Origin of the sequence: Rhizobium hidalgonense (genome assembly GCF_002914525.1) — a bacterium.
In the GTDB taxonomy this organism is placed as follows: domain Bacteria; phylum Pseudomonadota; class Alphaproteobacteria; order Rhizobiales; family Rhizobiaceae; genus Rhizobium; species Rhizobium hidalgonense.
In genome coordinates, this window is record NZ_LODW01000048.1 from 337,107 (window position 1) to 393,166 (window position 56,060).

Here is a 56,060-nt window from a genome sequence, read left to right on the forward strand (position 1 = left end):
GGCGCCGAGGCTGCATCCGTGCACGATGGTGCAGTCATGCGGATTCTTCGCCGCCATCAGCGGCAGAACTTCGTTGAGGATATAATCCTCGAGCGCAGCATGCCGGCGGATGCGATCGGCCGGATGGCGGTGGAAACCATAGAGGCTCTCGGCCGCCAGTCCCTCGATGCAATAGAGCTGGAGATGGCCGGCCTGCAGCTTGTCGGCAAGGGTCGCGACCAGGCCGAGCTGTTCATACTCGAAGAAGTGTCCGTCCCGCGTCGGAAATACCAGCACCTTTGCGCCGCCATGGCCGAACACCAGCATCTCCATGTCCCGATGCAGCCGCTGACTGTACCAGCTGAGATATTCGCGATCATGGCACCCTGAAAAACTGTCCGATCTTGTCGCGGAGAACCGCCTCTTGTTCAGCGCTGCCAGGGTAGTCGAAATGCCCGGCATCCAGGATGAAGATTTCACTATATTTCGGCATCGCATTTGCGACAGCAAACTGGCAGGGTGGCGCGACGGCAGGGTCGAACAGCGCGACGGCCGTCAGCATCGGTACCTTGATACGGCAACCGGCCGTTGCCGCATCATAGAGCCGCAGCGTCTTGAGCACGTCTCCATGTTCTGCCTGATATTCCTGCACTGATTGCGCGCTGCCGACGCTCGGCAGCGTCAGCCGCAGCGGCTGCTGCCCGAAGCTCGGGAGCGCCAGATGGCCGCGATCGATGCGCTGGTCGTAGGCGATCGCCATCGCCCCGACGCCGCCGCCGAAGCTGATGCCGCTATAGCCGATATGTCCTGTGAGCCAGGGGTAGAGTGTTTCAAGCGTCGAGACGGCAAGCCAGGTATCCTCGACGCAGCCGCCGATGATATAGGAGTCCCGCTTGTCGATATCGTGCAGCACATGCCAGGAGGGATTCTGAGAGATCGCCGGATCGGCGCTGAGCGACAGCCCGCGGCAGCAGAGAAAGAGTAACGCCGTTTCCGTAACCGGCAGGTCGAAATCAGGCCGGTCCCGCCCGCCGTAACCATGCCCGACGACCAGACCGCGCCGCACCTTCCCCGCGCGGCAGCAGCAGCCAGCCGCCGATCCGGAATTGGCCGGTCGAGAAATAAACGAGATCGAGCACGTGCCAGTTGGGATGGGTGAGCTCACTGCGGGAAAGCGCCGGCTGCGGATCGACCGTCAGCGCGTTGAGATAACGCGCCTTCCAGAATTCGTCGAAACCATCAGGCTCCTCGGGCGGCTTAACCGCGAGAAGCTCTTCGAGCTGCATGCCGTAGGTCGGATCGAAGGCGAAGGGATGGGTCTTGGGAACGCTCATCCGGGATTAGTCGCGTGAAAGGGCCGGCCGCGCAAGGCTATGCCGATGAAAACACCGCACCGTATATTCGCTGAAGGGCCGCGTCTGCGCCCATGTTATCCTGACGGCGGCCGTTGCAGCCTTCTCCAGGGCGCCGGCCTCAAAGGAGACAATGCCATGACCACGATCGTCAAAATGCGTAACAGCGCAGGCTCGGCATCCGTAAACCTCGACAGACGCAAGTTCTTGACTGTTACGGCGATAGGGATCGCCGCAACCGGCGCGGCCGGTCTCTTGCCCTCCCCTTCGGCATCGGCTGCAACCAGCGATGAGATCCGTCCGTTCCGCGTCGATATTCCCGAGGCAGACCTCGTCGACCTTCGCCGGCGCGTGCTGGCGACACGCTGGCCCGAAGGCGAGACGGTCGACGACCAGTCGCAGGGCATAAAGCTCGAAAAGATCAGGCCGCTCGTCGCCTATTGGGGCAAGGGCTACGACTGGCGCAAAGCCGAAGCGAAGCTGAACGCCCTGCCGCAATTCATCACCGAGATCGACGGCCTCGAAATCCACTTCATTCACATCCGCTCGAAGGAGCCCAACGCACTGCCCGTCATCATCACCCATGGCTGGCCGGGATCGGTGTTCGAAAACCTGAAGATCATCGGCCCGCTGACGGACCCCACAGGCCATGGCGGCCGCGCGGAGGATGCCTTCGACGTGGTCATTCCGTCGATGCCGGGCTTCGGCTTCTCCGGCAAACCGACCGGCACCGGCTGGGGCACGGACCGCATCGCGCGGGCCTGGGCCGAGCTGATGAAACGCCTCGGCTATACCAGTTACGTCGCCCAGGGCGGCGACTGGGGCTCGCCCGTCGCCAGCGCCATGGCGCGGCTTGCGCCACAAGGCCTGCTCGGCATCCACATCAACCTGCCGGCGGTCGTACCGCCCGAGATCGCCGCGGTGCTCGCGGTGAACGGACCGGCGCCGGAGGGGCTTTCCGAGAAGGAACGCGCGACGTTCGACATGCTTGCTGCCGGCGCCAAGATGGGGAGCAGGTCCTATGCCACGATGATGGGCACGCGGCCGCAGACGATCGGCTACGCCATATCGGATTCGCCTGCCGGCCTTGCCGCATGGATGCTCGGCCATCCCGGCTTCGCGAACTGGACCTACGACGACAGCGATCCGGAAAAGTCTCCCGACGAGGTGCTGGATGACGTGACACTCTACTGGCTGACCAACAGCGCCGCCTCTTCGGCGCGGATCTACTGGGAATATGGCGGCGGCCGTAGTCCCGTCCTTGCGGCAGGCGAGATGACCGACCAGATCGGGCTGCCGGTCGCCATCACAGTCTTTCCGGGCGAGATCTACCAGGCCCCGGAGACCTGGGCCCGGCGCGCCTACCGTAACTTGAGGTACTTCCACGAGGTCGACAAGGGCGGCCACTTCGCCGCCTGGGAGCAACCGGAACTCTTCTCCACCGAACTCCGAGCCGCCTTCAAGCCACTGCGGAAACCGGCATGAGATGAGGATGCTGACTGCGTCTCGAGGCGGTCGACCGCTCGGCATGACCGCCTCGCCGACCAAGCATCAGTCCGTATTCTGCCCCGCTGCCTCGAGGATCAGCCGGGTGATTTCGTCGGGGTGGGAGATCAGCGACAGGTGGCTGGCCTTCACTTCGATGGTCTTTGCCCCCATACGCTTGGCCATGAAACATTCCAGGTCGGGATTGATCGTCCGGTCCTCGGTTGAGACGGCATACCAGCTCGGCTTCGAGCGCCAGGCGGCCTGCGTGGTCTTGCCTGTCAACAGCGCCTTTTGGAACGGTTGCTGCACAGCATAGAGCACCTTGGCCTTCGCCTCCGGCAGGTCGCCGGCGAAATCGCGCAGGAAGGCCTCTTCGCTCAGCCGTCCCTCGTCGCCGTCGAAGACGATGCCGGCCGATGCCGGTGGCGTCGGGAAGGTCTTGGCGAGCGCGGTATAGTCCTCGCTGGCATCCGGCGCGCGGGCCGCGACATAGACGAGCGCCGAAACGCTGGGATGCACGCCCGCCTCGGTGACGAGCATGCCGGAAAAGGAATGTCCGACCAGAACCGTCGGTCCATCCTGCCGGTCAAGTACGCGGGTTACCGAAGCGACGGCCTCGGGCAATGTCGTCAGCGGGTTCTGCACCGCCGTCGCGTTCAGTCCGGCCGCCTGCAGCCGCGCGATCACCTCGGTCCAGCACGAGCCGTCGGCAAAAAGCCCGTGGGCCAGCACAACATTGCGCGCTTTGACGGCAGCGGCTGTCGCAGCCATGCCGCGGGTGGAGAGAAGAGTGGCACTGGCAACGAGGGCCGCCGAGAAAGCTCGTCTGTTCATCATCATGATCTGATTTCCTTACGAGTGGAGAGCGTTGAAGGATCGAAAGCATGTTGGCTGGCGACCGGAGATCCGGCGCCGCTAAAAATCGGTTGGTCTTTGATGCTCTGTCGAGGCGCTCATGCCGTCCGGCGCGAGGCGCTGGCCTCGTCGCTTCACGTGAGTTCCCATGCATATTCCATTTCGGCATTTGAAGCGGCTTGCCGATGCGAAAGCCTGCTTGCTGGAGATATATGTATTCCCAATATGCAGAAAGTCACCTCGCTCACCCACTTCATCGAAGCCGGCAGGCGGGCGCTTAATATTCTTACGGCACGGGGCGGAAATTGGGGCTTTGGCGGTGGTCGGGCTCAAAGCAACGTCCAGCCAAGCAGAGGGAGGAAATATTCCACAGCGCTCCGCTCACTCGTTCCTCGCGTAACGTCCCTTCGTAACTCATCTGATCGTAGCCTCAAAAGATGCGGGTAGAAAAGATGCAGCCCGCTCCCCACCCTCCGTCATTCCTGTGCTCATCACAGGATCCCGCCACCGCGCGTCCGCCGGCTCCTGGTATTCGGTAAGGCCGATACGACGGAGAAGTTCGGTTAATCCGTAGGACGCCGACGCCGGCCGCCGCTCCGGAAGCTGCGGCGACGGCCGGACACGCTGTTAGAAAGCAGCCGGATAAACATTGCGATTTAATCGGATGCGATGTATATATTGCTAACCAATCAGAGCGTTGAGGATTCCCATGCCCACCTCCAAAACCGCGAAACAACCCGAGACGCCTTCGCCCAACGCCCCGGGCGCCGACGGCCGTAAGCTTTCGAACTTCCTGTGCTTCGCGGTCTATTCGGCCAACCTCGCCTTCGGCCGCGCCTACAAGCCGGTCCTGGACGCGCTCGGCCTGACCTATACCCAATATATCGCACTGGTCGCCCTCTCCGAAGGAGACGACCAGACGGTCAGCATGCTGGGGGAAAAGCTGTTCCTCGAATCCAATACGCTGACGCCGATCCTCAAGAAGCTGGAGTCGGTCGGCTATCTCACGCGCCATCGCGATCCCGCCGATGAACGGCAGGTCCGCGTGAGCCTGACGCCGGCCGGGCGCAATCTCCTCCTCGACGTTGACCCCAACGGCACACTGATTGCCGCTACCGGCCTCGGTGACGATTTCCCCGTCGTACAGAAGTCGGTGACGCGGCTGCGCGACAATCTGCTGCAGGCGCAGGCCGAACCGGAAAAGTCATGATCGCGGCACATTCGGCACTTGGTGACATGCCCGAAATCGCAATCGGCGCCTTGATTGGGAATGGCAGCGTTCTTCTTGCCAGGCGAAGTTCCGAGCGCAGGACGCATCCGGATCGGTGGAGCCTGCCGGGCGGCCATGTTGAGAGCGGCGAAGACGCCGAGGCGGCGATGCGCCGGGAATTGCTGGAAGAAATCGGCGTGACGCCGCAGCGCTGGCTGTTTGCAGGTAAATTCATTTCAGAAAGCCCGCCCGGGGCATCCGCCATCTTCCATGTCTATCACGTCGACCAATGGCGCGGTATCCCCAAGCTCGTCGCTGATGAACACACCGCGCTGAGATGGTTTACCGCCGCGGAAATAGCATGCGAGACCGAGCTGGCGCCGCCTCAGCTCGTTGAAATGCTCCTAAACCTGCTCAGGCGGGAAACGAGCCAACAGACATAATGACACGGAATAGGCCTGGCTGAGACGACCCCCGCCCCAGCCTACAACGCCAACGGCCGGACCATTTCCGCAAGCGCGCCCTCCTCCATCATCTCGGCCGCCTTGGCATACCCGCCCCCCATTCCATCGAGGAAATGCAGGTGCGAATCCGGCCGCCCCGATGGCACGAGGCAAGTCATCAGCGCATGCGATTGTCGGTGCAGACCGAAATCGATTTCGCCGCGCGCCCGTGCCGCAATGAGGATGGCTTCGACGCTGTCGATCTCCTCCTCCGTGCAGTCCAGCGTCAGGCGCAGGCCGTCATCGAACTTGCGAAAATCCGAGTTGGAGGCGACCTCCGACCAGCGTTGCGCATCGACATGCTTCGCATTGCCCCTCGCCATAGCGGTAATTCCGGATAGCGGATGAGACCCGCGCGGCGCGGCATCGAAGACGGCAAGCACGCGCTTCGCCAGGGCGGCAAAAACCTCAGGACGCACGTGATCGCCAGGTTCGACCAACAGCGACAGGATCTTGCCGCGCTGGCTCGGGAAAGGCGCCCAGTCGCAGCTCAAGCCCGTCAGGTCAGGCTTCATCGCATAACGGCCGGGCTTCACCAGAAAGCGGCCCTTCTTGATCTGCTGCTCTGCCCATTTGAGCCCGCCCCCGGCAAACATCGCATAGGTCGCGCTCTCGGAAGCGGCATAGCGCGCGATCTTGACGTCGTGCCCATTGGTCCGGACTTCGCTGACGGCAACGAGCCCGACACGCAGGTCGAGATGAAGATCGGCTTTGGCAAAGCCCGCGACATCACGCAAGGCTGATGTCGCGGCCATGATGCCTTTTGCCGGCAAGGCGAAGGCTGCTCCGTCGCCGCGAAACACGAAGGGAAAGTCGAACGAACCCCAGGCATTACCAAGAGCGGCGATGATCGATGCGCCGGCATAATTGACGTCTTCGTAGCGCCCCGATCGGATCGCCGCAGTCGAGCTGACGACGTCGGTGATGCCGATCAGCCAATCGTCAGGCAACGGCTCATAGACATCGGGATCGAGCACAAGCGAAAACTCGTCATAGGCCCGGCGCTGTCCCGCGCGGCTATTGATCATGGCATGTTCTCCGGATCGATAGGTTTGGCTGCTGGCTCAGAAACGGGTCTGCCGCCGACCGGCAGACCCCCGCTTGAAGATGACGGCGCGAGGCCGGCCCTTCCCGTTCAGACAAGCTTGGTTTCGATGTCGATATTGCCATGGACCGCCTTGGAGTAAGGGCAGATGCCATGGGCCGCCTCGATCAGTTCCTGTGCGATCTCGCGATCGATGTCGGCCAGGCTGACATTGAGCCGCGCACGCAGGAAGTATGAGCCGTTATCGCCGTTGAGCGTAATCTCGGCGTCGACCTCGGGACCGGCTGGCAGCGCGATCTTCCGTTGCGCGGCAGCAAGTTCGATAGCCCCGATATAACAGGCTGACCAGGCGGCGCCGAACAGGTTTTCGGCGGCCGGATGCGGCTGCGGCAGCTTGATGTCGAGCGTGCCGTCGCTGCTGCGTGCATAGCCGTTGCGGCCGCCAGCGATATGGGTCTTGCCGGTGAAGAGAAGCTTCTCAGTCATTGTCGTATCCTCTCGGTTGATTGTCTATAGCGCGTCCGATTAAATCGGATGCGCGTTAATACTTCGAGCTAAGGTCGATGTCAACAACATTCCGATTTAATCGGATGCGATTTATTTTTCTCACAGAAGGAGAACCGAGATGAGCCGTGCGGGGAGCTCGACTGGTTGCGCATAGTCACATCTTGTCCAGGAACGAGGCCGTCTATAGGCTCTGCCTTAAGGCGCCGGGGCTTCACGAAGAAGGCGGAGAATTGAGATGTCCTCCATAACCGAAGGCAACGCAGTTCAGTATGGCGACAGCCGCAAGCTCGCCGCCCGCGCCAGGTTGCATACCGAATATACCATCGCCGAAACCGGCTGGTTTCCCTGGGTCGCCGCGCAGTTGCCCCTGAAACCCGGAGATCGCATCCTCGATGTCGGCTGCGGGCCGGCATGGTTCTGGGCGGCAACGGCAGCTCTTCTGCCGGAGGATCTGCAACTGACGCTCGCCGACCTTTCGCCAGGCATGGTTGATGAGGCAGTGGCGCGCTGCAGTGCACTGCCCTTTGGCTCCGTTCGAGGCTGCCGGGCTGATGCCGCCGCACTTCCCTTCGAAGACGGCGTCTTCGATCTCGTGATCGCCATGCATATGCTCTATCACCTGCCGGACCCGGCCGCCGGCATCGCGGAGATGGCAAGGGTGCTGAAACCGGGCGGCTTTCTGGCGGTTACCACCAACGGCATCGGCAACATGCGCGAGATCTATCGCCTGACGACCGTCTTCGGCAGCGCAGCGACCGATCCGGCCGGCGACGCCTTTGGATATGACGCCGCCGAGCAAGTGATGCGGTCGCAATTCGGAAACGTCGCCATGTCGCAGTATCCGGCAAGCATGCGGATCACCGAGCCGGAGGATGTCTTCCTGGCCCTCACCTCTTATCCGCCCGGCGAAGGCGCCGGCGAGCCTCAGCTCGCCCGCTTCCGCCAAGCGATCGCCGATGCCTTCAGGCAAGGCAGCGGCGCGCTCGATGTCAGCAAGGAGACCGGTCTGTTCCTTAGCAGGAAGGCAGGCTGATCGGATCACCGGCTTTTGGAATCGCGACCGGACGAGGCAGAGCGGCGCTCAGACCTTCTCTTTCTTCTTGACCTTTTGCTCCGGTTCGACGGGCGCATCGGGCGTCGGGGCAAGCAGTTTGCGCAGCGATGCAATCTTGTCCTTCACCAGCGGCCGGAAGCGCGTCGCGCGATAGGGCATGTCGGCCGCACCGTAACCTTCCGGTCCGTCGTCATTGCCGCGGTGGATTTCCGCGAGCTTCACCCCGATGAAGGTGCCGTCGACATAATGGGTATATTCGCCCACCCAGCGGATCGTATAGATCTCGCCTTTGCGGATGAGCTGGTCGATGCTGACATGTTTGAAGGTATCGTTGATGCAGACGACCTTCTGGCCGACATGAAAATCATAGCTCATGGATCCAACTCTCGAACGGCAATCCGCCCCGGCGATCTATAGCGCGCTGGGCGGCCAGGATGAACCATTTTCTGCCAGCAGGCCCGTTTACAGCGACAACAGCCGCCCCGCGCCGCACGGTTCAGTGAAAACGCATCAGTCGCAATAGACCTTGCCGCTCTTGCGGGAGCGAAGATCGAAATGGAAATGGTTCCAGTGCTCCGGGTTGCTGCCGGGGCCGAGGACCGTACTGAAATAGCGGCAGCTGTCGGTGCGCACCGCCTTCAGCAGCCGGCCCTCGCGCAGCGAGAACAGGCCCTTCTTGCGCACGTCGATCTCGTGGCCGTTCTTCAGCACGAACTTGCCGACGTCGATGGCGTTGCCATGGGCGTGTTCCGACATCGGATTATATCTCTGCCGGCTGTTGTTCATGCGCCGGCAGGAATAACCACCGAGCGGCTGGATCGTCCTGATGCCGCTCCAGTAGCGGTAGCGGGCAGACGGCGCCAGCTCGTTCTTCACCCATTTGGCGAAGGCGAGCGTCACCTGGCAGTTCAGCGTCACCGCGGGGCTGACGCCGATATTGCCGGAAAGCCCCTTCAGCGACACTGGATAGGGCACCTGGCAGGCCGGCCCGTTCGAGATCGGCGGCTTGTCGTCGAAGAGTACGCCCATGCGCTTCAGCTCGCGCCGGCAGGCGAGCTCGGAGGCCGGCATGACGCTCGGGTCGAGCGGCACCGCCGGTTCGCTCATCATCGGGTTGTTCGGCTTGAGCATCGCGACCTCTTCGCTTTCGTCCTCTTCGGGAACGCGGGAGGGCGCCACGACAGGGCTGCCGTCATTCCAGGCGGGCGCCCGGCTCATCTGCGTCTGCGCTGCCGGTTGCGGCATCGAAGCCTGCCTGGCCTGGCGCATGGGCTGATTGATCTGAGCCGGATTGTCGGTGCCGATGCCGTCGACAACAGGCTCGCTGGCATTGCCCTCGGCGATCTGCTGCTGTTGCTCCTGTGCCAGCCCGACAACTGGCTCGGCCCCGAGTTCGTCATCCATGTTGACGCCACCGGAAGGGATCGTAAGGTTCTGCGTACCACCCCAATTGCCGTTCGGCTGGCCTGCGGCCAGCGCCTCGTCGCTGTCGATCATCGGCAGCCGGCGGCCTTGGGTTGCCGGGGCACGCAACGTCTGCGGCGCCTGTGCCGTGTGACCGGCGCCGGCAAGATTCGGCGTATCGAGGTAATCGACGGACCCCTGGCTATTGCCGACGGGTGCGCTGGAAACGGGATAGGAGGCCTGGCTTTCCACCGGCGCCATGCGCACCGCAGGCGCCATACGCGCCGCTCCCCGTGCCGGCGAGATCGAACTGACCCTGGTGCCGCTGTCGACATTGGCCGGCGGCACCAGCCCATCACTGATCGAACAGGTCGTCAGCGCCGCCGAGAGCAATAGGGGCAAAAGGGATCGCCGAGGAAAGGAAACAAACGCCATACTCTTATCGCTTCCGCAGGCCGACTGGGCAGTGACAGAAAAAACTCACTCCAATTTTAATTAAAAACGGTGAATGAAAACTTACCGGCACAATCTGAACGCGACGCAGATGAAAAAGGCCGCTTTCGCGTCGCTTTCGCGGCCTTTGATCTGTCGTTTAACTCACGCTGCCCGTGTGTACCGGGCTCCAGGCGATTGCCCTGCCCCGCGCAGCCGGAAATTCGAAAGCAGCGTCTTCAGCTGGGTGCTTTCCTCGGCAAGCGTGCGGCTCGCCGCCGTGGTCTCCTCGACCATCGCGGCATTCTGCTGCGTCATCTGGTCCATGTGATTGACGGAACCGTTGATCTCGTTCAGCCCGGTCGATTGTTCGCGTGCCGCCGTCGCGATCGACGCGACGTGGTCGTTGACCTGGTTGACCAGCGCCTCGATCTCCAGCAGCGCCTCGCCGGTCGAGCGCACCAGCGCCACCCCGCCTTCGACCTCCGTCGCCGACCGGCTGATCAGTTCCTTGATCTCCTTGGCCGCATTGGCCGAGCGCTGGGCGAGTTCGCGCACTTCCTGGGCGACGACAGCAAAACCGCGGCCCGCCTCGCCTGCCCGCGCCGCCTCGACGCCGGCATTCAGCGCCAGAAGGTTCGTCTGGAAGGCGATCTCGTCGATCACCGAAATGATCTGGTTGATACGGCTCGACGATTCCTCGATGCGGCCCATCGCCGTCACCGCATTGCGAACGATATCGCCGGAGCGGCCGGCGCTCGCCTTGGTTTCGGCCACCATCTCGCGCGCCTCGTTCGCCCGCTCGGATGCGGTCTTCACAGTCGCGGTGATCTCGTCGAGGGCTGCTGCCGTCTCTTCGAGGGCGGCCGCCTGCTGTTCCGTCCGCTTCGACAGATTGCCCGTCGCTTCGCTGATGTCGGAAGCACTTTCGTTGACGACATGGCTCGATTCGGCGATCGCATGGATGACGCCGTTCAGCGCATCGACGGCGGCGTTGAAATCGCCCCTCAGCTTGGCGTAATCCTCGCCGATATCGCCGATCGCAACTGTCAGGTCGCCGCCTGCGAGCTTCTCCAGGCCGACGCCGAGCGCCTGCATCGCAAGCGTCTGCCGCTCGGAGGCCGAACGCAGGCTCGCCTCGTTACCGCGGCGCTCGTCCTCGATCTGCCGCTGCCTCTCGTCTTCCCGTCCGCGCAGCGCGCTGCGCTCATCGACGGAATCGCGCAGCACCAGCAGCGCCTTGGCCATCTGGCCGATCTCGTCGCGACAATCGCTGCCGGCGATCTCCACCGATGCCTCTTCGGCGGCAATCGCGTTCATGGCCGTCTTCAGCCGGGCGATTGGCACTGTTACGCTGCGCACGATGGCATAAGCGATGGCAATGGTGGCAGCCGCGCCGAGCAGGCAGAGCACCGCCGCCCAGAACGCGTTCTGGCGATAGAGTGCTGCAAGGTCATCGGCATAGACGCCGGTGCCGACGATCCAGCCCCAGGGCTCGAAACCGGCGACATAGGAATATTTCAGCACCGGTTCGTCGGCGCCCGGCTTCGGCCAGTAATAATCGACGAAGCCCTTGCCGTCCTTCTTCACCTTGTTGACGAATTCGACGAACAGGAACTTGCCTGTGGGATCCTTCATCTGCGAAATATCGGTGCCGTTCAACGCCGGCTTGATCGGGTGCATCACCATCGTGGGACGCATGTCGTTGATCCAGAAATAGCCGTCGGCGCCGTAGCGCATCGCGCCGATCACGTCCTTGGCGGCCGCCTGGGCCTGTTCGCGGGTCATCGTGCCCGCCTGCTCCATCTTGTAATATTTGTCGAAGATGCCGAGCGCCGTCGCCTCCATCTTCTCCAACCCCGCCTTCCGCTCTGCCTGCAGCTCGGAATAGGAATAGTTCAGAAAGAACACCATCGTTGCCGCGAGCACAGCAAGCGTGAAGCCGACGAGGCAGTAAAGGCGTGTGGAAATCTTGATGTTGCGCATGAGGTTCCCGGCGAGTCTTATATGTGAAATCGATCACACTCTGAACGACCGGAATTACTGGAGCGTAAAGTTTATTTAGAAATTGATTAAATAACGTAAGGCGAGGCGGCAGTTGTGAGATTCAACCAATTGAAAATCGAATGGAATTTAAATCGGCGCGGCCCGCCATATTTTTCCCACAGCCGGCCAGCCGCAGGAGCTAGCTGGGGCTGGAGCGCGCGATCTAGACCGCAGCTGAAAGCGAAACGAGTTGCGGTTTGAATTGTTCGGCCTAGCACCTTGGAAATGAAAACGCGAATGGGAAGAACAGGCATACCGCCAGGCCCCAATCCGTTACGTAAGGAATACACCCCTTGCCATCAGGTTTTGGCCTCTGTCCAGGCTTGAGAGGGCCGTATGCGCCTTCCCCTCTGGAGGAATAATATAGATATCCTGTTGCCATATGAAGCAACAGTGAAATTGCTGAAATCGCGAACCAGATCAGCGCTATGACGAGTGCGCCTGCGTCACAGTTTTGATTTCTAACATCGATGTTTATGCCCGTAAATTGCCAATATAAATACGCTACCATTCCATAAGAAATCGTAACAAGTACCATAGAATATATGGCCATTAATTTATAAACTGCCGAACTCATTATAAATACTCGTTTATTATATTCAATGAAACTATGTTGCAATCCTTAAAACAGTGACCTTCTTCCTCAAGAAGAGAAATCGAGAAGCGGCAGCAGTGCAACTCATTATGTATGTACTTTTTGAGTCGACGGCAACTCACCCAAACAAGCGCACCCGCCACCGGCCCGTTGCGCCCTGCCTTCCCGCCTTTTACACGCGTTTGACCTTGCACTAGGGTGCTCTCCAGTGAATCACCCGCCACCACCGCACCAGATGGAGAACCCTTGATGACCGATGCCGCCAAGCCGAGAGGCGAACTGACGCTGCGCACGCTCGCCATGCCGGGCGATGCCAATCCGGCCGGCGATATCTTCGGCGGCTGGGTCATGGCGCAGATGGACCTTGCTTCCGGCATCCGCGCCGCCGAGCGCGCCAAGGGTCGCGTCGTCACCGCCGCGGTCAAGGAAATGGCCTTCGAACTGCCGGTCAAGATCGGCGACACGCTGTCGGTCTATACCGATATCGAGCGTGTCGGCCGCACCTCGATCACCCTCATCGTCGAAGCCTGGGCGCACCGCTCGCGTTATGCCAAGATGGAAAAGGTCACCGCCGGCACCTTCATCATGGTGGCGCTCGACGAAGAGGGCATGCCCAAGGTGGTCCCCGCGGCGTGACAGGTTTAGCGCCCGGGGATAGGGAATGGAAACGGTCAGCTCACCCGAGGTCTTCCTGCACATCAAGGTGGTGATGGGCATGGTCATCAGCCTTTCGCTTGCCAGGCTGCTGACCGGCGTTGCCGGCATCGTCCAGCATCCCGGCAAGGCGAAGGTCTATCCCGTCCATCTCGGCTGGGCGCTGTCCCTGTTTCTCTTCATCATTCATATCTGGTGGTGGGAATATCGCCTGCAGGCCGTGCCCGCGATCGGCTTCGGCATCTATCTCTTCCTCATCTGCTTCTGCAGTCTGTTCTTCCTGCTTTGCGCCCTGCTTTTCCCGGCGAGCCTCGACGAATATGGCGGCTACGAGGAATATTTCATTTCCCGGCGCAAATGGTTCTTCGGCATCCTCGGCCTCACCTACGCCGTCGATATTCTCGATACGGCAATCAAGGGCCATGAGCGCATCCTCTCGCTCGGCTGGGAATATCCCGCCCGCAACATCATCTACATCCTGCTCTGCGCGCTGGCCGCCTGGACCCCCAACCGCCGCTTCCACACCATCTTCGTGGTCGTCAACCTCGTCTATCAGATGAGCTTTATCTTTAGGCTGTATGATGTGTTGGGGTGAGGAGCGGTTCGGTGCAGCCGAAGCAATCGATCCAGTGAATCGATTACAGCGACGAACGCCCTGAGCTTGAAGCGAAGGGCCGGGCAGCGGCTTGCTCCCCTTCTCCCCAGCGAGGCGAGATGCCCGGTTAAGGCAGATGAGGGGGGGGAGCGGCAAAGCCGCAAATGCGCTGAGGGCAAGCGAGGGGCAATGAAAGTCGTGCCGTTTGGCCCCCTCATTCGGCCCTGTGGGCCACCTTGTCCCTGCTGGGGAGAAGAACCGGCAAGCCGCTCAACCACCGCAACTCACCCCTTCAAAAACTGCGACCCCTTATCAAACTCCAATCCCGGAAAAATCTTCCCCGTCAAATCATCCACGCCGACATCGAACTGCCGATAGAGCATCGCCGCTGCAATCTCGCGCACATCCGCCGTCGGCATCAGGTCACGGTCGTCGAGCAGCTGGCCGTCGCCTATGCCGGGCCACTTGCCGAGGATGCGGCCGCCATTGATGGCGCCTCCAGCTAGCACCGCGCAGCCGCCGGTGCCGTGGTCGGTGCCGGCGGAGCCGTTCTGGCGGACGGTGCGGCCGAATTCGGTCATCGCAAGCACCACCGTCTTTGCCCAGATTTCGGGGCCGAGCGTCGTCTTCAGCGTGTTGATCGCTTTCGCGAGATCCTGTGTCGGCCGCTTGAACTGGCCGGCCTGGCCGATATGCGTGTCCCAGCCTGATATCGAGAAGCTGGCGATACGATAGTCGCCCTTCAGCATGTTGGCCGCGAGCGCCGCCACATCAGCAACCTTTTCACCGCGCTGGCCGTCCGCCTCGATCATCATCGAGGCGGCGTCGGCCCGCGTCGCCTCGGCAAGGGCTGCGGCAAACGGCGGATCGCCGGCATAGAGCCGCGCCAGGAACTGCATCTCGTCCCGCGCCGGCGCCAGATTGGAATCCGATGCCCAGACGTCGACATTGTTGGGACCGGAAAGGATCAGCTCCGTCGAGGTGTTGACGTCGATCGCCTTGCGCGCGTCCGAGCGCGGAATGACGGCGAGCGCCCGGTTCAGCCAGCCGGTCTTTTCCTCGGCGACATGGTCGCCGCCCGACTCCAGCATGTCCTGCCCGTCGAAATGGCTGCGCTGATCGCGATAGGGCGTCGACACCGCATGCACGAAGGCAAGCTCCCGGCTCTTCCAGAGCGGCATCAGTTCGGCGGCGGCGGGATTGAGGCCGAAGTGCCCGTCGAGATCGAGAAGCCCGGTATCGGGCGTCAGCGCCAAGGTCGGCCGGAGCGCCGCGAAACCGGCATCGCCGTAAGGTTGCACCAGATCCAGCCCGTCCATTGCGCCGCGCAGCACGATGGTGACGAAGCGGTTGTCGCCTGGCATCGCCGCGAAGGTGACCGGCGTGAAGACGGGAGCGGCGGCGAGACAGCAGGCTGATGTCAGAAAGCCGCGGCGGGAAAGGGAGATCCGGTTCATCGACAGCGTCATGGCGAAGGCCTCCTATCGGCGGTTGAATTCTGGCGATGCCAGCACCAATGTCAGTCCGCTGATCTTGTTCGGCGCCTGCGACACCACGCGGATCGTCTCGTCGCGCGCAGCATCTGCAAGCGTCGATTTCAGGAATTCACGCGGATCTTCGTCGCGGCCGAACTGGGTGGCGGCCCGCCGCGCCCAGGCCAATCGCTCGGCGAGCTGGCTGCCGGTGATCCAGGCGGAAAACCCTTCCTCGAAACCCGCAGGACTCGGCGGCAGCCAGGTCGGCTGTCCCATGCGCTTCAGTGCCCCCTGCCCCAGCGCCCGCGCCGTCCGGAAGGCCTTGAGCCGCTTGTCCCTCGCCTCGCCGGCGGGATCCGTTGTGACAGGCGATCCAGCCATGCCAGGCGTATTCGCCGCCATGTCGCCCTCTTCAGTGCCTTGCTGGTTGGCAGCCAGGAAACTGCCGACGACGCCGTTGACCGGCCCCGCATTCAGAGCCCTCAGGCCGGCGACGACATAATCGAAGGGCTGGCGCGCCTTAGCACCCTCGTCGCGCCAGGCGGCGGGATGGTCGAACATGGCGGTGTAGACTGCTGTGAGATCACCATCCGTCTTCTTCCATGCCGCGGCCATGTCCGAGACCATGCCCTCGTCCGGCTGGTCGAAGATAAAATGCACCGCGAGCTTACGGCTGATATGCGCCGCCGTCTTCGGATGGACCGAAAGATCGTCGAGCATATCGAGATAGTCGTCGCCCGAGCGCTTGCGCCCGCCATAACTGACACCGAGCACCTGGTGTGTGCCGGGCTCGGAAATATTCGGCCGGAAGGCGATGTCCATCTCCTTGCGGTCGATGGTCAAGCCCGTCAGCACCATGGCCGCCGCCGTCACATCCGCCTGGGTATAGCCGCTGCCGGCCCCGAGCGTATGCAGTTCCAGGAGTTCGCGGCCGAGATTTTCGTTCAGCCCCTTGTTGCGTTTGATGCCGCCGGCCGAATCCGGCCCGAGCGAATCCGCCTGATCGAGATAGATCAGCATGGCGGGATGGGCCGTGGCGCTGCGCAGGAGATCGCCGAACCTGCCTGCCATGAATGGCCGGATCGCCTCGGATTCATAAAGTGGCACGATGAGCCGCATCGGCAGGCTCTTGTTGGCGCTGGTGGAGAAATGATCGGTCCAGAAGGTCGCCAGCCGTTCGTAAAAGCCATAGGGCGACAGTACCGCCTGCATCAGCCGCAGGTTCGCATCGTGCTGGAACTGTTGCTGCGCCTGGCGCTGCACCCCCTTGCGCATCTCGCGTCGGGTCGGATCGTCGGTCACCGTCTTGGCGTCCTCCCGGATCTGCTTCAGCTGCTCCTGCAGGCTGAGGATGGCCCGGTGGCGCATGTCGGGACCGCCGAGCGGAAAGTCGGGCGTTGCCGCCATCCCTTTGCTGAGCTGGCCGATCAGCTCATCCTTGCTTTGCGGCGGCGCCTCGCCTGGCCGAAAACCATACCCGAACCGGATCGCCGCCATCGTCGGGAAAGAGAGGCTCATGGCCGGTCAACTCCTGATCACTGCTGAAGCAATTCCAGCAAAAGTGTGCCGTGGTTTTGCGCCCGGAATTGCGCAAAAACAAAACCTTGGAAAGCATTTCCGTGACACGGAAATGCTGGAAGTGACAGGCTGCCAGCCGATTGCGACGCCAATCTGTAGAAAATGCGGCGTTATCTAGACATGGACGATTTGTAATTTACTGAAAAAACTACAATTTACGCCCGAAAGATGAAGGATGCTCCGATTGCGATCAGCGCAAAGCCGATCGCATGGTTCCAGGTAAGGTTCTCGCCGAGCCAGAAGATCGAGAAGCCAGCAAAGACGATCAGCGTGATCACCTCCTGCATCGTCTTCAGCTGCGCCGTCGTATAGACCGCCGAGCCGATGCGGTTGGCCGGCACTGCCAGGCAATATTCGAAGAAGGCGATGCCCCAGCTGACCACGATAGCAAGGAAGATCGCGCTGCCCTTGTGCTTGAGATGGCCATACCAGGCAAAGGTCATGAAGATGTTGGAGGCAAACAGCATGACGACGGGCCAGATGGCTGCGGGAGAAAACGGCATGGAAAAACTCGGGAGCTATGGAGGGAATAGGTGATCCGGCGAGATACCGGCAGGCCCTACCTAGCACGCCGTCGTTCGGCGGCAAGCCCCCAAGGCTCGGACCGATCGTCTCACGTCACGATGCGGATCGTCGGCAGGGCGCAGCGGCTCTCCTTCAAGTCTGTTGTGTCCGACCCGCCTAGCCGCATAGAGCCCGATGTCGGCGCCGCCGATCTGTTCACGCAGCGAACGGTCGCCCAACGGCCGCTTTGCAGAGTGCGGCCTCCTCCGACATCCCCTCATCCTGAGGCGCGCAGACCGCAGGCCGGAGGCTCGAAGCACACGCCGCAACAATGCTTCTTGCGCCTATCAGCCACCGGTGGCCGACCTCGCCCTTATACGGGAGAACCAATCACGCCCTATCCGCCCGCAGGCACCCTACCGCGGCAAGCCCAGGCCACCGATGCGAACGATCGCGGCCCATCCGGCTCGCCGGCTTCGTATGCGGCTCGGAGGGCGGCATCGACGGCCTTTCGCTTCGCCGGATCCAGCCCCGCGACATACTTGCCGAGCGGCCCCTCGCCGGCGGCGATCGGTTGCCAATAATCATCAAAGGAAGCGTATTCCATCCGGATCAGCAGCGACGTCTCCTCGACGTCGGCCAGGCCCTGGGCGATGAAGCTCTGCTTCAATTCCCCCGGACGCATCATCGGCTGGAAACAATATCTGCGACGCAGCGGCAGCGCCTGCTCGTCGAGCATGACAACCGTGTCCCACATCATCCGCATGCCGGACATGCCGCCATAATGATCCCAGACGGCAGCGGCGACCACGCCGCCAGGGCGGACCACACGGCGCATCTCGGACACTGCCTTGGCCGCCTCCGGAACGAAATGCAGCACGAGCAGCGACATTGCCCTGTCGAAGCGGCCGTCCTCGAAGGGCAGCGCACAGGCATCGGCCTGGCGGATGGATATGCGCGGATCGGTATTGCGGCGGGTCGCCGCCTCGACGAAGACCGGCGAATAATCGATGGCGGCGATCTCGCGCAGGCCGGCCGTTTCGGCGAGCGTGAACGTCAGGCTGCCGGTGCCGCAGCCGACATCGAGCACGCGGTCCCCATCCGCGAGGCCGGCGAAATCGATCAGCATCGGCGCCAGCCTCTTGCTCCACCGCCCCATCAGCCGTTCATAACCATCCGCATTTTCGACATTGAAACTCGACGGCATTGACGTCTCCCCCTTCAAGGACGATGGCCTGCGTCGATCATATGGCTCAGCGGCGAGCGGCCGCAAGTATCGGGTCGACCACGGAAGCTCGAGAGTGTCGCCGGCGGCAGGAGCATAGCCGAGCGAGGCGGCTATTGCGACGAGTTCGGAAACCGGCCGCCAGCCCTCCTGCCCGTCGCCTCTCTCAGAATTCCCGGACAGCGTCCCCGACGTCACTGACTGACGACATCGGGGACACAACGATGTGGCGGAGAACGTGTTACCCCGCCGCCTTGTCGAGCACACTCCAATCAAACCCCTCGGCCCAGTCGGCGTAGCGGTGCCAGCCGACATCGGGGAAATCCCGGCGCAGGGCGGCGATATCCGCGTCGTAGCCGGTGCGGTCGAACCATTCGAACATCAGCGCCATATCCTCGCTCTGCTGGCGTATCGCGGCGATTGGCAGTTCGTGGTAGGCGATCGGGCGGCCGAGGACGTCTGACAGGATCTTCGCTTGCTCCTCGCCGGACAATTCGTCGCCGGCAATATCGAAACGCCTGCCGAACACCTTTTCGCGCCGCTCGGTGAGTGCCGCGACGAAACCGCCGATATCGGCGATGGCGATGTGCTGCAGCAGGCGAGCCGGCGGCAGCGCAGCCGCATAGACGCCCTGGCGCAGCCCGTCGATTGCCCATGGCGCCACGGTATTCTCCATGAAGGCGACCGGCGCGCTGATCGTGTAGGGAATGCCGAGCGCGGCAATATGTTTCTCGACCAGATACTTGCTTTCGAAATGCGGAATGCCGGTCTTCTTGTCGGCATCGGCGACGGAGGAATAGATCAGGTGGCCGAGGCCGGCCGCCTTCGCCGCATCTGCGGCGTTCATGCCCTGGCGGGCTTCCGCATCCGTCCCGGCCTCGTAGCTGTTGCCCATCAGGAACATCGTGTCGACGCCCGTCGCAGCCTTCGTCACCGATGCCGCGTCGTCGAGATCGCCGGCGACCACCTCGACCCCTGCGGCGGCCAGCCGCTTTGCGCCGCCGCTCTCCGGCTGGCGTGATATTGCCCTGACGCGATGTCCCCGCGAAATCAATGCGCGCACCACAGCACCGCCCTGCTGGCCGGTCGCACCCGTTACCAGAACGCTTCTCGTATTGCTCATGTCGCTACTCCTTGTCGTTGGCGATATGGCAGAGGTAAGGCCTGTCGAATTGGACCATAATAGCCTATTATTGAGAAACATCGTGCCACTGGTGAATACAATGTTCGACCTCAATGATATCGTCGTCTTCGCCCGAGTCGTCGAGGCCGGCAGCTTCACCGCCGCCGCCCGTCTGCTCGCTATACCGAAGACGACCGTCAGCCGCCGCATCGCCATGCTCGAGCGCGAGATGGGCGTACGCCTGCTGCAGCGCACCACCCGCTGCCTCAAGCTGACGGATGCGGGACGCCTCTATTACGAGGAGAGCAGCCAGGCGCTACGCACGCTGGAACAGGCCAACCTCCGCCTGGCCGAAACGCGGGCCGAACCTGCCGGCACGATCCGCATCTCCGCGCCGGTGGGATTCGGCGGCCATTTCCTTGCCGCGGCGATTTTCGATTTCCTGGCGACCTACCCGAAAGCCAAGGTCGAACTGCGCCTGACCGACGACCGGCTGAACCTCATCGAAAACGGCATCGACCTCGCCTTCCGCACCGGCATTCTGGAAGATTCCACCCTGATTGCCCGCAAGCTCGGCTCGACCTACAGGGCGCTCTGCGCCAGCCCGGATTATCTCGCACGCTGCGGCGCGCCCGATCAGCCGGCGGATCTTGTCCGCCACGATTGCGTCATCGCCGGCCAATCCACCCAGGCGCAATGGCTGCTCGAAGGGCCGCACGGCCAGGAAACAGTCGCGGTATCGGGCCGTTTCGCCGCTAATGAAATGCAGGCGGTCATGGCCGCCGCCATCGCCGGCCACGGCATCGCCCAGCTGCCGCACGTACATGCCGAGACCTGCATCAAGGATGGCCGGCTGCGCCGCGTTCTTCCCGACTATACCACGCCGGCCGGCGGCCTGCATGTCGTCTATCCCAGCAGCCAGCACCTATCGCCGCTGGTCAAGGCGTTCATCCAGGTGGCGGCCGAGCGCCTGAATGCGGTAAACGAGAGCAGCGATCTCGCCGTCGTCTTGCGGTAGCCCTGGTGAGGCCGCGGGGCTCGTTCACCGCCAAAGGAAGTCTGGTCCCGTGCTCTGCGACGTGAGCTTCAGCGTTCCGTCAGCCTGGACGACATAGCTCTCGAAAACACGGTCGCCGAACTGGCCGAGAAAGGTGTGCTTGACCACCGTTCCCGTGCGATAGGGCGAATGAACGACCTTGCCGCCATAGGTGAGGCTGCCTGGAAGAGGCTGCGGACCGCTGCCGACGCTGGCGCAGGCAGTGAGCGCGAAAAGAATGGCAATGAGCGTGTGCTTCATCTGGAATATCTTTCCTGGGAAAGCATCCCCGGCATGATGCCACAATCAATCCGGACGCCAAGAGAGAAGTGGCGTCTGCCCGTCACACTTCCTTCAGCGCCACCGTGCTGTCGAGGCTTCCGATCAATGTCGCGCTCGCCAGGTTGAGGCCGGCGACCTCGGCGGAAATGCCGTGCGCCCGGAAGCGCTGCACCACCTTGTCGAGTGCCGCAACAGCGGTGATATCCCAGAAATGCGCCTCGGACACATCGATCAGCACGGATTTGCCGATCGCATCCTGGACGTCGAAAGCGTCGATGAAGACATCGGCGGAGGCAAAGAACACCTGACCGGACACGCGGTAGGCGATCCGCCCGCCAGCCTGATCGGAGGCCACGTCCACCCGCAGCAGACGGGCGACCTTGAAGGTGAAGAACACGCCACTGAGCAGCACGCCGACCGTCACCCCGAGCGCCAGGTTGGCGGTAAAAACCGTGACGACAACGGTCGCAACCATGACCGCGCTCGACATCCTGGGATGAACCACCACGGCTCGAAGCGACGACCAGTCGAACGTGTCGATCGACACCATGACCATGATTGCCACCAGCGCGGCAACCGGAACCTCGGAGACCCAGGGCTTCAGAAGGACCATCAGAATCAGCAGAAAGGCGCCGGCAAACAGCGTGGAGAGCCGGCCGCGCCCGCCATATTTCACATTGCTCACCGTCTGGCCAATCATGCCGCAGCCGGCGATGCCGCCGAAGAGGCTGGCGGCCGCATTGGCGAGGCCGAGACCAGTGCATTCGCGGTTCTTCGAACTCGGCGTATCCGTGAGATCGTCGACGACGCTCGCCGTCATCATCGATTCCAGCAGCCCGACCATGGCGATGGCAAGCGCCGGTCCGGCGATGATCCGGAGGGTTTCCAGCGTCAGCGGCACCGCCGGCCAGGCGAAGACGGGCAACGAATCCGGCAGCTTGCCGAGGTCGGCGACAGTCAGCACCGGCAACCCGAGCGACATTGAGGCGACAGTCAGAATCAGAATGCAGATCAGCGGCGACGGGATCGCCGTCGTGATCCGCGGCGTCACATAGATAATCAGCAGCCCAGCGATCAAAACGGCATATTCCAGCGGCGCGGCACCGATGACATGCGGCATCTGCGCGGCAAAGATCAAAATAGCCAGCGCGTTGACGAAGCCGGTGCGCACCGATTTCGATACGAAGCGCATCAGCACGCCGAGCCGCAGCAGGCCGAACGCGATCTGCAGCAACCCCGCCAGCAGCCCGGCTGCAAACAGATAGGCCAGTCCATGGGAATGCACCAGCGGCGCCGCGACCAGTGCCACCGATCCGGCGGCGGCCGAAATCATCGCCGGTCGTCCGCCGGTAAACGCAATGACGATGCTAATGATGAAGGAGGCGAACAGGCCGACCTCGGGGTCGACCCCAGCCACGAAGGAAAAGGCGATGACCTCGGGGATCAGGGCGAAGGTCGCCACCGCTCCGGCAAGCACTTCGCGCATGGGATTGGCGGACCAATCGCGACGGATGGAGGAAAGCAGCATGGGATGGAGTCTCGCAAAGCATGGCCCGACACGCTCTGCCGAGCGGTCGCGTGATGGCATGCAGGTTTTGCGTTGTCTGGCGGATCGGCGGCCAGAAGAGCCACCCGGGGTCTCACCGGGTCCGTGGTGAATGCCTGTGGTATAGACGAGATATTTAACGCAGTGCAACATTCAAATGCACAGGATGAAAAGCGGAAGCCGCCCAATTGTTGCCGACCGAAGCACTCTGGCTCTTCCAGCCCCACCTTCTCGGCGACGTCAAACTCCCTTTCGTCAGACCGCCGCCTTGCCGCCGAAATCTTTGCGTCTGGCCTCTGCCTGCGAAAGCGCGCTGACAATTCTTTCGTCGGTGAAAGGCTTGGAGATCACATCGAGCGCCCCGTCGATGCCGTGGCCGACATTTTCCGGACTGCCGGTGACGAAGATGACGTCCACGCCGTGGCGGTCGATCAGCCGGCGCGCCAGCTGGGCGCCGCTCGCCCCATCCGAGAGATTAAGATCGACGAGCGCCACATCGCTTCTATGAGCGTGGGCGAGAGCCTGCTCCACCGTCGAAACCGGCCCGATGGTCTGGTGTCCGGCCTCTTGCGCAATGCGTTCGAGCTCCAGAGCGATGATATTCTCATCTTCAACGATCATGACCCTCATGATTGAGCCTCCCCTATCGGACCGCGGGCACAGCTACGGCAACGGGTATAACGCTGCCTGCCCCGGAATGTTTCCACTTTGCATTGAAATTTCTTTTCAGAAGCCGAACGTAGTCGCTCGGTGTTGCCGTGATCGGGGATTAGGCCGCCGGACCGAACACGCCGAAGGCGCAGAAGTTCCCACTGCCGCGGCCTCGCTAACGAACGCTCTTCTGTTCGGTGTGTACGTCACTCGCCTCTGTGCAGGAACCAGCCGATGGCGGCATCGCTCCGGCATCGGGAAAGCGGCAATTGCCGCACGGAATGAATGCGGCTGATCCCTCCCTCGCCGTCCATCTCCACGTCCATGCAAGCGCAGGCATAGCCGTGCGTGGCATGGGTGTAGACGTATTCGCCGGTCGTAAGGTCGGGGATCTTGTCCATTCCTTCGGCCTTGTAGCCGCTGCCATTCTCCATGATGATCCAGCCGCCGCCGGCATCATTGAGCGACCAGTTCGCCGTCGAGGGATTGTCCAGCCAGCCGCAGCGCCTTTCGGCATGCGCCGCCGCAGGTGCGAGAAGCATCATCACCACAAGCGCATGCAATCTCATCGCCGCCGCCCCCTCCGCATCGCCGGCCACTATGCATGGTCAGTGGCCGGCAAGGCAACCGAGGTCATTCAGATCTTCATCGTCGCGCCACCTCTCACGATTTCCCCTTGGCGCTTTCCTCTCGGAACGCCGCCTCGCCGGCGTCGGAGACCTCGACCCATTTCTTGTCGGGTTCGGCATCAGCCGCGTAACTGTCGTGCCAGTTCCACCACTTGTAGGTCGGTGTCTGCGGATAGCCCTCGGGCGAATCCTCCCAGACTTCCTGGCGTCCGAGCGGCGTGATGTCGAGATAGTTCCAGGTGCCGCCCATCTGCTCGTCGCCGCGGTTGTTGACGAAATAGGTGCGGAAGATGCGCTCGCCGTCGCGGTAGAACACGTTGGTGCCGTGCCACTCGTCGACGCCGAAATCCTTGTCGAAGCTGTCGGTGATCGTCACCCACGGTATCGTCGTCCAGCCCATCCGCGCCTTCAGCCGCGCGATATCGGCCTGCGGCCCGCGCGAGGCAAAGACCAGCGTCGTGTCGCGGGCGTTGAGATGAGCGACACGGGCGACCTGATCGGCCACCATCGAGCAGCCGCGGCAGGCATGCTCCGGCCAGCCGAAGACGCCGGGCTCGTAGAAGGCGCGGTAGAGGATTAGTTGGTGGCGCCCCTCGAACAGGTCGAGCAGGCTGACCCTGCCCTGCGGCCCTTCGAATGCATAATCCTTCTCCACGGCCATCCACGGCATGCGCCGGCGCTCGGCGGCAAGCGCGTCGCGGGCATGGCTCTGGGCCTTTTCCTTAACGAGCATCTGCTTCCAGGCAGCGTCCCAGGCTGTCTGCGACACGACCGCGGGTCTGTGCATGGCCTTCTGTCCGCCGTTCTGAGCTGTTGTGGTCATTTTGAAATCTCCTGGTTACGGCGAATACCGGCGCTTCGGGGATGCAAAGCACGCGTCCGTCCGCTGCTTGTCACTGTTGCGGGAGATAGTCTGGCAGCGGATCTCGGCCAGTGGGAGTAACAAGTGTGGCGCTATTCGAGCCCTGGGCGAAGTTCTCGTTCCGCCCGTTTCCAAGACCGCCGTCGGTCGACCTGGAGATCATCAATGACGAAGGACTCTGCAAAAGCCTTGTCGCCCTCGTCGGCTGCCTCGGCGCGGCCTATGTCGCCGACGGGTTGTTGGGCGTCGAAGCGCTGGGATGGACGGTCGGTAGCGCCATCCCGCGGTGACCTGCTTCCCCTTGTTCAAGACATTGATCGATCGCCCGCAACAGAATGATTTTAAGCTGGTGGGCCAAAAATCATGCTGTTCTAAATTAAACTGTTAGAGCATGATGTCATAAGGAAACCGCTCACACCTTTCGGCACCATGCTCTGGACGAGGAATTGTTCGATATGACGACAGCCTCCTCCGGTGAGCCGGCCAGGCACGGCAGCGCCAGGATCTGCCGCGGCTGCTGGGACCAGATGCATATGCCGATTCCGATCGGCGGCCCGTTCGCCTTGCCCTTCCGCGCCTTGGGCATCACCCGCAGCAAGATGAACCCGGATATCTGCACGATCTGCGAGCGCTCCTTCCAGTACGTCAAGAAGCAGCGCCAGATCACCGTCGACGCCACTATCCTGTTTGCCGATATCAGGGGATTCACGGACCTGTCGGAGCGCATCGAGGCGGTACAGCTGAGCGCGATCGTCAGCCTGTTCCAGGATCGCTGCGCCCAGGCGATCTGGGCGCATGACGGCATCGTCAACAAGCAGATGGGCGACGGCCTGATGGCGATCTTCAATTTCCCGATCGTCAGCAAGGATCACGCCGCCGCCGCGATCCTGGCCGCCCAGGAGATCCAGCGCAACTGCGCCGCGGCGCTGAACGAGCTGACGCTCGAGGCCCTGCCCGGTCGCACCCTCGGCGTCGGCGTCGGCATCCATTCCGGCGAGGTTCAGATCGGCGAATTCTCCAGCTTCCGCAGCGATTTCACCGCAATCGGCGGCGTCGTCAACCAGGCCGCCAGGCTGGAATCCCACGCGGCGGCGGGCGAGATCCTGGTCTCGGCGGATACGGCAGCGAAGGCTCCCGACCTGGCGGCGGGCGCCGAAACCCGCATGCTGGCCCTGAAGGGCATCGAGCAACCGGTGCAGGCACGTGCTCTGGTCAAGCACTGAGCGACGGCGATTGCGGCCTCCTCGAAGCATCATCCTGCCGCCAACAGGCGACCCGACCGGAGCCTTCGCGCTGCCTCAGGTCTTCATGCCGTTCATCTCAGGAAACGGGTAGTAGCGCAGCCGCTTGTCGTGGCAGCGATCGTCGTTCACCGTCGCGCCCAGTATTTTTCCATCCGTGAAGGAGACGCCGAGATAGGCCCAGTCGCCCCAGCCACGCTTAGGCACTATCCGCACGCAATAAGCATAGATCTTCTTCTCGGGCTCAAGCAGCACCACGCTCGAAATCCGAGCCCAAACGATTTCCCCCGCTTCGTGTCTGTAAACTCTCTTGAATACAACATTGATGAAGTTCTGCCGGACGTCGCTCGAGGGCGCACGCTGGGAATCTGCAACGGATTGCGACACGGGGGCGTTGCAGCCGGCCAGCATCAGCAGGGCAGCGCAGGCAAGAAGTTTTATTCTCATTCAGGTGACTCTCCAAAGAATCGGAGCGTGATAAACGCCGCGCATTCCTACAAACATAGCGGGAATAATATTTGCAATACATGAACGTAGTTGACGCGGCGCCGCTGGCCGCGCGACGGCCGAACACCTCTGCGTCACTGCCCTTATACCGGAGAGTTTGAAACCGGACTTTCGGCCCCGGTCTGATCATCATCGCTGATCGCCACGCCGGCTTCCAGCGCCGCAAGGACGAACGCCTGCCGCACCGTCTCGGCCGGCATGCGCCCGGCAAGCCAGGCACGGCAGAAATCCATCGCCCGCTGCTGATGGACGCCGCCATTCATCGGCCAGTCGGAGACGAGCGCATAAAGCGCGTCCTGCGGCGACCGGAGAACCAGCCGTTCGCCGGTATCAAGGTTGATCGAGATCGCTTTCGTCCAGAAGGCGGAATGGTCACTAATGGCAGGAGCACCTGAGCTGGAGTGAAAGGAGCGAAATGCGGAGTACCAATTTCGGTTCCAGCACAGATTCGTGACACATCTTTGCCAGGCACAGGGCATGCAGGAAGCAAGGCCGCAGCATGTCCTTCGAGGCCTTGCCCCATGGGTTGCGCGCCTCTGGATGAGGTGCGTTGGGGATGCCGCGCGCGCCGTAAGAGACGTTGGAGGAGACCACCTCGCTTCCGGCTCCTGCTGCACACCGCCTCGCGCCGGAGACTCGGAGAGCCTCATCCTGAGACGCCCCCGCAGGGGCCTGGAGGGACGAGGCGGCTCTCTATTGGGAGGCAGCGATGCCTCGATTATCGCATCCGGGCACCGGACTCCGATACCCATCTTGCAAATTCATTCCACGTAGACAATCTGCTCGCGAAGCAAGCATGTGGTGCGCGGAGTCGCGACATATGCACTGCGAAGGCTGCCATGCGTCTCGCCCTCAGCTCCACACCATCAAATGTCGCACCAGTGCAGCCCGCAAGACCTGCCATTAACCTGGCAGCTTGCAGCCCTTGCTCAATACCTGCAGACTGCATAGCGGAAATCTTGCCTTTTGAAACGGCAACGTCGCCTTCCTTATCCCCGCCGGCGACGCTGCCGATCGGGACGCCCACGAGGAACACGCCGAAAGCATCGCCGTTTGCCGCGCTGATTTGTTGCTTGGACAAGCCATCGAGTTTGACCTGTTCCTTCTTGAGTTCGACGGCGAGCGCCTGGCAACTCAGGTTGGTGTAGGCTGCCATCGGAATGTCGGCCTGTACAATGGCGTCAGGACGTTTGGCGTAGCCGGCCAGGGCTGCGGTTGCGGCGAATGCGATAATGATCTTGTTCATGAATGGTCCCCAATTCCCGCAATAGCTGCAACACCGGCTCGCGCAGTGGGGGATGAGCCGAGGTCTTCAACCACAGGCTTTTATTGTTTGGTCCTCAGCTGCGTCCGCGCGAGAACTATTCCATCTTTCGAACAAACAGTTCGTTTCCCTTTTGTACTCTTTGCCTCTTCCCTTTCGCGGTGACTCTCTCCATATTCGCGCCATGGCCAAATCTCCGAAGAAATCCCCCGCCTCGAATGGTTTCGAGGAAGCCCCTCAATCGTCCTTCGAGGGCGCTCCCCTGTCGGGCTCCGTTGCCGATTGGGTGAAGCAGCTGGAGGCCGATGCCGAGGCGGCTGGCGTCGAGTCGCAGCGTGAAATCGCGTCCAAGGCCGGCAAGCACCGCAAGAAGGTTGAAAACGAGGCGCGCAAGCACTCCGAAGCCGTCAGCGTCAACAACAAGGCGACGGCGAGCAAGACCGCGCGCGGCGCTTCCATCGGCGGCTCGACCGATCCGAAGACTCGCGCCGCCGCCGGCCTCAACCCGGTGGCGGGTCTCGACATCTCGCTCGAGGATGCCGACAAGATCTCGCCCGGCGGCGTCACCGCCACGGTCGAAGCGCTGTCGGCGCTGATCGAAAGCGGCAATCCGCTGCACAAGAACGGCAAGATCTGGACGCCGCACCGCCCTGCCCGCCCCGATAAATCCGAAGGCGGTATCCGTATCCTGATGAAATCGGATTACGAGCCGGCCGGCGACCAGCCGACGGCGATCCGCGACCTCGTCGAAGGGCTGGAGAATGGCGACCGCAGCCAGGTGCTGCTCGGCGTCACCGGCTCCGGCAAGACCTTCACCATGGCCAAGGTGATCGAAGCGACCCAGCGCCCGGCCGTCATCCTGGCGCCGAACAAGACGCTGGCCGCCCAGCTCTATTCCGAATTCAAGAATTTCTTCCCCGACAATGCGGTGGAATATTTCGTTTCCTACTATGATTATTACCAGCCGGAAGCCTATGTGCCGCGCTCCGACACCTATATCGAGAAGGAAAGCTCGATCAACGAGCAGATCGACCGCATGCGCCACTCGGCGACGCGCTCACTGCTCGAACGCGACGACTGCATCATCGTCGCCTCGGTCTCCTGCATCTACGGTATCGGCTCGGTCGAGACCTATACGGCGATGACCTTCCAGATGTCGGTCGGCGACCGGCTCGACCAGCGCCAACTGCTGGCCGATCTCGTCGCCCAGCAATACAAGCGCCGCGACATGGACTTCACCCGCGGTAGCTTCCGGGTGCGCGGCGACACGATCGAGCTCTTCCCCGCCCACTTGGAAGATGCCGCCTGGCGCATCTCGATGTTCGGCGACGAGATCGATGCCATCACCGAGTTCGATCCGCTCACCGGCCAGAAGGTCGGCGACCTGAAATCGGTGAAGATCTACGCCAATTCGCACTACGTCACCCCGCGCCCGACGCTGAACGGCGCCATCAAGTCGATCAAGGAAGAGCTGAGACTCCGCCTCGCCGAACTGGAAAAAGCCGGCCGCCTGCTGGAGGCCCAGCGCCTGGAGCAGCGCACCCGCTACGATATCGAAATGCTCGAAGCCACCGGCTCCTGCCAGGGCATCGAGAACTATTCGCGTTATCTCACCGGCCGCGACCCCGGCGATCCGCCGCCGACTTTGTTCGAATACATCCCCGACAACGCCCTCGTCTTCATCGACGAAAGCCATGTCACCGTGCCGCAGATCGGCGGCATGTACCGGGGCGACTTCAGGCGCAAGGCGACGCTGGCCGAATACGGCTTCCGTCTTCCATCCTGCATGGACAATCGCCCGCTGCGCTTCGAGGAATGGGACGCCATGCGCCCCGACACCATCGCTGTATCGGCCACCCCCGGCGGCTGGGAGATGGAACAGTCCGGCGGCGTCTTCGCCGAACAGGTGATCCGCCCGACCGGCCTGATCGACCCGCCGGTCGAGGTCCGCTCGGCCCGCACCCAGGTCGACGACGTGCTCGGCGAGATCCGCGAGACCGCCGCCAAGGGCTACCGTACCCTCTGCACCGTGCTGACCAAACGCATGGCCGAGGACCTGACCGAATATCTGCATGAACAGGGCGTGCGCGTCCGCTACATGCACTCGGATATCGACACGCTTGAGCGTATCGAGATCCTCCGCGATCTCCGCCTCGGCGCCTTCGACGTGCTCGTCGGCATCAACCTCTTGCGCGAAGGCCTCGACATTCCCGAATGCGGGTTCGTCGCCATCCTCGACGCCGACAAGGAAGGCTTCCTGCGCTCCGAGACCTCGCTGATCCAGACGATCGGCCGCGCCGCGCGCAACGTCGACGGCAAGGTCATCCTCTATGCCGACAACATCACCGGCTCCATGCAGCGCGCCATGGACGAAACCGCCCGCCGCCGCGAAAAGCAGATGATCTATAACCAGGAGCACGGCATCACGCCGGAATCGGTCAAGGCCAGGATCTCCGACATCCTCGACAGCGTCTACGAACGCGACCACGTCCGCGCCGATATCTCGGGCATCTCGGGCAAGGGCTTCGCCGATGGCGGCAACCTCGTCGGCAACAACCTGCAGACCCATCTCAACGCGCTCGAAAAGAGCATGCGCGACGCCGCCGCCGACCTGGACTTCGAAAAAGCTGCCCGCCTCCGCGACGAAATCAAACGCCTCAAGGCCGTGGAACTCGCCGCAATGGACGACCCGATGGCCCGCGAGGAAGCCAAGGCGATGGAAGGTTCAGGCAGAAAGAAGACTGGCGCCCCGACCGCAACCGACTCCCTCCCCCCTGTGGGGGTCCGAAGGACGGGTCGAGACGAGGGGCTCGACCCCGGTCAGGTTGGGGAGGGGAAAGCCACAGACACCACCCCCTCCTACTTTTCAAGACCCACCCTAGACGACATGGGCCCCGGCACCGACACCACCACACCGCTCTTCCGCAAACCGGACCTCGACGAAATGGGCCGCCACGTCGCCACGCCCGCAGACAAGAGCCTCTTCCGCCGCAACACCCTCGACGAAATGACCGTCGGCCGCACGGAAAAACCGGTGACCGGCCACGTGCCGGAAAAACCGGATGCCGCCAAGAGCACGAAGCGGTACTCGCCGCTGCTGGAGGGCCAGCCGGAGCGGGATGATGGCATCCGGCCGGTCGTGCGCGGGAAGGTAGGAGCCGGGAGCTATGAGGAGCCGGGCGAGCAGAAGCGCAAGGGTCGCACGAAGGGGAAGACCGGGCGACCGGGGCGGTGAGGCAAGCGGCGACACCTTCCCTGTTCGCCGGTTCCCCGCGCAGCCTGACGCGGAGATAGGTGCATAGAAAATCTGCCGTATCCCGCGCAATCGGTTCGATGACATGGAGGTTTCGGCGCTTGCCGACTGCATAGCCGCCGAAATCTGGATACGACGCTGAGGCTGTTTGCGAAGCTCATTATTGAGGAACGACCTTAGGAGCGTTCCGATATCCGTCTTGCATGCGTTTCCTCTCCTCATGAGGATGTCTCCGCCGCATGGTTCATGAATGGCTCCGCCCGAGCCGGTGAATCCCGGCCGATCTTCCACATCGTCATCAATTCGGGTGGGAAAGGTTTCAGGAGTTCGTTCGGGTCCGGTTCGGCTGACAGCTATCTCTCGTAATCCGCGCGATGCAGGACGACCGGCATTCGGTCATGAATCACAGCCATCCTCTCATTCGGCTCGCAGGTGACGACGGCGAAGTTGCGGATGAATGCCCCTTCGTGGGGCTTGGTTTGGAAATGAAAACGTCGGCAAGGGTCATTCACGGTCCAGACGTGCGTTGGCTGGGCTCCTGTGACGAGGAAAGGGGGAGAAGTGGCGGTCTCACGCCCAGGTTGAGCGATAGCCCGCGCCAGCAATCGATCCCGTTGCAAAGCAAGCGGCATTGGCAGAAAGACACGTCCGGCAAGCGACGCGACAAACGAAACGGAAACCACCCATGCCCGAACTCCGCATCGACCCCTTCCCCTTACCCACCGAACTCAACGCCCTCTGGTCAGCAGCGTGGAACACGCCCGAGGCACCGGATTTCTCCTGCATCCTGTCCCGCAGCCTCACTCATATCGGCGCCTATCACGACGACAGACTCGTCGGCTTCGTCAACGTCGCCTGGGATGGCGGCATTCATGCCTTTATCCTCGACACGTCGGTTCATCCCGCCATGCGCCGCCAGGGAATTGCGACGCGGTTGGTCAGGGAAGCGACGAGAGTTGCGCGAGAGCGCGGCGCTGAGTGGCTGCATGTCGATTTCGAGCCGCACCTGACCGGCTTCTACCGCGCCTGCGGATTTACCCCGACCGCGGCTGGTCTCATCAAGCTCGCTTGACAGCCTCTCACCGGAAGCCGTCCTCATACGGCAGGCCCACGCCCGTCATCAGGCGGGTAGCAACGCCGATGGTCAGGCGCCGCCGCGCAACGCCAATTACAGTTTTCACGCCTATACCGCGAGCTTATGGCGACACAAGGCGGATATAAATTAAAAGACTAAAATACGACTTTTGGTTTGCAAATTCAAAGTCATTGCCGAGTATTTCAGCCTTACTTTTTCGTTAAAAAACCAAGAAAAAATCACAATTTTTCATTGAAAACTTCACTAATGGTTGGCATAGATCCCCGACAGGTTGTCGTCCGTTGAACCAATAAACAGTTCTTTCGGATATTTCTCATTTTTCAGAGTAAAACGCATCTTTTGGGGAAGATTAAAATATGGCCTTGAATATTCTGGATACAAACGGCGCTACAATTACCAACACCGGAACTGAATTCGAAGCCTACGACGTTATCCGCTACTCTGAAGCCAATCCTTCCGCAACTGTGTCTGTCACCGTCTCTGATTCCTCCGCCGCAGATCTGGCCGACGAACTGGGCTCGGTATCCGCCAACGTGACCGGCTCGAGCGACGACAACACGATCACGACAGGCGCCGGCAACGACACTATCTCAGGCGGCGACGGCGCGGACACACTGAACGGCGGCGCTGGCGACGACACGATCTACGGTAATGCCGGCAACGACAAATTGATCGGCGGTGACGGCAACGATAGCATCACCGACGGTGGTTTTGGCTTTTTGACCGGACCTGATGGCAGCCTCCAGCCAGAAGTCGTCGACATTGACGGCGGCGACGGCGACGATTTGATAACCATTGAGAGATTCGCTCCGCTGATATCGGGAACGATCGATGGCGGCGCCGGGATCGATATGTTGCGTGCCTCAGCGCTCCGGGGATTGACGATCAAGAACGTCGAAGTGCTTGAATTGGCAGATTTTCAGGTTAGCGGTTCGAGTGCACAGTTCGAAAGCTTTGATAAGATCGCCGGATCGACCGATCCAGTTTTCAGTTTTGCCCCCTCACTGGTAGTGACGGATAGCGCCCACCTCGATCTTTCCGACGAACTGGGAGATCTCGGGACCCTTGTCCGCGGTTTCTCCGGTATTGACGTCAAAACCGGCGACGGCGACGATGAGTTTGCGGGCAGCAACGTCAACGACATTTTCGACGGCAGCGGCGGTAGCGACCTCATCAATGGCAACGACGGCGATGATAAACTGACCGGCGGCGCCGGCAACGACACCATTAATGGCGGCGCTGGCATCGACACGGCTGCATTCACCGGCAATTTCGTTGATTACTCCTTCGCGGTCGACGATGGCAGCCGCGTCGTGACGAGCGTGCTTGATGGTACGGATAGACTGACAGACGTCGAATTCGCGCGCTTTGCCGATGGCGTCTACAACTTCGCGACGGAAACCTTCACGGTCAACAGCCCCGAGCCGGGCACCCCGCTGAATATCCTGGACACCAACGGCGCCACGATTACCAAGACCGGCGCGGAGTTCGAAGCCTACGATGTCATCCGCGACTCCGAGATCAATCCTCTCGTTGCAGTTCACCTAGTCATCTCGGATTCCGGGACAGTAGACCTTTCGGACGAACTGGGCTCGGGCTCCGCAGATGTCACGGGCTCAGGCGGGGACAATGCGATCACGACAGGCGCAGGCAACGACACCATCGCAGGCGGCGACGGTGCAGACACGCTGAACGGCGGCGGCGGAAACGATTGGATCAATGGCGGAGCTGGCAATGACACGCTGAATGGCGGTGACGGCAATGACCACATCTCCGGCGACCTCGGAAACGATGTCATCAGGGGCGGCGCCGGCAACGATACGATCGACGATGGTGAGATTTTCGGCCTGAACCCTGAGGTCGTTGACATCGATGCGGGCGACGGCGACGATTCGATAAGCGTAGGAACTGTGGCTCCGTGGAATTCCGGAACGATTGATGGCGGCGATGGGATCGATACACTGCAAGCTGCTTCCCTTCGGGGCCTGACGATCAAAAACATCGAAGTCCTTGAGACGGAAGGATGGTCTGTCGCCGGATCGAGCGCACAGTTCGAAAGCTTCGACAAAATCGTCTGGTCGACCGATCCGTTTGGCGATTTTCGCGCCGCGGTGACACTGACGGACAGCGTCCACCTCGATCTCGCCAACGAGTTGGGAGATCTAGGAGCGTTCATCAACGGCGATGTCTTCGGCATTGACGTCAAGACCGGCGGCGGTGACGATGAGTTTACCGGCACCGACGGCAACGACATTTTTGACGGCAGCAGCGGCAACGACATCCTCAACGGCAATGCCGGCAACGACAACTTGATCGGCGGCGCTGGCAACGACACCATTAATGGCGGCGCGGGCATCGACACGGCGCTGTTCGCAGGCAATTTCGCCGATTATTCCTTTGCGTTGAATAATGGCGATTACATCCTGACAAGTGTTGCGGAGGGGACGGATACGCTGACAGGCGTCGAATTCGCCCGCTTTGCCAATGGCTCCTACGATTTCGCCACGGAAACCTTCACAAGCAGCGATACTCCACCGAATGGGCCTTTGAATATCCTCGATACATATGGCTTCATAACGACCATGACCGGCGCTGAGTTCGAAGCCTACGATATCATCCGCAACTCACCGACCGAACCTCTCTCCCCGGTCATTCTGTTCCTTTCAGATTCAGGGACGGTAGACCTTTCCGACGAACTGGGCTCAGCCGTTGCAGATGTGACCGACTTCGGCGGCGGTGATTCGACCATCACCACCGGCGCTGGCAGCGATAAAATCGCGGGCGGTTACGGCGCAGACACGCTGAGCGGCGGCGCCGGAAACGATTGGATCCACGGTGGAGATGGCAACGACACTCTGAATGGCGGTGATGGCAGTGATTTGCTCACGGGCGGAGATGGCGATGACAGTCTGAATGGCGGCGACGGCGATGACCAGCTCTCGGGCAACACCGGGAATGACGTCATCAGAGGCGGCGCGGGCAACGATTTTATCTCAGATGGTGAACTGTTCGACGTTACACCTGAGGTCTACGACATCGATGGGGGCGACGGCGACGATGCCATAACCATTCAAAGATATGATTCACTGGCTTCCGGAACAATCGATGGCGGTGCCGGGATTGATACCTTGCAAGCCTCCACGCTCGCAGGCCTGACGATCAAGAACATCGAAACCCTTCAAACGATTGGCCTGGTTGAGGGTTCCAGCGCGCAGTTCGAAAGCTTTGATAAGATCATCTGGTTGACCGATCCGTTCGACAGTTCTCGCCCTTCATTGGCAGTGACGGACAGCGCCCACCTCGATCTTTCCGATGAGTTGGGAGATCTTGGGTCGTTCATCACAGGCTATGCCTCCGGCATCGACGTCAAGACCGGCGGCGGCGCCGACGAGTTTGTCGGCACCGACGGCAACGACATTTTCGACGGCAGTGGCGGCAACGACCTTTTCAATGGCCGTAGCGGCGACGACAAATTGATCGGCGGCGCCGGCATCGACACCGCGATCTTTTCAGGCAATTTCGCCAATTATTCCCTTGCTTTGAACAATGGCGATCACATCCTGACCAGCGCCGAGGAAGGAACCGATACGCTGACAGGCATCGAATTCGCGCGTTTTGCCGATGGCGTCTACGATTTCGCCACGGAAACATTCAAACTCGACAATACCGCACCCACGGATATCAAGCTCTCGAAAACCGCCCTCTCGGAGGACACGCCGATCTGGACGACGGTCGGACTGCTCAGCGCAAAGGACGCCGATGGCGACGCCCTCACCTACACGCTGCTCGATGGCGCCGGCGACCACTTCCGTCTGAAGGGCAACCGCATCGTCACCTCGAAGGCGCTGGACTACGAGACGGACAAGTCGCACACGATCAAGGTCGCCGTCTCCGATGGCAAGGTCACGGTCGAAAAGGACATTACCATCAACGTGCTCGACGTCAACGAAGCCCCGGTCAACAAGGCGCCGATCAATCTCGCCTTCTCGCGCAGTTCTATCTCCGAGAATGTCGCCATCGGCACCTCGGTCGGCCTGCTTACGGCACGCGATCCGGAAGGCGGCATAGTGAAATGGCGGCTGACGGACGATGCGGACGGCATCTTCAAGCTCGTTGGCAACAAGATCCAGACCAAGGCTGCGATCGACTTTGAGAGCACCCATAGCCTGACCTTCACCGCCGAAGCCTATGACGCAGATGGAAACGCCACTAGCCACGATTTCACCGTGGCCGTGAAGGACGTCTTCGAGCCGTCGTCCAGCCTGCTGCATGACGCTTTGATCTAATCGCAACACGATTGCCGCTGGCGCAGAGATGCGTCGGCAAAACTCATCTGTTTTTGAAAGTTTGAACATGGCCTTGAACATTCTCGACACGAACGGCGCCACAGTTACCAAGACCGGCGCTGAGTTCGAAGGTTACGACGTTATCCGCTACTCCGCCGCTAATCCTCTCTCCGCCGTCGCCCTCACCGTCTCAGATTCCAGCTTGGCAGACCTCGCCGACGAGTTGGGCTCCGTTTCCGCGAGCGTCAGGGGCTCGAGCGGCCCCAATACGATCACGACGGGCGCCGGCAACGACACCATAGTGAGTGGTGGTGGCGCAGACACGCTGAGCGGCGGCGCCGGCAACGACTTGCTCAATGGTGAAGCCGGCAATGACACGCTGAATGGCGGCGATGGCAATGACGAGATTTACGGCGGCGTCGGCAATGACGTCATCAAGGGCGGCGCGGGTAATGACACGATTAGCGACGGAGATTATTTTTCCGATGTCGCTGAAACCTTCAATATCGACGCCGGCGATGGCAACGACAAAGTGATTTTGTTCAACGGCTCTTTCGTCAAGATATCGGGAACGATAGACGGCGGGGCCGGCACCGACACGCTGCAAGCCAATGATCTGACAGGCCTGACGATCAAGAACGTCGAGATTCTCCAGCCTGCGACATCCAGCGTGACCGCATCGACGGCGCAGTTCGAATCCTTTGATAAAATCATTGGTACCGGCTCCGATTCTTCCGTCCAGCTGGTCTTGACAGACGGCGCCCATGTCGATCTTTCCGACGAGTTGGCAGGCAAGCTAAACTACATCTTTGGCGGCTCTAACGTTTCCGGTATCGACGTCACGACCGGGAGCGCTCGCGACCTTCTCACCGGAACTGCCGGCAACGACATCTTCGACGCCGGCGACGGTAACGACTACATAAACGGCAATGGTGGAAATGACCGGTTGATCGGTGGCAAGGGCGACGACGTAATCGTCGATGGTGATGTTTCCAGTCTTTCATCGGAAGTCTTCAACATCGATGCGGGCGACGGAAACGATATCGTAACCCTCCAGACACAGTCTCAGGGGCTTTCCGGCACGATCGATGGCGGTACCGGGATTGATACACTGCGCGTATCCAGGCTAGCCGGGCTGACGATCAAGAATTTTGAAATTCTTGAAACGAATGAGTATGGCTTTACCGGTTCATCCGCCCAGTTAGAGAGCTTTGACAAAATCTCGGGAACGAAGGACGCTTTCGGCTCCTCTATCGCCATCTTGAGATTGACGGACAGCGCCCATGTCGATCTTTCCGACGAGCTTGGAAGCAGTCGGGCTAGTATATTTGGCACGGTCTCCGGTATCGACGTCAAGACTGGCGGCGGTGACGACATATTTACGGGAACCGACGGCAACGATATTTTCGATGGTAGCGGCGGCAACGACACGATCAACGGCAATGCCGGCAACGACAAATTGACCGGCGGCGATGGCAACGACCAGATCTTCGGCGGCGTCGGAAATGACGTCATCAGAGGCGGCGCGGGCGACGATAAAATCACCGATGGCGATAATATGTCCACCGCCCCTGAAGCCTTCGATATTGATGCCGGCGATGGCAATGATGCCATCAACTTGCAGTCGCACTCTTCGGCGCTTTCCGGAACGATCGATGGCGGTGCCGGCACGGACACGCTGCAGGTCATCAAACCCACTTTAGGCCCTGGGCAGGAATCCATCGGGCTTGCCGGCCTGACGATCAAGAATTTCGAAATCCTCGAAACGGCAGGAGCCGAGGTTCTCGCCTCGGCCGCCCAGTTCGAAAGCTTCGACAAGATCGTCAAATATGACAAGCCGGGCTACGAAAGCGATGTCCTCGCACTGACATTGACGGACAGTGCCCATGCCGATCTCTCCGACGAGCTGGCCAACCGCCACGTCGACATCTTCGGCACCGCCTTCGGCATCGACGTCAAGACCGGCGGCGGCGACGACTATTTCTTCGGGACCGGCGGCAATGACAGGTTCGAAGGCGGCGCCGGCAACGACGTGCTTTTGGGCGGTGCGGGCATCGATACGGCGGTCTTCTCAGGCGATTCCGCCAAATACTCCTTCGCGTTGAACAACGGCAGCCACATCCTGACGAGCGCCCTGGAGGGCAAGGATACGCTGACCGATGTTGAATTCGCCCGTTTTGCCGACGGCGTCTACGATTTCGCCAAGGAAAAATTCACGCCCGATGGCAACAACAGCGCGCCCACCAATATCCAGTTGTCGAAAACCTCTCTGCTGGAAAACACGCCGATCTGGACCACGCTCGGCCTGCTCAGCGCCAAGGACGCCGATGGTGACCCCCTCACCTACAAGCTCATCGACGGGGCCGACGATCACTTCCGGCTGAATGGCAATCGCATCGTCACCTCTAAGGCTTTGGACTACGAGACGGCCAAGTCGCACACGATCAAGGTCGCTGTCTCCGACGGCAAGGTCACGGTCGAAAAGGACATCACGATCAACGTCCTCGACGTCAACGAGGCCCCGATCAACAAGGCGCCGATCAACCTCGCCTTCTCACGCAGCTCGATCTCCGAGAACGTCGCGATCGGCACCTCGGTCGGCCTTCTCTCGGCCGTCGACCCGGAAGGCGGGGCGGTGAAGTGGCGGCTGACGGATGATGCAGACGGCGCCTTCAAGCTGGTCGGCAACAAGATCCAGACGAAAGCTGGAATCGACTACGAAAGCACCCACAGCCTGACCTTTACCGCCGAAGCCTATGACACGGCCGGCAACACCACCAGCCACGACTTCACAGTCCTCGTGAAGGACGTCTTCGAGCCGTCGATTTCGGCACTGTCGCATGAAGCGCTGATCTAACGCGCGATGCGATCGCCGGTGGACGTAGAGATGCGTCACCGGCGATCTCCGCAAAAAGGTGGGAATTCCCGTCTGGCCAGTCCGCCAGCCGACCTTTGCTGGTGATCGCCTGCAGACACCAGCCGGAGAGAGCGAGACCGGCCGCTCCCCGGCAGCTCTTTTCCAAAATGCAGCTCCACCTCGATGGCCGTTTCGGATATGATTCTCTGCTCATCGGAGGAGAGCCCGCATGCGCCTGCCAACATTCATCCTCGCCTTCGCCGTGTCGGCGCTCGCAGCCTTGCCGGCATCGGCCGAGAGCTACAAGACGCCGAAGGCGCTGCTCAAGGCGCTCTACAGTTACAACACCGACAACAGCGACGCCGAGGCGCCCTCGCCTTATTCGATCTTCTTCTCCGACCATCTGAACAAGCTCCTCCAGGCCGATCTCGACAACACCCCGGAGGGTGATGTCGGCGCCGTCGACTTCGATCCGGTCATATCAGGCCAGGATGGCACGGCGAGCGACGTCAGAATCGGTCAGCCGACCTTGCTTGACGACAAGGCCGAGGTGGAGGTGGAGTTCGAAAACGGTGAAGAGGTGACGCTCTTCTATACTCTCGTCAAGGAACATGGCGGCTGGAAGGTCGACGACATCGCCAACCAGAAGGGGGATAATCCGTGGAGCCTGAGCGCGTTGCTGGGGGATGGGCAGTAGCCGGGTAGCATTGGGGGCTCGCGCTAGCGGCAGAATTAATGCCGCGGGGCAAAAAGAGAGCCCTGATGGTGAGAAGGCCCAAGGGCCGTCTCGAACCACGAGGGCGGCGCGCAATCTCAATGCCCGACCACAGAATCCGCCCCTCATTCCGTTTCGGCACAGAATCCTGCTATGGCACAGCCGTGCAAGAAACCGCTAACTTTTCCTCAAGTATCTGAATCTTCGGCATTTCCCGGTATCGATGCCGGCATGCCAAAATAATCCCGCTTGCTTTTTGCCCGAAAAGCTGGCACCAATTCACCTACTCGGGCATTTGCATGCCGGTGACTGGACTGATGTGGTAATCCCTTCCGTTTGGAAGGCGGCGCGGGACTACCCGCCTACGTAGACGTTCTTTCCCCGTACGTGACTTCTCCGACTGACCCTTCGTCCCAATCGATCGGGGCGAAAGCTAAAGCCGTCCGCTTCCTCTCGGGGGCGCGGATACTACACAGACTAAGGGAAAAGGACGCTCCCAATGGCCACCAAGGGCACCGTAAAATTCTTCAACCAGGACAAGGGTTTTGGTTTCATCACGCCGGATGGCGGCGCAAAGGACGTTTTCGTTCATATCTCTGCGCTGCAGGCTTCTGGCATTCAGTCGCTGCGCGAAGGCCAGCAGGTTACCTTCGACACCGAGCCGGACCGCATGGGCAAGGGCCCAAAGGCCGTCAACATCTCGGCTTCGTAAGTCAGATTTCCGCTTCGGCGGCATGGACGGCGCTCCGCAAGGGGCGCCGTTTCTGTTTGCGGCGGGAGCTTTATTTGTCGATGACACCGCCAGATGTTATATGCGCGCTTGATGAATGATCCCGCACCGTGCGGCGGTGGGCACCGCATCGCGTCGCCCGGGAACAACGAATAATGGAACGTCGATGACGCAGAAGAGCCCGATTTTTGCGGTCGCACCGATGATCGATTGGACGGATCGGCATTGCCGCTATTTCCATCGCCAGATCAGCCGACAGGCGCTGCTCTATACCGAGATGGTGGTGGCCGACGCAATCATCCACGGCCCGCGCGACCGGCTGCTCGGCCACGACGCCGCCGAGCATCCGCTCGCGCTGCAGCTCGGAGGGTCGGACCCGGCAAAGCTCGCCGAGGCGGTGAAGATTGCCGAAGCCTACGGCTATGACGAAATCAACCTCAATGTCGGCTGCCCCTCCGACCGCGTGCAGTCGGGAACCTTCGGCGCCTGCCTGATGCTGACGCCGAAGACAGTGGCCGAATGCGTCGCAGCCATGAAGGCTGTCACCAGCGTCCCGGTCACGGTGAAATGCCGCATCGGCGTCGACGAGCAGGAGCCGGAACAGGCACTTCCGGAGCTAATCACCGACGTTCTCGATGCTGGCGCCGACGCGATCTGGATCCATGCGCGCAAGGCTTGGCTCAAGGGCCTGAGCCCGAAGGAAAACCGCGAGATCCCGCCGCTCGACTACGAGATCGTCTATCGAATGAAACAGCGCTGGCCCGATGTTTTCGTCGGCATCAACGGCGGCATCCGCACGCTCGACGAAGCCGCAGTCCATCTCAAACAGGTCGACGGCGTCATGCTGGGCCGCGCCGCCTACCAGAATGCCGCGATCCTCTCCGAGGTCGACCAACGCTTCTTCGGCGCGCCGGCGGCCGAACCGGACTGGGAAGCGCTGCGTGACCGGATGATGGCCTATGCCGAACGCCACATCGCGGCGGGCGGCCGGCTGCAGCACGTCGCTCGCCACATGGTCGGCCTCTTCACCGGCCTGCCTGGCGCCAGGCGCTATCGTCAGATCCTCTCGACCGACGCGGCAAAGACCGGCGCCGGGCCGGAGGTGCTGGCAGCGGCCTTTGCGGCTGTGGATTTTTCGGGGACGGAGCAGGAGGCGGTCAGCGCCTGACGGAGCGTGATGCCTTTGTCACGATGTCCGCGCCATCGGCATCAGGCTCTTCTTCTCGATCCGGCCCGCCACCGAGAACACCAGGATCTCCGTCTCCCTGCCGATCTTGTTACCATCCATCAACCGGATGATATCATCGACGCCGCCGACCGGGCTGCCATCGATGGCGAGGATATAATCGCCCTCCTGCAACCCTCCCTTTGCCGCCGGCCCTTCCGGCTCGACCCGGCGGACGCGAACGGAGGTCGTCTGCACCGTGCCCGCCGCCAGCGCCACCCGGCGCGGCAGCACGATGGTATCGCCAGCGATACCGATAAAGGCACGCCTCACCTGCCCGTAGCGGAGAATCTCCGAAACCACGAAATTGGCCGTATTCGACGCCACGGCGAAGGCGATGCTCTGTGCGCCCTGGATGACGGCGGTATTGACACCGATGACCTCCCCGCCTGACGACACCAGCGGCCCGCCTGAATTGCCGGGATTCAGTGCAGCGTCGGTCTGGATGACATCCTCCATCAGCCGGCCGCTGGCTGCCCGCATCGACCGGCCGAGCGCCGAGACGATGCCGGCGGTGACAGTCCATTCGAAGCCGAGCGGGTTTCCGATCGCGATGGCGATATGCCCCCTGCGCAAGCGCTGAGAATCTCCGAGCTTCGCCCAGGCGCCGGTGCTAGCATTGGCGCGAATGAGGGCAATATCGGTATCGACATCCCGGCCGAGCACACGGCCCTCGGTGACGAAGCCATCGGGCGTGGTGATGCGAACAATCTTGGCGTCGTCGACGACGTGGCTGTTGGTGATGATCAAGCCGTCAGGCGAGATGGCGAAGCCCGACCCGTGCCCCTGCCGGCCACCCACCCTCTCGATCCGGCTGACTGCCGGCCCGACGATGTCGACTGCTGCTGCAATCGATTGCGAATAGGCATCGATCAGCGCCCCGTCATTCTGAGGCACTATCTCCTTGTCCATATAACCCATGATCTGGTCCTCAGGCGGCAAACGGCCGTCCCGCCGTCAGCGAAGCGGCCGCGTTGCGACGGTTCGCCATGGTGATGATGTGTAGTGGGTTAGATGGTTGGGCGATGAACCGCGTTCAAGGGCGCGCCAGCGGCGCCGTCTGCCGCAGCGTCCTGTAACACATCGACCAGGAATGTCCGGCTGCGGTCTGGCCTCATTATAAAAGTCCGTTATGTCAATTGAACATAAAGATTAGCTTGATGACGACATCTGCATATTCCAACCTGTCCGCGCGCAGCGGTACCTATTGCCTTGCCAATTTTGCCGGTAACCGCACAAACTTCTGACCGCATTCGCGCAACCCAACCCCATCGAGGAGCCCAGACATGAGCACAGTCACCACCAAGGACGGCGTCGAGATCTTCTACAAGGACTGGGGGCCGAAGACCGCCCAGCCGATCATGTTCCACCACGGCTGGCCGCTATGCTCCGACGACTGGGACGCTCAGATGCTGTTCTTCCTCGAAAAAGGCTACCGGGTCGTCGCTCATGACCGTCGCGGCCATGGCCGTTCCACCCAGGTGGGCGACGGTCACGATATGGATCATTACGCCGCCGATGCCGCAGCCGTCGTCGAGCATCTCGATCTGAGGAACACCGTCCATATCGGCCACTCCACCGGCGGCGGCGAAGCGACCCACTATGTCGCCCGCCATGGCCAGCCGCAGGGTCGCGTCGCCAAGCTCGTCATCATCGGCGCCGTGCCGCCCATCATGGTGAAAACGGAGGCTAATCCTGGCGGTCTGCCGATCGAAGTCTTCGACGGCCTGCGCGCGCAACTCGCCGCCAACCGCGCGCAGTTCTATTACGATCTGCCGGCCGGCCCGTTCTACAGCTTCAACCGGCCGGGCGCGAAGGTGATGCAGCCGGTCATCAACAATTGGTGGCGCCAGGGCATGATCGGCGGCGCCAAGGCGCATTACGACGGCATCAAGGCCTTTTCGGAAACTGACTTTACCGAGGACCTGAAGATCATCACCGTGCCGACCTTCGTCATGCACGGCGACGACGACCAGATCGTGCCGATCGCCGATTCAGCATTGCTCTCGTCCAAGCTGCTGCAGAACGCCACGCTGAAGGTCTACGAGAAATTCCCGCACGGCATGTGCACCACCCATGCCGACATCATCAATCCCGACATCCTCGCCTTCATCAAGGGCTGATCTCGTTCAATCCGCCGGGCGCCGATCAGCGCCCGGCGGCCAGTCACCGGCACGGCGAAATCATCGTCCGCCGGCTTCAACAACTGGCGCTCTCGGGCTAGGCCGATCGATTGATGGCCGGTTACGCATTTTCTCATGAAACCGTTTTCGCAGATTTGCGTTTAGCGGCCATGACAAGAGAACGTGAACCCTCATCAAAGGCTTACCGGCAGGATCGTTTCGAAAACACCGAGCGAGCCGCCAAGGAAACCATCGAGGCGGAGCAGCGCGCTCGCCGGGAGAAAACCAAACGGCTGAAAGAACTGCGCCTGTCGCAGCAAAGCGGCAAGGACCCCGCAACCAGCTAGATCTCCACGCACGCTCCCTGTAGGCCGATGCACCCACCGGTGTCTTCCTCGTGCCGAGCCGGCCGCGTCTGCATCCTTTCGGGGCGTGCCCCTGAATTGTTTTAATTTCGGACGTTCGTCCATCTTGCAGAGCAAAGATCGCGAAATTATCTTTTTTTTCATCAGTGGCGATTCACGGCATCGGAAAGGGCAGATTGCGATGTCAGACAAGCTGTTCAGTACGCGTGACGAACCGCTCGCATCCGAAGACCTCGATGCGTGCAGGCGTGTCCACGAATCCCTCTGCAGCGACCTCCATATCGACAGATCGGGCGCGGAAGCCGACCGCCTTGGCGCTCTGATTATCGAGCTTTACCGCCAAGGTGTGCATGAGGAGAGCCAGCTTCGATTGCTGGCCGGCGGAAAGTGAGCCTGATAAAGCGTCATCCGCCTACTCTCGAGTTCAACAGTCGCTCCAGTCACCCAGCAGGGGCCGCCCACTAGGTCGCCCCCTGTGGCCAAGCTTCATGTGACTCCGATGCGTTAGTAGACACGCACATATATCGATCCTCCCATCCCAAAATGAACCGATTGCCTTTCCCTGCGTTATCCCTCCGATACATCCGTTTACCCAAGGTGAGTGAAATGAAAAGATTCGCAATCATTGCTCTGTCGATAGCGACGGCCTTCTCGGGAACGCCGGCGTCGGCAGGTCCGGCTTTCGCACCAAGTCCGGTGCAATCGGCGGCACAGCCGGCGCCCGGAGGCAGTGATGCCCGGATCATCACGGTCGGCTGCAACAACTTCACCAATTGCCCGGGCCAGTTCGGCAGGAATGATGACGACTGGTATCGCAAACGCCACCATTATCGTGATCGCAGCTACTACCGGGACCGCGACTACGGCCGCTATGACCGCTACGACCGCCGGTATCACCACCACAACAATAGCGGCGCCATCATCGGCGGGTTGGCGGCAGGCGCCCTCCTCGGCGGCATCATCGCCTCGCAGCCGCGGGCCTATCGTTCCACCGGCTATAGTTCGCACGAGGATTATTGCTACAGCCGCTACCGGTCCTACCGCGCCTACGACAATACTTATCAGCCGAGCTACGGCCCGCGCCGCCAGTGCCGTTGAACCGGTGGGCGTGTCAGCATAAGCCTCGCATCGAGATGCGGGGCTTTTTGATGCCGGGCGGCCGACGCCGGCGCCACTGGCAAGTCCATGCCTCGAAACAACTTGTTTTGCTTCCCCCGGGTCCGCAATCGTGCTTGTCTTCCGGCTCCAGCCGCGCGAATCCTGCTAAACTGCCGCGCCGCCTATATTGCGTGGGTGATCAATGACGTCTGCAGATGCCGCTAAGCTCCGCGGCCAAGTCGTCCTGCTCGCGCCGGATCTGCAAAACCTTTCGGACTTCGAAGCGGCGCTCGCCGCCGGCTGGTCTCCCGATCCGCGCCGCGCCGGCGACACAGCCTATGTGAGCGGCAAACTCCCGCGCCTGCGCCAGAACAGATCGAAGTATCTCGGCGAACTCATTGCCCACGGCAAGCCACACACCGGGTCCGGACCGCCGCCGCTGACCACCCGTTTGTTCTGGATCTGGAACGGTGAATTCTGCGGCAGCATCAGCCTGCGTTTTCACGCGGGTACAGAGGAGTTGCCGCCCGAGATCTCTGGCCATGTGGGCTACTCGGTCGTGCCATGGAAACAGCGCAATGGCCACGCGACGACAGCCCTGAAACTGCTGCTGGCCGTCGCGAAGAAGGAAGGTCTCGATCGCATCGTCATCCTCTGCGACGAGGACAACCATGCCTCGCGGCGCGTGATCGAGCGCAATGGCGGCGAATTGTTTATGCGCGGCCCCCATCCCTCGGACAGGCCCGATCAGATCAAACTGTATTTCCAGCTGCGGCCTTGCGCCACCGGCTGACTTGAAACGCGCAATGCATTTCCAGAAGACGGAGCAAAAACCTTGCCCGCCTTGCCCGTCCGTCCCATCGGGAAACCGGTACCGACGGTGACGAAAGTGGAAACACCAGCCATCGTCGTATTGGCCGGCAGGACGGAGCGGATCGTCGGTCGGTCGGCTGGCCCGAAAAGACCAACTGATATTTGTCGCTGAGCGAAACGCAGCGCCCGGTCCAGCGCATTTGCCACCATCACTCGGTCGGCGTTCGATTTCACACGCGCAGCCGAAAAGCGAAGGGTCGTCGGCACGTTGCCCATCGTCTTTGCCGGGGAAAGGCGCGCCCCATCGTTCTGGAGATCGAGATGATCCGACCTATCCTTCGTCTCCTCACGAGACACCTCCTCTCCGTCTTCATCGTCGCAGCGCTTGCATCCCGCTCGCAATACCGCTTCACGGAAAAGTAGCGTTCGAGCGCAGCCTTATGATCGAGGTCCGATGACGGTCTGACCGGCTGCGTCGCAATAGGCCGAGAAGGCCTGAAGATAGGCCTGCACCCTAAAACGGTTCTCCGCCGTCTCGACGGCCCGAAATACCTCGGCCGGTTCCAGCTTCATCAGGGGAAGCCGCAGGAAGATATCGGCTGCGAACCGATCGGTGATGGTCGCAAGGATAGTGCGCAGGCCCGCTAGCATGTCATCGCCCCGATGCGAAGCGTGCAGCAGCGCAACGGGCTTGTGAACGATCTCATCGCCAGACACGAGCCAGTCGATCGCATTCTTGAGGCCGCCGGGGATGGATCGCACATATTCCGGGCTGGCAATGATCACCCCGTCGCTTTGAGTGATCAGGTCGATGAAATCCCGCACCGCCGCTGGCAGCGCTTCCCCCTCGAGATCAGGCGAGAACACCGGCAAACCTCCCACGCCGTCGAAGATCGCGATTTCGATCTCACTGGGTGCGACTGCGCTGACAGCCCGTAGCATTGCCGTATTGGTCGAGTTGCGCCGAGCGCTGCCGGATATTGCGAGAATCTTCATGAGCCCAACAGCGATCGATTGGTCGGGGCTGTCAACGCAAAAAGCTGCGGCGCCGCGCGTCTCTTTCGGATAGGCAAGCGACGCTGGAGCACAGCGCATTGTGCGATTGAGTGATCGGCAAAAGCGACTTTTGCTTGCACTGGCCGAGCCCAGCGTTAGCTTGGGGTCCCAATCCTGACAGCTGCCGAATCGGCGGGAAATACAGATGACGGCTTTGATCGAGGCACGGGGCGTCAGCAAACGCTTCCGGCAGCACAAGAGATTTCCGGGCCTGCTCGGCGCCCTGAAAACATTGGTGACCAACGAATACACCGAAGTTCTGGCCGTTTCCGACATCGATTTCGACGTCGCGGCCGGTGAAGCGGTCGGTTATCTCGGCCCCAACGGCGCCGGCAAATCCACGATGATCAAGATGATGACCGGCATCCTGGTGCCGAGCGCCGGCGCGCTCTCAGTGCTCGGCCGCACGCCGCATCTTAAGCGGATGGACAATGCGCGCGAGATCGGCGTTGTATTCGGCCAGCGCAGCCAGCTCTGGTGGGACCTGCCGCTGGTCGACAGTTTCACCTTGCACCAGCGCATCTACGACATCCCCCTTGCCCGCTATGCCGATAATCTCCGGCGCTTCAGCGAACTGCTCGACCTCACGCCCTTTCTCGATCGCGCGGTGCGCCAGCTCAGCCTCGGCCAGCGCATGCGCGCCGAGATCGTCATGTCGCTGCTGCACGATCCGAAGATCCTGTTTCTCGACGAACCCACGATCGGGCTCGACGTGGTCGCCAAGGATGCCGTGCGGCGCTTCCTTGCCGAAATCAACCGCGAACGAGGTGTGACCATCATCCTCACCACCCACGACCTGCAGGACATCGAGACTATCTGCCCGCGACTGATCATGGTCGATCACTCGAGGCTGATCTTCGACGGCGAATTGCGGAGCCTGCGCGCCGCATTGGGCTCGGCCCGGCGGCTGACGCTGGAATTTGCCAGCGACCCCGGACCGCTGTCGCTCAGCACCGCTTCGCTCGTCAGTGACGAAGGCCTGCGCAAGAATTATCTGATCGAACGCGAAGACGTTTCGCTGGTCAGGATCCTGTCGGAGGTGGGAAGCGACCGCGATCTCAAGGATGTGGCGCTGCACGAGCCTGACATCGAGGAGGTCATCCGCACCTTCTATCAGGGCCGCAACGTGCGAGCGCGGGCGTCATGAGCGCTTACCTCGCCTTTGCCCGCAGTTCCTTCCAAGTGCAGCTCGCCTACCGCAACGAGGTCTGGGCCAAAATTTTCGGCAAACTGGTGCAAGTCGTCGCACGGGTCGCCATCTGGCAGGCCGCCTATGCCGGCGTCGGCGCACCGGTTGTCGACGGCGTCTCGCTGCAGCAGATGGTGACCTATGCCCTGCTTGGCGGTGCGGTGATGGGCGCCACCCGGCCTGAAAGGATCATCGGCGAGATCGGCCGGTCACTCAAGACGGGCGATATCGCTGTCTGGCTGCTGAAGCCGCTATCCTATCCGCTTTACATCTTCGCCAATGAATGCGGTAGTTTCGGCTATCGCCTGATAACGCAGGTCATCCCAACGATAGCCTTCACCGCGTTGTTTTACGGCATGCTGCCGCCGGCAAGTCTGTTCCATGCCCTGATGTTCATCGCATTCTGGGCACTTTCCTTTACGCTGCTGTCCCTGATGTCGATGCTCTTCGGCCTCATCGCCTTCTGGCTGATGACGAGCTTCTCGCTGGACTGGATCCTCGGCGCCCTGCTGCAATTATTCTCGGGCCTGCTGGTCCCCTTCTGGTTTTTTCCCGAGCCGCTGGCAGCGATCGCCCGCCATCTGCCCTTCGCCTGGATCGTCTATTATCCCAATTCCGTCTATCTCGGCAGGCTTTCGGCTACCGACACCTGGCTTCATCTCGGCCTCGGTCTCGGCTGGGCCGGATTGGTCCTCTTGGGTGTCCTTTGGCTATGGCGCTCCGCCTCCACCCGCATTACCGTGCAGGGAGGCTGAACCGTGCTCCTTCATCACTTCCGCGTCATTCCGCTGCTGGTACGCATGTATGTACGCTCGCAGATGGAATATCGCGGCGCCTTCTGGCTCGATCGTCTTGCGCAGATCCTCTCCTATGGCAGCGTCTTCGCCACCATTGGCATCCTGCTTGCGCGATTCAACACGCTCGGCGGCTGGAGCTGGCCGGAGCTCGCGCTGCTCTACAGCTTCCAGCTGCTCGCCTATTCCCTCGGCGCGGCGATGGGCTTCGTGCAGCTGCGCGACCTGGAAGAACTGGTGCGGCTCGGGACCTTTGATACGCTGTTGGTCAAGCCATTCAGCCCCTGGGTCTATCTGATCTTTTCCGGCCTCAACATCAGCTATACCGGCCACGTCATCCTCGCGGTGGCGCTGATGGGCTGGGCCATCCTATCCGTCGACTTCGCCTGGTCGGTCTGGTCCGTGTCATTCCTCCTTGCCACGCTCATCAGCGCGGCGTTGCTGACCGCCGCGCTGATCACGATGATCGGCGCCACGGCGCTGATCTGGGTTCGCTCCAATCACTTGTTCTCGATCTTCTTCGGTTTCTGGGAGCTGATGCGCTACCCGCTCAACATTTTCCCCGGCAGCATCCAGATCACCCTAATCACCGCCGTTCCGCTGGCGCTGACCAGCTCAGTCCCGGTTGCCGCGCTGCTCGGCAAACCCGTCCCCATCCTTGGGGACTGGGCCGGCCCAGTGGCTCTGGCGGCCGGTCCGGTCTGGGTGCTGATCGCGATAGCGCACTGGCGCTACGCCACCGGCAAATACCAGGGCGCCGGCGGCTGATCGGGCCGGCTGAGTTCGCTGATATCAGGAAGCCGGCGACAACGATTTTGCACGGACCTCCAGGAACGCCGCCGTCAGCTTCGCCAGCACAGGCGAGGTCCACGTGCCGTTGGCGCCGCCGATCGGATCGATGATGTGGATCTGCCTGAGATCGTCCATGAACTCCTCCCAAAGCGGCGCCCCACCCTCTTCGAGAAGCTCGGCACGGATGCTCAGCTCCTCGCTGACCGGCAGGTGCCGGCGCCCCCAGGCGCCGATCATCGCGAAGATCGGTACGAGCTGGATCGCAGGCTCCATCAGGCTGTAGATCGCTTTCTGGCTGTGGCTCGGATCATCCCGCTTGTTGATAAAGCCGAGCGATAGCAGCCGCTTCAGCCTGGCCGCCAGAATGTTGGAGGCGATCCCTTCCTCGGAATGCGTCAGAAGATCGCGGAAATGGCGGCGGTTGCCAAACATGATGTCCCGGATGATGATGAGGCTCCACCTGTCGCCCAGCACCTCCATCGTCAGGTTGATCGGGCAGCCCGATCGCAATTCGATATCCACGTTATCATCTCCTGAAAAAACTGATTGCATTATAGGATCAGTCATGCAACATAGCAACCAGTTTCATAACGCAATCAGATGGAGGAGAGCATGACCAAAGTTAGCGTCGCTGGGTTTTCCCTTTCCGTGGACGGTTTCGGCGCCGGTCCGGAGCAAAGCATGCAGGATCCGCTCGGCAAGCGGGGACCGGAGATGTTTCAATGGTTTTTTCACACCCGCACTTTCCGCGCGATGCAGGGAAAGGACGACGGATCGCAGGGCATCGACGAAGATTATGCCGCCCGCGGCATGGCCAATTTCGGCGCCTTCATTCTCGGGCGCAACATGTTCGGCCCCATCCGCGGCGATTGGCCGGATGAGGCCTGGAAGGGCTGGTGGGGGCCGAATCCGCCCTATCACGCGCCAACCTTTATCCTGACGCATTATCCGCGTGAACCGATCGTCATGGAGGGCGGCACAACCTTTCACTTCATCACCGGCGGCATCGAGGATGCACTTGAAAAGGCGAGGGCTGCGGCCGGCGGCAAGGACGTGAAGATCGGCGGCGGGGTCAGCACCGTCCGCCAATATCTTCAGGCCGGCCTGATCGACGAACTGCATTTCGCCATCGCGCCGGTCGTGCTCGGCAAGGGAGAAGCGATGTTCACAGGCATCGACCTGCCCGCCCTCGGCTTCCGCGTCGCCGAGCATGCCACCACCGAACACGCCACCCATATCGTGCTGGCAAAATAACGGGCAGTCGATCAGGATCGACATCCCTTCCGTCAGAGCACGCCGCAGGCTTTCTGCGGCGGCAATGGCGATGATGGCTGGGAAGCCCGGCGCTGGGCCGCCACCGAACCGCAATAAAAAATAGCTGTTGCTGGGGAATGAGCGTAGAGTGAGCGCCATCGGCCCATCGGCATCGGCACGACCGCTTGTGAGACCATAGTGCTCTTGCCGCTTCACGCAGGGTACGACAAGGCTTTTATCGCTCACCTCACTCAACGATGATGACATAACGATCGTCACCGATGCCGTCCGCCAATGGTGCTGCGAGCGGAAGCTCGACATCGACAGCATCAAAGGGCGCCACGCCATCACCATTGCCGTCGATCTCATCCAGATGAATACCGACCGCGACAGGCTTTTTGCCGAGCTGTCGAAGCAGTTGGACCACCAGTAGGACCCGGCCTCAGCCGCGCGCTGCTTCGAGACGCTTAAAGGCGCTTTTCAAAAAAGAGTGTCGGGATATGGGTCGTCGTTGAAACGGTCGATCTCATTCCAGCCGGTTGCGCGATAAAGCTGTTGCGCGTGGGAAAGCGAACTGTTCGTATCGAGACGCAGGAACTTGACGGAGTTCGCGGGCGATGGTCTCGCGCCCGCGGCGCATCAGACGTCAGGCCGATCGGCGGCTTGCAGCCACCTTGCGGATCATCATCCCCTCGCCTATGGGATGGCAACGTCCCGCAAGGCCTCTCCCCGTGTTCCGTTTTGCTCTCCATATCCTGATCGTTCTCATTCTGACGCTGCTCACACAGATCGGTGGCGTCGCCTATCTTATCGCCCTCGCCGCGTCCCGCGCCTTGGGCATCCGCCGCTTTCTAGCGAGGTTCGCGATCTTCCTGCTTTTTTACGCCGGTGCGTCGTTTGCCGCGGGCCTCGCAGCCCCGATGTTCGGGCGGGTTCCCCTCTCCTGCATATCGGGCGCCACAGACAAGCTCGTGGTCCGCTCTCCGGCCTATTGCCTGCTGAACCGCAATTACGTCACGCCTGGCCTGCGCGATCTGGCAAAGGCGCTTGCCGACCACATGGACGCTGAATTTCCCGGCACCGTCACCGTCGCGCTGGATGCGAATTTCCCCTTCGTGGACGGCTTTCCGCTGCTTCCGCATCTGTCGCATGCTGACGGGAAAAAGCTCGACTTCGCCTATTATTACAAGAATGCCGACGGCGCCTTCCTGAATGGCGCCACCCGTTCCCCGATCGGTTATTTCGCCTTCGAAGAGCCGGCACCGGGTGACGAACTGCCATGCGAAGGGCGCAACGACTGGCTGACCACACGTTGGGATTTCGACGCGCTGCAGCCATTGTTTCCGGACTATAGAATCGAGGAGCAGCGCACATCGGCCGCCGTCGACTGGCTGACCCGCGAGGGCGTGGCACGCTTCGGCCTGCAGAAGATCTTCATCGAGCCGCATCTGAAGAACGCGCTTGGCATTACCGACAGCCATGTCCGCTTCCAAGGCTGCCGCGCCGCCCGCCACGACGACCATATCCATATCCAGGTCGAGTAGCCCCGGCCCATCAAATCGCACGGTCATGTGGGCAGACAGAGTCGCGTTGCCCTACGAGGATATATTTGCGACGTCCTAAAAGATTTACACCCTTCGAAAGAACGTCGAATGGAAGCAGGCATGATCTGGCTTACGCTTTTGCCCTTTGCAGCAGTCTTCATCGCCACTCTGATTATGGGGCAAGGCAGCAGGTTATGGATATCAATTGCGATCACCAGCTCAGCATTGGTCGTCGGAGCGCTGTGCCTATACGAAATTGGTGTAAAAGCCTCTTGTGAAATTGACGAGAGCGAATGTCTGGGTGCGACTGCCACTGCTTGGCTTATCGCCTTCGTGTGGGGTGCTCCAACCCTTGGATTTATTCTCAAGCTTGCAACCCAAATTCGTTCTCGTGGCAGAGACGACGACGGGCGTTCACCGTCTGCTTGAATGGCTGCGTTGCAGATCGAGTATCACCACCCAATTAAGCGATCGGGCTGCCAACCAATTTCAAACGATTTTAAAAATCCGTGCCAAAAACTAATCGATTTTAATTTTATGATTAAAATTTTCTTGTTGCAGCGCAGTAGAATTTAAACATTATTTCTTCAGACGCTCAGTCTGTCCGTTGGAGGAACTCGCATGACGATGACATTTCCGCTAACCGAGAAGCGTGACGCAGAGGCATTGCTGAAACACTTGACGTTGTACAAACTCAGCTGTCCCGGAAACTGCGTCGTGTCGCTCAAGACTTACGTCGCCTACGTCTCGTCCTCTCACACGACGGCACTGGGCACCGCCCGTACCGCCTGGTAGGGGATCGAACGTCTCGGGCTTTTTTGCCGAATGTTTGTGCCTTTCGCTCATGCTCAAAGGCGCCCACCGCTAACATTCCTCACCGTCGTCTGCCTCGATAGGCAGCGTCTCCCGCTGGGGGAAAAGATGAGAAGCTGCGTCACGGAAGGCGGGAGTGGCCTCGGCGGTTCGGGAAATCATCGAATGCCGGTCGCGGCAAACGGACGTTGCCGTGCTTGCAAAAATTCCTATGCTGGCCGACGCCGATGGCGATGAAAACTGAGTCATCGCGGTGCGATAGGAATTTTAGATCACATCATGACCAGTCTCAGCCGCCCTGATCTCAGCGACATCCACTATGGCGACTGGGTGGATCGTCGATTGCCGGCCGCATGGCGGCCATACACGCGGCTGGCGCGGCTGGATCGCCCGGTCGGAATATGGCTAACGCTTTTCCCGTGCTGGGCTGCCCTCATCCAGGCTTCGCACGGTCTGCCGGACCTCGGGCAGCTGACGATCTTCTCTCTCGGCGCCTTGCTGATGAGAAGCGCCGGTTCCACCGTCAACGACATCGCCGATCGGAAATTTGACGGCCATGTGGAACGGACTCGCTTCCGGCCGCTTGCAAGCGGAGAACTGCGCACGCTGCAAGCCTTCGTCTTTCTGGCCGTGGAACTCTTGGTTGCGGCCTCCCTTCTACCCTTACTCACACCCTATACACGCTTGGTGGCGATATCGGTTCTGCCGCTCGTCTTCCTTTATCCGCTCTGCAAACGCTTCACCCATTGGCCACAAGCCGTCCTGGGCGCGGCGTTCAATTGGGGGATGCTGATGGCCTGGGCCGAGATTGCCGGCCATATCCCGGCCGGCGCCGTCCTGATGTGGGCCGGGGCGATCGCCTGGCAGATCGGTTATGACACGGTCTATGCCTATGTCGATGTGAGGGATGACACCCGTCTCGGCCTGAAATCCACGGCGATCCTGTTTGGACGGCGCGGCAAGATGTGGATCGGCTTATGCTACGCTCTGGCCGTTGGGGCGTGGTCGCTCGGCGGCTGGCTATTGGAGATGTCGCCGCCTTATGCGGTCGGAATGCTGGTAATCGCAGCCCACCTTGCCTGGCAGACCCGGCGGATCGACCTCGCCCGGCCGGACCTGAATTACCGCCTGTTCCGCGCCAATATCCTGACCGGCATGCTGCTCGCCGGCACAGCTCTGTCGGGCACATGGTGAGCAGATCGAGGACGTAACACCGATGACCTATCTGAAACATGGCGTGCTTGCCGCGGCGATGATGCTGGCAGCAACGATCATATCATTGCGTCAAGCCCATGCCGAACCATGCGACCAGGAGACGTTCGAAGAGACGAAATACGTCGTCTGTACGCTGCAAACGGGGACGGACCTTCGCCTGTTCTGGAAGGGCGCCGATGGCCAGCCGTACCGGACTTTTTCAAGCCTTGCCGAAGCCGTTCGCGCCGAGGGGAAGACGCTGGTGCTGGCCGTCAACGCCGGCATGTACCGGGCCGATTTTTCGCCGATGGGGCTGTATGTCGAAAACAGCAGGGAATTGAAACCCGCCAATACAGCAAAGGCCGAAAGCTCCGCCGGCCAGGTGCCGAATTTCTATAAGAAGCCGAACGGCGTGTTCTTTCTGGGTGAAACCGGCGCGGGCATACTTCCGACCGATGAATTTCAAAAACGTGCGCCCAAGGTGCGGTTCGCCACACAGTCCGGCCCGATGCTTGTCATCGCCGGCAAGCTGAACCCGATCTTCATCCCCGGCTCGACGGACCGAACCCGCCGAATTGGTGTCGGGGTCTGCGGGGCCGGCACGGTTCGCTTGGCGATCAGCGAAGACGGAGTGAATTTCCACGATTTCGCGCGGCTCTTCCGCGATGATCTGAAATGCCCCGACGCCTTGTTTCTCGATGGCGGACACGGTGTAGGGCTCTACCATCCGGCGATGGGCCGCAACGACCGCTCCTGGCACGGCGGCTATGGCCCGATGCTCGGGCTTGTTGAATAAACAAGCCTTCATGAGGGCGCCAAGCAGCCGGCCTTCCCATTCGGACGTACGTCGATATGAGGTTGTCGTGTCCGCCAGACACAATGCTCCCACAATACGATGCCCACCGACCTCAAACTTACAGTCTCCTCTGACGCCATTAGCTTCCTCCGAAATTTCCGGCCAAAGTCTATTCCTTCCCCGCACGCGCCATTTCGGCGCGCATCCAGCTTGAGTCTCCCCAGGTGGAGAACCAGATCATCAGATCGGTCAGGGCGCCGATGACGGGCAGGAGCAAGGCTTGGCTCAGCCCCCGTCTCTTCTGGCTGTCTTCGGCTTTCCTCAGATGCGCTAGCTCCTGTTCCTGAATCGACGCGATGAGGGCGCGAAGCTCCGGATCACGCTGGGCAAGAAAAGCAAGCTGGTCTTCGAGATGGCGATGGACC

The 56,060-nt window shown here is 61.2% G+C and carries 54 protein-coding genes, 5 pseudogenes and 1 other annotated feature (2 of these 60 cut by a window edge); of the genes and pseudogenes, 30 read left to right on the forward strand and 29 right to left on the reverse strand.

The features are described from left to right. A protein-coding gene (locus tag ATY29_RS11590) for an esterase family protein (protein WP_097532768.1) crosses the window boundary here: on the reverse strand, window positions 1–312 show its start. Its footprint begins 369 nt before the window's first position; only the first 312 of its 681 coding nucleotides appear in the window; its start codon is at window positions 310–312; its stop codon lies beyond the left edge, outside the window. Between the two features lie 43 nt (window positions 313–355). Continuing rightward, window positions 356–1,313, reverse strand: a pseudogene (locus ATY29_RS11595) (acetylxylan esterase). A 156-nt stretch (window positions 1,314–1,469) separates the two neighbouring features. Between ATY29_RS11595 and ATY29_RS11600 the strand changes: the two are divergent. Beyond that, window positions 1,470–2,816: an epoxide hydrolase family protein gene (locus ATY29_RS11600; protein WP_025416438.1), complete on the forward strand. Its 1,347-nt coding sequence runs from the start codon at window positions 1,470–1,472 to the stop codon at window positions 2,814–2,816. A gap of 66 nt (window positions 2,817–2,882) precedes the next feature. On the opposite strand, the gene ATY29_RS11605 is transcribed toward ATY29_RS11600, so the two are convergent. Beyond that, entirely contained in the window at window positions 2,883–3,659 is a 777-nt protein-coding gene (locus ATY29_RS11605; RefSeq protein ID WP_097532769.1) for an alpha/beta fold hydrolase, read from the reverse strand. Window positions 3,660–4,383: 724 nt separating this feature from the next. On the opposite strand from ATY29_RS11605, the gene ATY29_RS11610 reads away from it, so the two are divergent. Beyond that, window positions 4,384–4,884, forward strand: a complete 501-nt coding sequence (locus ATY29_RS11610) for a MarR family winged helix-turn-helix transcriptional regulator (RefSeq protein WP_003564353.1) — start codon at window positions 4,384–4,386, stop codon at window positions 4,882–4,884. A 26-nt stretch (window positions 4,885–4,910) separates the two neighbouring features. After that, entirely contained in the window at window positions 4,911–5,327 is a 417-nt protein-coding gene (locus ATY29_RS11615; RefSeq protein WP_037091576.1) for an NUDIX hydrolase, read from the forward strand. A gap of 41 nt (window positions 5,328–5,368) precedes the next feature. Here the strand turns inward: ATY29_RS11615 and ATY29_RS11620 are convergent, their stop codons facing one another. Both ATY29_RS11620 and ATY29_RS11625 read right to left on the reverse strand, forming a co-directional pair. Then, window positions 5,369–6,415 (reverse strand): DUF3095 family protein, encoded by a 1,047-nt coding sequence (locus ATY29_RS11620; RefSeq protein ID WP_097532770.1) that lies wholly within the window; start codon window positions 6,413–6,415, stop codon window positions 5,369–5,371. A 107-nt stretch (window positions 6,416–6,522) separates the two neighbouring features. Beyond that, on the reverse strand, window positions 6,523–6,918 hold the full coding sequence (locus ATY29_RS11625; RefSeq protein WP_003564359.1) for an Ohr family peroxiredoxin: 396 nt from the start codon (window positions 6,916–6,918) through the stop codon (window positions 6,523–6,525). A gap of 256 nt (window positions 6,919–7,174) precedes the next feature. Here ATY29_RS11625 and ATY29_RS11630 point away from each other — a divergent pair, with 256 nt between their 5' ends. Then, the gene (locus tag ATY29_RS11630) at window positions 7,175–7,972 is read left to right on the forward strand and encodes a class I SAM-dependent methyltransferase (protein ID WP_003564361.1); all 798 of its coding nucleotides are present in this window, start codon (window positions 7,175–7,177) and stop codon (window positions 7,970–7,972) included. Between the two features lie 48 nt (window positions 7,973–8,020). Here the strand turns inward: ATY29_RS11630 and ATY29_RS11635 are convergent, their stop codons facing one another. The 3 genes from ATY29_RS11635 to ATY29_RS11645 form a co-directional block, all read right to left on the reverse strand. Beyond that, window positions 8,021–8,368, reverse strand: coding sequence for a CAP-Gly domain-containing protein (locus ATY29_RS11635; protein WP_097532771.1), 348 nt, complete (start codon window positions 8,366–8,368; stop codon window positions 8,021–8,023). A gap of 135 nt (window positions 8,369–8,503) precedes the next feature. Beyond that, window positions 8,504–9,832, reverse strand: a complete 1,329-nt coding sequence (locus tag ATY29_RS11640; RefSeq protein WP_097532772.1) for an extensin-like domain-containing protein — start codon at window positions 9,830–9,832, stop codon at window positions 8,504–8,506. A gap of 162 nt (window positions 9,833–9,994) precedes the next feature. After that, window positions 9,995–11,815, reverse strand: coding sequence for a methyl-accepting chemotaxis protein (locus ATY29_RS11645; RefSeq protein WP_097532773.1), 1,821 nt, complete (start codon window positions 11,813–11,815; stop codon window positions 9,995–9,997). A gap of 904 nt (window positions 11,816–12,719) precedes the next feature. Here ATY29_RS11645 and ATY29_RS11650 point away from each other — a divergent pair. Then, window positions 12,720–13,106 (forward strand): acyl-CoA thioesterase, encoded by a 387-nt coding sequence (locus ATY29_RS11650; RefSeq protein ID WP_003564367.1) that lies wholly within the window; start codon window positions 12,720–12,722, stop codon window positions 13,104–13,106. 25 nt (window positions 13,107–13,131) lie between these two features. Beyond that, complete coding sequence (locus tag ATY29_RS11655; protein WP_097532774.1) at window positions 13,132–13,719, forward strand: hypothetical protein; 588 nt, start codon at window positions 13,132–13,134, stop codon at window positions 13,717–13,719. Window positions 13,720–14,003: 284 nt separating this feature from the next. On the opposite strand, the gene ATY29_RS11660 is transcribed toward ATY29_RS11655, so the two are convergent. Both ATY29_RS11660 and ATY29_RS11665 read right to left on the reverse strand, forming a co-directional pair. Further along, window positions 14,004–15,188: a DUF1501 domain-containing protein gene (locus tag ATY29_RS11660; protein ID WP_097532775.1), complete on the reverse strand. Its 1,185-nt coding sequence runs from the start codon at window positions 15,186–15,188 to the stop codon at window positions 14,004–14,006. 12 nt (window positions 15,189–15,200) lie between these two features. Beyond that, complete coding sequence (locus tag ATY29_RS11665) at window positions 15,201–16,712, reverse strand: DUF1800 domain-containing protein (protein WP_097532776.1); 1,512 nt, start codon at window positions 16,710–16,712, stop codon at window positions 15,201–15,203. Here ATY29_RS11665 and ATY29_RS36835 point away from each other — a divergent pair. Then, the gene (locus tag ATY29_RS36835) at window positions 16,711–16,890 is read left to right on the forward strand and encodes a hypothetical protein (RefSeq protein ID WP_164895926.1); all 180 of its coding nucleotides are present in this window, start codon (window positions 16,711–16,713) and stop codon (window positions 16,888–16,890) included. The genes ATY29_RS11665 and ATY29_RS36835 overlap by 2 nt on opposite strands. A gap of 37 nt (window positions 16,891–16,927) precedes the next feature. Here the strand turns inward: ATY29_RS36835 and ATY29_RS11670 are convergent, their stop codons facing one another. The 3 genes from ATY29_RS11670 to ATY29_RS11685 form a co-directional block, all read right to left on the reverse strand. After that, the gene (locus ATY29_RS11670; RefSeq protein ID WP_003564375.1) at window positions 16,928–17,275 is read right to left on the reverse strand and encodes a DMT family protein; all 348 of its coding nucleotides are present in this window, start codon (window positions 17,273–17,275) and stop codon (window positions 16,928–16,930) included. 398 nt (window positions 17,276–17,673) lie between these two features. Next, the gene (locus ATY29_RS11680) at window positions 17,674–18,483 is read right to left on the reverse strand and encodes a class I SAM-dependent methyltransferase (protein WP_003564377.1); all 810 of its coding nucleotides are present in this window, start codon (window positions 18,481–18,483) and stop codon (window positions 17,674–17,676) included. 259 nt (window positions 18,484–18,742) lie between these two features. Further along, a complete protein-coding gene (locus ATY29_RS11685) occupies window positions 18,743–19,624 on the reverse strand; it encodes an NmrA/HSCARG family protein (protein ID WP_097532777.1) in 882 nt (293 codons plus the stop codon). Window positions 19,625–19,724: 100 nt separating this feature from the next. Between ATY29_RS11685 and ATY29_RS11690 the strand changes: the two genes are divergently transcribed. Further along, on the forward strand, window positions 19,725–20,642 hold the full coding sequence (locus tag ATY29_RS11690) for a LysR family transcriptional regulator (protein WP_097532778.1): 918 nt from the start codon (window positions 19,725–19,727) through the stop codon (window positions 20,640–20,642). Window positions 20,643–20,666: 24 nt separating this feature from the next. Here the strand turns inward: ATY29_RS11690 and ATY29_RS11695 are convergent, their stop codons facing one another. From ATY29_RS11695 to ATY29_RS11715, 5 genes are all read right to left on the reverse strand, one after another. Continuing rightward, window positions 20,667–20,921 carry a hypothetical protein gene (locus ATY29_RS11695; RefSeq protein ID WP_003564382.1) on the reverse strand — a complete coding sequence of 85 codons (255 nt, stop codon included), beginning with the start codon at window positions 20,919–20,921 and terminating at the stop codon, window positions 20,667–20,669. Between the two features lie 82 nt (window positions 20,922–21,003). Next, a complete protein-coding gene (locus ATY29_RS11700) occupies window positions 21,004–22,470 on the reverse strand; it encodes a SulP family inorganic anion transporter (RefSeq protein ID WP_003564384.1) in 1,467 nt (488 codons plus the stop codon). A 70-nt stretch (window positions 22,471–22,540) separates the two neighbouring features. Then, window positions 22,541–22,596: a sequence feature (sul1 is cis-regulatory element that is thought to sense ions involved in sulfur or methionine metabolism; They are found in Alphaproteobacteria), on the reverse strand. A 147-nt stretch (window positions 22,597–22,743) separates the two neighbouring features. After that, window positions 22,744–23,118 carry a response regulator gene (locus tag ATY29_RS11705; protein ID WP_003564386.1) on the reverse strand — a complete coding sequence of 125 codons (375 nt, stop codon included), beginning with the start codon at window positions 23,116–23,118 and terminating at the stop codon, window positions 22,744–22,746. Window positions 23,119–23,345: 227 nt separating this feature from the next. Next, entirely contained in the window at window positions 23,346–23,708 is a 363-nt protein-coding gene (locus tag ATY29_RS11710; protein WP_003564388.1) for a DUF4087 domain-containing protein, read from the reverse strand. Between the two features lie 94 nt (window positions 23,709–23,802). After that, on the reverse strand, window positions 23,803–24,591 hold the full coding sequence (locus tag ATY29_RS11715) for a DUF899 domain-containing protein (protein WP_097532779.1): 789 nt from the start codon (window positions 24,589–24,591) through the stop codon (window positions 23,803–23,805). A gap of 125 nt (window positions 24,592–24,716) precedes the next feature. Between ATY29_RS11715 and ATY29_RS11720 the strand changes: the two genes are divergently transcribed. Both ATY29_RS11720 and ATY29_RS11725 read left to right on the forward strand, forming a co-directional pair. Continuing rightward, entirely contained in the window at window positions 24,717–24,920 is a 204-nt protein-coding gene (locus tag ATY29_RS11720; RefSeq protein ID WP_003564392.1) for a hypothetical protein, read from the forward strand. A 165-nt stretch (window positions 24,921–25,085) separates the two neighbouring features. After that, on the forward strand, window positions 25,086–25,853 hold the full coding sequence (locus tag ATY29_RS11725; protein ID WP_097532831.1) for an adenylate/guanylate cyclase domain-containing protein: 768 nt from the start codon (window positions 25,086–25,088) through the stop codon (window positions 25,851–25,853). Window positions 25,854–25,928: 75 nt separating this feature from the next. Here the strand turns inward: ATY29_RS11725 and ATY29_RS11730 are convergent, their stop codons facing one another. The 3 genes and pseudogenes from ATY29_RS11730 to ATY29_RS11740 form a co-directional block, all read right to left on the reverse strand. Beyond that, window positions 25,929–26,318, reverse strand: coding sequence for a hypothetical protein (locus ATY29_RS11730; protein WP_097532780.1), 390 nt, complete (start codon window positions 26,316–26,318; stop codon window positions 25,929–25,931). Window positions 26,319–26,461: 143 nt separating this feature from the next. Then, entirely contained in the window at window positions 26,462–27,130 is a 669-nt protein-coding gene (locus tag ATY29_RS38510) for a DUF982 domain-containing protein (protein WP_425299325.1), read from the reverse strand. A 151-nt stretch (window positions 27,131–27,281) separates the two neighbouring features. Beyond that, window positions 27,282–27,624: pseudogene (locus ATY29_RS11740) on the reverse strand (hypothetical protein). A 202-nt stretch (window positions 27,625–27,826) separates the two neighbouring features. Between ATY29_RS11740 and uvrB the strand changes: the two are divergent. Beyond that, entirely contained in the window at window positions 27,827–30,877 is a 3,051-nt protein-coding gene (gene uvrB, locus ATY29_RS11745; protein ID WP_097532782.1) for an excinuclease ABC subunit UvrB, read from the forward strand. A gap of 236 nt (window positions 30,878–31,113) precedes the next feature. On the opposite strand, the pseudogene ATY29_RS11755 reads toward uvrB, so the two are convergent. Further along, a pseudogene (locus ATY29_RS11755) lies at window positions 31,114–31,359 on the reverse strand (SOS response-associated peptidase family protein); the annotation flags it as partial. 221 nt (window positions 31,360–31,580) lie between these two features. On the opposite strand from ATY29_RS11755, the gene ATY29_RS11760 reads away from it, so the two are divergent. The 6 genes from ATY29_RS11760 (at window position 31,581) to dusA (ending at window position 41,747) form a co-directional block, all read left to right on the forward strand. Beyond that, on the forward strand, window positions 31,581–31,967 hold the full coding sequence (locus ATY29_RS11760; protein ID WP_003564407.1) for a GNAT family N-acetyltransferase: 387 nt from the start codon (window positions 31,581–31,583) through the stop codon (window positions 31,965–31,967). A gap of 380 nt (window positions 31,968–32,347) precedes the next feature. After that, the gene (locus ATY29_RS11765; protein WP_244597392.1) at window positions 32,348–36,277 is read left to right on the forward strand and encodes a metal-binding protein; all 3,930 of its coding nucleotides are present in this window, start codon (window positions 32,348–32,350) and stop codon (window positions 36,275–36,277) included. A gap of 67 nt (window positions 36,278–36,344) precedes the next feature. Further along, entirely contained in the window at window positions 36,345–39,134 is a 2,790-nt protein-coding gene (locus ATY29_RS11770) for a metal-binding protein (RefSeq protein ID WP_097532783.1), read from the forward strand. A gap of 229 nt (window positions 39,135–39,363) precedes the next feature. Beyond that, a complete protein-coding gene (locus tag ATY29_RS11775) occupies window positions 39,364–39,831 on the forward strand; it encodes a DUF3828 domain-containing protein (protein ID WP_003564415.1) in 468 nt (155 codons plus the stop codon). Window positions 39,832–40,348: 517 nt separating this feature from the next. Beyond that, the gene (locus ATY29_RS11780; RefSeq protein WP_003540801.1) at window positions 40,349–40,561 is read left to right on the forward strand and encodes a cold-shock protein; all 213 of its coding nucleotides are present in this window, start codon (window positions 40,349–40,351) and stop codon (window positions 40,559–40,561) included. A gap of 184 nt (window positions 40,562–40,745) precedes the next feature. Next, window positions 40,746–41,747: a tRNA dihydrouridine(20/20a) synthase DusA gene (gene dusA / locus ATY29_RS11785; RefSeq protein ID WP_003564417.1), complete on the forward strand. Its 1,002-nt coding sequence runs from the start codon at window positions 40,746–40,748 to the stop codon at window positions 41,745–41,747. An 18-nt stretch (window positions 41,748–41,765) separates the two neighbouring features. Here dusA and ATY29_RS11790 read toward each other — a convergent pair whose 3' ends face one another. Continuing rightward, a complete protein-coding gene (locus ATY29_RS11790; RefSeq protein ID WP_097532784.1) occupies window positions 41,766–42,725 on the reverse strand; it encodes a S1C family serine protease in 960 nt (319 codons plus the stop codon). Window positions 42,726–43,090: 365 nt separating this feature from the next. Between ATY29_RS11790 and ATY29_RS11795 the strand changes: the two genes are divergently transcribed. The 5 genes from ATY29_RS11795 to ATY29_RS11815 all read left to right on the forward strand — a co-directional run bounded on the left by ATY29_RS11795 (window position 43,091) and on the right by ATY29_RS11815 (window position 46,183). Further along, complete coding sequence (locus tag ATY29_RS11795; RefSeq protein ID WP_003564421.1) at window positions 43,091–43,927, forward strand: alpha/beta fold hydrolase; 837 nt, start codon at window positions 43,091–43,093, stop codon at window positions 43,925–43,927. A gap of 113 nt (window positions 43,928–44,040) precedes the next feature. Then, a complete protein-coding gene (locus tag ATY29_RS11800) occupies window positions 44,041–44,274 on the forward strand; it encodes a hypothetical protein (RefSeq protein WP_003564423.1) in 234 nt (77 codons plus the stop codon). A 199-nt stretch (window positions 44,275–44,473) separates the two neighbouring features. Further along, a complete protein-coding gene (locus ATY29_RS11805) occupies window positions 44,474–44,683 on the forward strand; it encodes a hypothetical protein (RefSeq protein WP_097532785.1) in 210 nt (69 codons plus the stop codon). Between the two features lie 215 nt (window positions 44,684–44,898). Then, complete coding sequence (locus ATY29_RS11810; protein WP_025416463.1) at window positions 44,899–45,390, forward strand: BA14K family protein; 492 nt, start codon at window positions 44,899–44,901, stop codon at window positions 45,388–45,390. Between the two features lie 202 nt (window positions 45,391–45,592). Beyond that, the gene (locus tag ATY29_RS11815; protein ID WP_097532786.1) at window positions 45,593–46,183 is read left to right on the forward strand and encodes a GNAT family N-acetyltransferase; all 591 of its coding nucleotides are present in this window, start codon (window positions 45,593–45,595) and stop codon (window positions 46,181–46,183) included. A gap of 2 nt (window positions 46,184–46,185) precedes the next feature. Here ATY29_RS11815 and ATY29_RS11820 read toward each other — a convergent pair. Both ATY29_RS11820 and ATY29_RS11825 read right to left on the reverse strand, forming a co-directional pair. Then, window positions 46,186–46,509 (reverse strand): annotated as a pseudogene (locus tag ATY29_RS11820) (DUF3313 domain-containing protein); the annotation flags it as partial. Between the two features lie 132 nt (window positions 46,510–46,641). Continuing rightward, window positions 46,642–47,199: an NADPH-dependent FMN reductase gene (locus ATY29_RS11825; protein WP_003564428.1), complete on the reverse strand. Its 558-nt coding sequence runs from the start codon at window positions 47,197–47,199 to the stop codon at window positions 46,642–46,644. Window positions 47,200–47,404: 205 nt separating this feature from the next. Between ATY29_RS11825 and ATY29_RS11830 the strand changes: the two genes are divergently transcribed. From ATY29_RS11830 to ATY29_RS11840, 3 genes are read left to right on the forward strand one after another with little or no spacing between them, the layout of a single operon-like run. Further along, window positions 47,405–48,406 (forward strand): ABC transporter ATP-binding protein, encoded by a 1,002-nt coding sequence (locus ATY29_RS11830; RefSeq protein WP_025416464.1) that lies wholly within the window; start codon window positions 47,405–47,407, stop codon window positions 48,404–48,406. After that, window positions 48,403–49,203, forward strand: a complete 801-nt coding sequence (locus tag ATY29_RS11835) for an ABC transporter permease (protein ID WP_097532787.1) — start codon at window positions 48,403–48,405, stop codon at window positions 49,201–49,203. The genes ATY29_RS11830 and ATY29_RS11835 overlap by 4 nt, the downstream gene beginning before the upstream one ends. 3 nt (window positions 49,204–49,206) lie before the next feature. Further along, window positions 49,207–50,010, forward strand: coding sequence for an ABC transporter permease (locus tag ATY29_RS11840; protein ID WP_097532788.1), 804 nt, complete (start codon window positions 49,207–49,209; stop codon window positions 50,008–50,010). A 24-nt stretch (window positions 50,011–50,034) separates the two neighbouring features. Here the strand turns inward: ATY29_RS11840 and ATY29_RS11845 are convergent, their stop codons facing one another. Further along, complete coding sequence (locus ATY29_RS11845; RefSeq protein ID WP_097532789.1) at window positions 50,035–50,556, reverse strand: winged helix-turn-helix transcriptional regulator; 522 nt, start codon at window positions 50,554–50,556, stop codon at window positions 50,035–50,037. Between the two features lie 90 nt (window positions 50,557–50,646). Here ATY29_RS11845 and ATY29_RS11850 point away from each other — a divergent pair, with 90 nt between their 5' ends. Further along, the gene (locus ATY29_RS11850) at window positions 50,647–51,288 is read left to right on the forward strand and encodes a dihydrofolate reductase family protein (protein ID WP_003564437.1); all 642 of its coding nucleotides are present in this window, start codon (window positions 50,647–50,649) and stop codon (window positions 51,286–51,288) included. Between the two features lie 247 nt (window positions 51,289–51,535). Here ATY29_RS11850 and ATY29_RS11855 read toward each other — a convergent pair whose 3' ends face one another. Both ATY29_RS11855 and ATY29_RS37645 read right to left on the reverse strand, forming a co-directional pair. After that, window positions 51,536–51,715: a hypothetical protein gene (locus ATY29_RS11855; RefSeq protein WP_097532790.1), complete on the reverse strand. Its 180-nt coding sequence runs from the start codon at window positions 51,713–51,715 to the stop codon at window positions 51,536–51,538. Window positions 51,716–51,755: 40 nt separating this feature from the next. Continuing rightward, window positions 51,756–51,894 (reverse strand): annotated as a pseudogene (locus ATY29_RS37645) (PadR family transcriptional regulator); the annotation flags it as partial. Window positions 51,895–52,019: 125 nt separating this feature from the next. On the opposite strand from ATY29_RS37645, the gene ATY29_RS11865 reads away from it, so the two are divergent. From ATY29_RS11865 to ATY29_RS11880, 4 genes are all read left to right on the forward strand, one after another. Next, window positions 52,020–52,832 (forward strand): hypothetical protein, encoded by an 813-nt coding sequence (locus ATY29_RS11865; protein WP_097532833.1) that lies wholly within the window; start codon window positions 52,020–52,022, stop codon window positions 52,830–52,832. Window positions 52,833–52,952: 120 nt separating this feature from the next. Further along, window positions 52,953–53,261 (forward strand): hypothetical protein, encoded by a 309-nt coding sequence (locus ATY29_RS36840; RefSeq protein WP_165779349.1) that lies wholly within the window; start codon window positions 52,953–52,955, stop codon window positions 53,259–53,261. 663 nt (window positions 53,262–53,924) lie between these two features. Continuing rightward, window positions 53,925–54,839 carry a 4-hydroxybenzoate octaprenyltransferase gene (ubiA, locus tag ATY29_RS11875; RefSeq protein WP_097532791.1) on the forward strand — a complete coding sequence of 305 codons (915 nt, stop codon included), beginning with the start codon at window positions 53,925–53,927 and terminating at the stop codon, window positions 54,837–54,839. 22 nt (window positions 54,840–54,861) lie between these two features. Next, window positions 54,862–55,635 (forward strand): phosphodiester glycosidase family protein, encoded by a 774-nt coding sequence (locus ATY29_RS11880; RefSeq protein ID WP_097532792.1) that lies wholly within the window; start codon window positions 54,862–54,864, stop codon window positions 55,633–55,635. Between the two features lie 169 nt (window positions 55,636–55,804). Here ATY29_RS11880 and ATY29_RS11885 read toward each other — a convergent pair whose 3' ends face one another. After that, window positions 55,805–56,060, reverse strand: partial view of a demethoxyubiquinone hydroxylase family protein gene (locus tag ATY29_RS11885; protein ID WP_097532834.1) — the end only. The gene runs 341 nt beyond the window's last position; the window shows 256 of its 597 coding nt (coding positions 342–597); its start codon lies beyond the right edge, outside the window; it ends in the stop codon at window positions 55,805–55,807.

Bases quoted from the DNA above. Each gene is read 5' to 3' on its own strand.
- ATY29_RS11605 (WP_097532769.1), bottom strand. From the start codon at position 3,659: ATGATGATGAACAGACGAGCTTTCTCGGCGGCCCTCGTTGCCAGTGCC.
- uvrB (WP_097532782.1), top strand. From the start codon at position 27,827: ATGGCCAAATCTCCGAAGAAATCCCCCGCCTCGAATGGTTTCGAGGAA.
- ATY29_RS11700 (WP_003564384.1), bottom strand. From the start codon at position 22,470: ATGCTGCTTTCCTCCATCCGTCGCGATTGGTCCGCCAATCCCATGCGC.
- ATY29_RS11665 (WP_097532776.1), bottom strand. From the start codon at position 16,712: ATGAGCCTCTCTTTCCCGACGATGGCGGCGATCCGGTTCGGGTATGGT.
- ATY29_RS11790 (WP_097532784.1), bottom strand. From the start codon at position 42,725: ATGGGTTATATGGACAAGGAGATAGTGCCTCAGAATGACGGGGCGCTG.
- ATY29_RS11650 (WP_003564367.1), top strand. From the start codon at position 12,720: ATGACCGATGCCGCCAAGCCGAGAGGCGAACTGACGCTGCGCACGCTC.
- ATY29_RS11640 (WP_097532772.1), bottom strand. From the start codon at position 9,832: ATGGCGTTTGTTTCCTTTCCTCGGCGATCCCTTTTGCCCCTATTGCTC.
- ATY29_RS11670 (WP_003564375.1), bottom strand. From the start codon at position 17,275: ATGCCGTTTTCTCCCGCAGCCATCTGGCCCGTCGTCATGCTGTTTGCC.
- ATY29_RS11715 (WP_097532779.1), bottom strand. From the start codon at position 24,591: ATGACCACAACAGCTCAGAACGGCGGACAGAAGGCCATGCACAGACCC.
- ATY29_RS11695 (WP_003564382.1), bottom strand. From the start codon at position 20,921: ATGAAGCACACGCTCATTGCCATTCTTTTCGCGCTCACTGCCTGCGCC.
- ATY29_RS11880 (WP_097532792.1), top strand. From the start codon at position 54,862: ATGACCTATCTGAAACATGGCGTGCTTGCCGCGGCGATGATGCTGGCA.
- ATY29_RS11795 (WP_003564421.1), top strand. From the start codon at position 43,091: ATGAGCACAGTCACCACCAAGGACGGCGTCGAGATCTTCTACAAGGAC.
- ATY29_RS38510 (WP_425299325.1), bottom strand. From the start codon at position 27,130: ATGGGTATCGGAGTCCGGTGCCCGGATGCGATAATCGAGGCATCGCTG.
- ATY29_RS11815 (WP_097532786.1), top strand. From the start codon at position 45,593: ATGACGTCTGCAGATGCCGCTAAGCTCCGCGGCCAAGTCGTCCTGCTC.
- ATY29_RS11825 (WP_003564428.1), bottom strand. From the start codon at position 47,199: ATGAAGATTCTCGCAATATCCGGCAGCGCTCGGCGCAACTCGACCAAT.
- ATY29_RS11620 (WP_097532770.1), bottom strand. From the start codon at position 6,415: ATGATCAATAGCCGCGCGGGACAGCGCCGGGCCTATGACGAGTTTTCG.
- ATY29_RS11835 (WP_097532787.1), top strand. From the start codon at position 48,403: ATGAGCGCTTACCTCGCCTTTGCCCGCAGTTCCTTCCAAGTGCAGCTC.
- ATY29_RS11780 (WP_003540801.1), top strand. From the start codon at position 40,349: ATGGCCACCAAGGGCACCGTAAAATTCTTCAACCAGGACAAGGGTTTT.
- ATY29_RS11770 (WP_097532783.1), top strand. From the start codon at position 36,345: ATGGCCTTGAACATTCTCGACACGAACGGCGCCACAGTTACCAAGACC.
- ATY29_RS11610 (WP_003564353.1), top strand. From the start codon at position 4,384: ATGCCCACCTCCAAAACCGCGAAACAACCCGAGACGCCTTCGCCCAAC.
- ATY29_RS11730 (WP_097532780.1), bottom strand. From the start codon at position 26,318: ATGAGAATAAAACTTCTTGCCTGCGCTGCCCTGCTGATGCTGGCCGGC.
- ATY29_RS11600 (WP_025416438.1), top strand. From the start codon at position 1,470: ATGACCACGATCGTCAAAATGCGTAACAGCGCAGGCTCGGCATCCGTA.
- ATY29_RS11635 (WP_097532771.1), bottom strand. From the start codon at position 8,368: ATGAGCTATGATTTTCATGTCGGCCAGAAGGTCGTCTGCATCAACGAT.
- ATY29_RS11710 (WP_003564388.1), bottom strand. From the start codon at position 23,708: ATGAGATTGCATGCGCTTGTGGTGATGATGCTTCTCGCACCTGCGGCG.
- ATY29_RS11850 (WP_003564437.1), top strand. From the start codon at position 50,647: ATGACCAAAGTTAGCGTCGCTGGGTTTTCCCTTTCCGTGGACGGTTTC.
- ATY29_RS11830 (WP_025416464.1), top strand. From the start codon at position 47,405: ATGACGGCTTTGATCGAGGCACGGGGCGTCAGCAAACGCTTCCGGCAG.
- ATY29_RS11805 (WP_097532785.1), top strand. From the start codon at position 44,474: ATGTCAGACAAGCTGTTCAGTACGCGTGACGAACCGCTCGCATCCGAA.
- ubiA (WP_097532791.1), top strand. From the start codon at position 53,925: ATGACCAGTCTCAGCCGCCCTGATCTCAGCGACATCCACTATGGCGAC.
- ATY29_RS11765 (WP_244597392.1), top strand. From the start codon at position 32,348: ATGGCCTTGAATATTCTGGATACAAACGGCGCTACAATTACCAACACC.
- ATY29_RS11645 (WP_097532773.1), bottom strand. From the start codon at position 11,815: ATGCGCAACATCAAGATTTCCACACGCCTTTACTGCCTCGTCGGCTTC.
- ATY29_RS11690 (WP_097532778.1), top strand. From the start codon at position 19,725: ATGTTCGACCTCAATGATATCGTCGTCTTCGCCCGAGTCGTCGAGGCC.
- ATY29_RS11660 (WP_097532775.1), bottom strand. From the start codon at position 15,188: ATGACGCTGTCGATGAACCGGATCTCCCTTTCCCGCCGCGGCTTTCTG.
- ATY29_RS11760 (WP_003564407.1), top strand. From the start codon at position 31,581: ATGCCCGAACTCCGCATCGACCCCTTCCCCTTACCCACCGAACTCAAC.
- ATY29_RS11800 (WP_003564423.1), top strand. From the start codon at position 44,041: ATGGCCGGTTACGCATTTTCTCATGAAACCGTTTTCGCAGATTTGCGT.
- ATY29_RS11615 (WP_037091576.1), top strand. From the start codon at position 4,911: ATGCCCGAAATCGCAATCGGCGCCTTGATTGGGAATGGCAGCGTTCTT.
- ATY29_RS11705 (WP_003564386.1), bottom strand. From the start codon at position 23,118: ATGAGGGTCATGATCGTTGAAGATGAGAATATCATCGCTCTGGAGCTC.
- ATY29_RS11625 (WP_003564359.1), bottom strand. From the start codon at position 6,918: ATGACTGAGAAGCTTCTCTTCACCGGCAAGACCCATATCGCTGGCGGC.
- ATY29_RS36840 (WP_165779349.1), top strand. From the start codon at position 52,953: ATGATCTGGCTTACGCTTTTGCCCTTTGCAGCAGTCTTCATCGCCACT.
- ATY29_RS11810 (WP_025416463.1), top strand. From the start codon at position 44,899: ATGAAAAGATTCGCAATCATTGCTCTGTCGATAGCGACGGCCTTCTCG.
- ATY29_RS11725 (WP_097532831.1), top strand. From the start codon at position 25,086: ATGACGACAGCCTCCTCCGGTGAGCCGGCCAGGCACGGCAGCGCCAGG.
- ATY29_RS11630 (WP_003564361.1), top strand. From the start codon at position 7,175: ATGTCCTCCATAACCGAAGGCAACGCAGTTCAGTATGGCGACAGCCGC.
- ATY29_RS36835 (WP_164895926.1), top strand. From the start codon at position 16,711: ATGGCCGGTCAACTCCTGATCACTGCTGAAGCAATTCCAGCAAAAGTG.
- ATY29_RS11655 (WP_097532774.1), top strand. From the start codon at position 13,132: ATGGAAACGGTCAGCTCACCCGAGGTCTTCCTGCACATCAAGGTGGTG.
- ATY29_RS11680 (WP_003564377.1), bottom strand. From the start codon at position 18,483: ATGCCGTCGAGTTTCAATGTCGAAAATGCGGATGGTTATGAACGGCTG.
- ATY29_RS11775 (WP_003564415.1), top strand. From the start codon at position 39,364: ATGCGCCTGCCAACATTCATCCTCGCCTTCGCCGTGTCGGCGCTCGCA.
- dusA (WP_003564417.1), top strand. From the start codon at position 40,746: ATGACGCAGAAGAGCCCGATTTTTGCGGTCGCACCGATGATCGATTGG.
- ATY29_RS11685 (WP_097532777.1), bottom strand. From the start codon at position 19,624: ATGAGCAATACGAGAAGCGTTCTGGTAACGGGTGCGACCGGCCAGCAG.